Source organism: Mesorhizobium sp. B2-3-4, assembly GCF_006442315.1.
In the GTDB taxonomy this organism is placed as follows: Bacteria; Pseudomonadota; Alphaproteobacteria; order Rhizobiales; family Rhizobiaceae; genus Mesorhizobium.
In genome coordinates this window covers 273533-329926 of sequence record NZ_VFVY01000004.1, presented here as the reverse complement: position 1 = coordinate 329926, position 56394 = coordinate 273533, and the positions used below count along the sequence as shown (strand labels likewise).

The 56394-nt window shown below is 62.9% G+C and carries 55 protein-coding genes (1 of these 55 running past the window's edge); 24 read left to right on the top strand and 31 right to left on the bottom strand.

Annotated features, from left to right (window positions below; all coding sequences use genetic code 11):
- On the top strand, positions 1-613 hold the 3' portion of the coding sequence (locus tag FJ967_RS09635; protein ID WP_140731462.1) for a glutathione S-transferase family protein. The gene continues 254 nt to the left of window position 1, outside the view; the window shows 613 of its 867 coding nt (coding positions 255-867); the start codon falls outside the window, past its left edge; the stop codon is at positions 611-613.
- A 119-nt stretch (positions 614-732) separates the two neighbouring features.
- On the top strand, positions 733-1239 hold the full coding sequence (locus tag FJ967_RS09630) for an OsmC family protein (protein ID WP_140731461.1): 507 nt from the start codon (positions 733-735) through the stop codon (positions 1237-1239).
- 85 nt (positions 1240-1324) lie between these two features.
- Here the strand turns inward: FJ967_RS09630 and FJ967_RS09625 are convergent, their stop codons facing one another.
- The 13 genes from FJ967_RS09625 to rpsF all read right to left on the bottom strand — a co-directional run bounded on the left by FJ967_RS09625 (position 1325) and on the right by rpsF (position 13211).
- A complete protein-coding gene (locus tag FJ967_RS09625; protein WP_015318519.1) occupies positions 1325-1543 on the bottom strand; it encodes a hypothetical protein in 219 nt (72 codons plus the stop codon).
- Between the two features lie 169 nt (positions 1544-1712).
- A complete protein-coding gene (locus FJ967_RS09620) occupies positions 1713-2354 on the bottom strand; it encodes a hypothetical protein (protein WP_140731460.1) in 642 nt (213 codons plus the stop codon).
- A gap of 79 nt (positions 2355-2433) precedes the next feature.
- On the bottom strand, positions 2434-3174 hold the full coding sequence (locus tag FJ967_RS09615) for an SDR family NAD(P)-dependent oxidoreductase (protein WP_140731459.1): 741 nt from the start codon (positions 3172-3174) through the stop codon (positions 2434-2436).
- A gap of 46 nt (positions 3175-3220) precedes the next feature.
- Complete coding sequence (purF, locus tag FJ967_RS09610) at positions 3221-4690, bottom strand: amidophosphoribosyltransferase (protein WP_140731458.1); 1470 nt, start codon at positions 4688-4690, stop codon at positions 3221-3223.
- Positions 4691-4793: 103 nt separating this feature from the next.
- Entirely contained in the window at positions 4794-5453 is a 660-nt protein-coding gene (locus tag FJ967_RS09605) for a CvpA family protein (protein ID WP_140731457.1), read from the bottom strand.
- Positions 5454-5497: 44 nt separating this feature from the next.
- Positions 5498-6916: a DNA repair protein RadA gene (radA, locus tag FJ967_RS09600; RefSeq protein WP_140731456.1), complete on the bottom strand. Its 1419-nt coding sequence runs from the start codon at positions 6914-6916 to the stop codon at positions 5498-5500.
- A gap of 140 nt (positions 6917-7056) precedes the next feature.
- The gene (locus FJ967_RS09595) at positions 7057-8547 is read right to left on the bottom strand and encodes a replicative DNA helicase (protein ID WP_140710494.1); all 1491 of its coding nucleotides are present in this window, start codon (positions 8545-8547) and stop codon (positions 7057-7059) included.
- Between the two features lie 233 nt (positions 8548-8780).
- The gene (locus FJ967_RS09590; RefSeq protein WP_140731455.1) at positions 8781-9743 is read right to left on the bottom strand and encodes a small ribosomal subunit Rsm22 family protein; all 963 of its coding nucleotides are present in this window, start codon (positions 9741-9743) and stop codon (positions 8781-8783) included.
- A 3-nt stretch (positions 9744-9746) separates the two neighbouring features.
- Positions 9747-10070 carry a YnfA family protein gene (locus FJ967_RS09585; RefSeq protein WP_140731454.1) on the bottom strand — a complete coding sequence of 108 codons (324 nt, stop codon included), beginning with the start codon at positions 10068-10070 and terminating at the stop codon, positions 9747-9749.
- 74 nt (positions 10071-10144) lie between these two features.
- Positions 10145-11437, bottom strand: coding sequence for a cyclopropane-fatty-acyl-phospholipid synthase family protein (locus tag FJ967_RS09580; protein ID WP_140731453.1), 1293 nt, complete (start codon positions 11435-11437; stop codon positions 10145-10147).
- Positions 11438-11676: 239 nt separating this feature from the next.
- Positions 11677-12261, bottom strand: a complete 585-nt coding sequence (gene rplI / locus FJ967_RS09575) for a 50S ribosomal protein L9 (protein WP_140731452.1) — start codon at positions 12259-12261, stop codon at positions 11677-11679.
- Positions 12262-12474: 213 nt separating this feature from the next.
- Positions 12475-12723, bottom strand: a complete 249-nt coding sequence (gene rpsR, locus FJ967_RS09570) for a 30S ribosomal protein S18 (protein ID WP_006203718.1) — start codon at positions 12721-12723, stop codon at positions 12475-12477.
- Positions 12723-13211, bottom strand: a complete 489-nt coding sequence (rpsF, locus tag FJ967_RS09565) for a 30S ribosomal protein S6 (protein ID WP_027144123.1) — start codon at positions 13209-13211, stop codon at positions 12723-12725. Before rpsF ends, rpsR begins: the two co-directional genes overlap by 1 nt.
- A 458-nt stretch (positions 13212-13669) precedes the next feature.
- On the opposite strand from rpsF, the gene FJ967_RS09560 reads away from it, so the two are divergent.
- The gene (locus FJ967_RS09560; RefSeq protein ID WP_140731451.1) at positions 13670-15394 is read left to right on the top strand and encodes a pilus assembly protein; all 1725 of its coding nucleotides are present in this window, start codon (positions 13670-13672) and stop codon (positions 15392-15394) included.
- Positions 15395-15447: 53 nt separating this feature from the next.
- On the opposite strand, the gene FJ967_RS09555 is transcribed toward FJ967_RS09560, so the two are convergent.
- Positions 15448-17376 (bottom strand): LTA synthase family protein, encoded by a 1929-nt coding sequence (locus tag FJ967_RS09555; protein WP_246675234.1) that lies wholly within the window; start codon positions 17374-17376, stop codon positions 15448-15450.
- Between the two features lie 276 nt (positions 17377-17652).
- On the opposite strand from FJ967_RS09555, the gene fabD reads away from it, so the two are divergent.
- The 7 genes from fabD (at position 17653) to gmk (ending at position 24228) form a co-directional block, all read left to right on the top strand.
- Entirely contained in the window at positions 17653-18594 is a 942-nt protein-coding gene (gene fabD, locus FJ967_RS09550) for an ACP S-malonyltransferase (protein ID WP_140731449.1), read from the top strand.
- A gap of 56 nt (positions 18595-18650) precedes the next feature.
- Positions 18651-19388, top strand: a complete 738-nt coding sequence (gene fabG / locus FJ967_RS09545; protein ID WP_140731448.1) for a 3-oxoacyl-[acyl-carrier-protein] reductase — start codon at positions 18651-18653, stop codon at positions 19386-19388.
- Positions 19389-19600: 212 nt separating this feature from the next.
- The gene (locus FJ967_RS09540) at positions 19601-19837 is read left to right on the top strand and encodes an acyl carrier protein (protein WP_006203723.1); all 237 of its coding nucleotides are present in this window, start codon (positions 19601-19603) and stop codon (positions 19835-19837) included.
- 34 nt (positions 19838-19871) lie between these two features.
- On the top strand, positions 19872-21134 hold the full coding sequence (gene fabF, locus FJ967_RS09535; protein WP_140731447.1) for a beta-ketoacyl-ACP synthase II: 1263 nt from the start codon (positions 19872-19874) through the stop codon (positions 21132-21134).
- A 102-nt stretch (positions 21135-21236) separates the two neighbouring features.
- Positions 21237-22505, top strand: a complete 1269-nt coding sequence (gene mltG / locus FJ967_RS09530) for an endolytic transglycosylase MltG (RefSeq protein ID WP_140731446.1) — start codon at positions 21237-21239, stop codon at positions 22503-22505.
- Between the two features lie 154 nt (positions 22506-22659).
- The gene (locus FJ967_RS09525) at positions 22660-23550 is read left to right on the top strand and encodes a YicC/YloC family endoribonuclease (RefSeq protein ID WP_140731445.1); all 891 of its coding nucleotides are present in this window, start codon (positions 22660-22662) and stop codon (positions 23548-23550) included.
- A gap of 21 nt (positions 23551-23571) precedes the next feature.
- Positions 23572-24228 carry a guanylate kinase gene (gene gmk, locus FJ967_RS09520; RefSeq protein WP_027053294.1) on the top strand — a complete coding sequence of 219 codons (657 nt, stop codon included), beginning with the start codon at positions 23572-23574 and terminating at the stop codon, positions 24226-24228.
- A gap of 49 nt (positions 24229-24277) precedes the next feature.
- Here gmk and rsmA read toward each other — a convergent pair whose 3' ends face one another.
- The 6 genes from rsmA to lptF all read right to left on the bottom strand — a co-directional run bounded on the left by rsmA (position 24278) and on the right by lptF (position 31887).
- Positions 24278-25117 (bottom strand): 16S rRNA (adenine(1518)-N(6)/adenine(1519)-N(6))-dimethyltransferase RsmA, encoded by an 840-nt coding sequence (gene rsmA / locus FJ967_RS09515; RefSeq protein WP_140731444.1) that lies wholly within the window; start codon positions 25115-25117, stop codon positions 24278-24280.
- Entirely contained in the window at positions 25114-26142 is a 1029-nt protein-coding gene (pdxA, locus tag FJ967_RS09510; RefSeq protein WP_140731443.1) for a 4-hydroxythreonine-4-phosphate dehydrogenase PdxA, read from the bottom strand. The genes rsmA and pdxA overlap by 4 nt, the downstream gene beginning before the upstream one ends.
- A 1-nt stretch (position 26143) precedes the next feature.
- Positions 26144-27076 carry a peptidylprolyl isomerase gene (locus tag FJ967_RS09505; protein ID WP_181175730.1) on the bottom strand — a complete coding sequence of 311 codons (933 nt, stop codon included), beginning with the start codon at positions 27074-27076 and terminating at the stop codon, positions 26144-26146.
- A gap of 88 nt (positions 27077-27164) precedes the next feature.
- On the bottom strand, positions 27165-29603 hold the full coding sequence (locus tag FJ967_RS09500; protein WP_181175728.1) for an LPS-assembly protein LptD: 2439 nt from the start codon (positions 29601-29603) through the stop codon (positions 27165-27167).
- A complete protein-coding gene (gene lptG / locus FJ967_RS09495; protein ID WP_181175744.1) occupies positions 29603-30688 on the bottom strand; it encodes an LPS export ABC transporter permease LptG in 1086 nt (361 codons plus the stop codon). The genes FJ967_RS09500 and lptG overlap by 1 nt, the downstream gene beginning before the upstream one ends.
- The gene (gene lptF / locus FJ967_RS09490; protein ID WP_140731439.1) at positions 30685-31887 is read right to left on the bottom strand and encodes an LPS export ABC transporter permease LptF; all 1203 of its coding nucleotides are present in this window, start codon (positions 31885-31887) and stop codon (positions 30685-30687) included. The genes lptG and lptF overlap by 4 nt, the downstream gene beginning before the upstream one ends.
- Before the next feature lie 364 nt (positions 31888-32251).
- On the opposite strand from lptF, the gene FJ967_RS09485 reads away from it, so the two are divergent.
- On the top strand, positions 32252-33775 hold the full coding sequence (locus tag FJ967_RS09485; RefSeq protein WP_140731490.1) for a leucyl aminopeptidase: 1524 nt from the start codon (positions 32252-32254) through the stop codon (positions 33773-33775).
- A 9-nt stretch (positions 33776-33784) separates the two neighbouring features.
- Positions 33785-34234: a DNA polymerase III subunit chi gene (locus tag FJ967_RS09480; RefSeq protein WP_140731438.1), complete on the top strand. Its 450-nt coding sequence runs from the start codon at positions 33785-33787 to the stop codon at positions 34232-34234.
- Between the two features lie 28 nt (positions 34235-34262).
- Here the strand turns inward: FJ967_RS09480 and FJ967_RS09475 are convergent, their stop codons facing one another.
- Entirely contained in the window at positions 34263-34781 is a 519-nt protein-coding gene (locus FJ967_RS09475) for a DUF995 domain-containing protein (protein ID WP_140731437.1), read from the bottom strand.
- Between the two features lie 127 nt (positions 34782-34908).
- Complete coding sequence (locus FJ967_RS09470) at positions 34909-35829, bottom strand: glycoside hydrolase family 26 protein (protein WP_140731436.1); 921 nt, start codon at positions 35827-35829, stop codon at positions 34909-34911.
- 605 nt (positions 35830-36434) lie between these two features.
- Between FJ967_RS09470 and FJ967_RS09465 the strand changes: the two genes are divergently transcribed.
- Positions 36435-38315 carry a cellulose synthase catalytic subunit gene (locus tag FJ967_RS09465; protein ID WP_140731435.1) on the top strand — a complete coding sequence of 627 codons (1881 nt, stop codon included), beginning with the start codon at positions 36435-36437 and terminating at the stop codon, positions 38313-38315.
- Between the two features lie 363 nt (positions 38316-38678).
- On the top strand, positions 38679-38987 hold the full coding sequence (locus FJ967_RS09460; protein WP_246675233.1) for a hypothetical protein: 309 nt from the start codon (positions 38679-38681) through the stop codon (positions 38985-38987).
- Between the two features lie 166 nt (positions 38988-39153).
- On the opposite strand, the gene FJ967_RS09455 is transcribed toward FJ967_RS09460, so the two are convergent.
- The 3 genes from FJ967_RS09455 to FJ967_RS09445 all read right to left on the bottom strand — a co-directional run bounded on the left by FJ967_RS09455 (position 39154) and on the right by FJ967_RS09445 (position 42947).
- A complete protein-coding gene (locus FJ967_RS09455; RefSeq protein WP_140731433.1) occupies positions 39154-40209 on the bottom strand; it encodes a glycosyltransferase family 2 protein in 1056 nt (351 codons plus the stop codon).
- Positions 40206-41132: a lysylphosphatidylglycerol synthase domain-containing protein gene (locus FJ967_RS09450; protein ID WP_140731432.1), complete on the bottom strand. Its 927-nt coding sequence runs from the start codon at positions 41130-41132 to the stop codon at positions 40206-40208. The genes FJ967_RS09455 and FJ967_RS09450 overlap by 4 nt, the downstream gene beginning before the upstream one ends.
- Before the next feature lie 186 nt (positions 41133-41318).
- Positions 41319-42947, bottom strand: coding sequence for a glycosyltransferase family 39 protein (locus FJ967_RS09445; protein ID WP_140731431.1), 1629 nt, complete (start codon positions 42945-42947; stop codon positions 41319-41321).
- 32 nt (positions 42948-42979) lie between these two features.
- On the opposite strand from FJ967_RS09445, the gene FJ967_RS33690 reads away from it, so the two are divergent.
- A complete protein-coding gene (locus tag FJ967_RS33690; RefSeq protein WP_246675232.1) occupies positions 42980-43777 on the top strand; it encodes a DUF995 domain-containing protein in 798 nt (265 codons plus the stop codon).
- 336 nt (positions 43778-44113) lie between these two features.
- Positions 44114-44539 (top strand): hypothetical protein, encoded by a 426-nt coding sequence (locus tag FJ967_RS09435; RefSeq protein WP_181175727.1) that lies wholly within the window; start codon positions 44114-44116, stop codon positions 44537-44539.
- Here FJ967_RS09435 and galE read toward each other — a convergent pair.
- The 3 genes from galE to FJ967_RS09420 all read right to left on the bottom strand — a co-directional run bounded on the left by galE (position 44493) and on the right by FJ967_RS09420 (position 48168).
- Positions 44493-45587 carry a UDP-glucose 4-epimerase GalE gene (gene galE / locus FJ967_RS09430; protein ID WP_140731430.1) on the bottom strand — a complete coding sequence of 365 codons (1095 nt, stop codon included), beginning with the start codon at positions 45585-45587 and terminating at the stop codon, positions 44493-44495. The two genes, FJ967_RS09435 and galE, sit on opposite strands and share 47 nt — an antisense overlap.
- Positions 45584-46624 carry a UDP-glucuronic acid decarboxylase family protein gene (locus FJ967_RS09425; protein WP_140731429.1) on the bottom strand — a complete coding sequence of 347 codons (1041 nt, stop codon included), beginning with the start codon at positions 46622-46624 and terminating at the stop codon, positions 45584-45586. The genes galE and FJ967_RS09425 overlap by 4 nt, the downstream gene beginning before the upstream one ends.
- A gap of 1073 nt (positions 46625-47697) precedes the next feature.
- Positions 47698-48168: a carboxymuconolactone decarboxylase family protein gene (locus FJ967_RS09420; RefSeq protein ID WP_140731428.1), complete on the bottom strand. Its 471-nt coding sequence runs from the start codon at positions 48166-48168 to the stop codon at positions 47698-47700.
- 113 nt (positions 48169-48281) lie between these two features.
- On the opposite strand from FJ967_RS09420, the gene FJ967_RS09415 reads away from it, so the two are divergent.
- The 7 genes from FJ967_RS09415 to FJ967_RS09390 all read left to right on the top strand — a co-directional run bounded on the left by FJ967_RS09415 (position 48282) and on the right by FJ967_RS09390 (position 52720).
- Positions 48282-48932, top strand: a complete 651-nt coding sequence (locus FJ967_RS09415) for a TetR/AcrR family transcriptional regulator (RefSeq protein WP_246675231.1) — start codon at positions 48282-48284, stop codon at positions 48930-48932.
- An 18-nt stretch (positions 48933-48950) separates the two neighbouring features.
- Complete coding sequence (locus tag FJ967_RS09410; RefSeq protein ID WP_140731426.1) at positions 48951-49562, top strand: hypothetical protein; 612 nt, start codon at positions 48951-48953, stop codon at positions 49560-49562.
- The gene (locus tag FJ967_RS09405; RefSeq protein WP_140731425.1) at positions 49559-50413 is read left to right on the top strand and encodes a 23S rRNA (adenine(2030)-N(6))-methyltransferase RlmJ; all 855 of its coding nucleotides are present in this window, start codon (positions 49559-49561) and stop codon (positions 50411-50413) included. The genes FJ967_RS09410 and FJ967_RS09405 overlap by 4 nt, the downstream gene beginning before the upstream one ends.
- Positions 50414-50474: 61 nt before the next feature.
- Positions 50475-50624: a hypothetical protein gene (locus FJ967_RS33330; protein ID WP_181175746.1), complete on the top strand. Its 150-nt coding sequence runs from the start codon at positions 50475-50477 to the stop codon at positions 50622-50624.
- A gap of 97 nt (positions 50625-50721) precedes the next feature.
- Positions 50722-51174, top strand: coding sequence for a hypothetical protein (locus FJ967_RS09400; RefSeq protein ID WP_140731424.1), 453 nt, complete (start codon positions 50722-50724; stop codon positions 51172-51174).
- A 134-nt stretch (positions 51175-51308) separates the two neighbouring features.
- Positions 51309-51887 (top strand): TetR/AcrR family transcriptional regulator, encoded by a 579-nt coding sequence (locus FJ967_RS09395; RefSeq protein ID WP_140731423.1) that lies wholly within the window; start codon positions 51309-51311, stop codon positions 51885-51887.
- Positions 51884-52720 (top strand): DMT family transporter, encoded by an 837-nt coding sequence (locus FJ967_RS09390; RefSeq protein WP_140731422.1) that lies wholly within the window; start codon positions 51884-51886, stop codon positions 52718-52720. Before FJ967_RS09395 ends, FJ967_RS09390 begins: the two co-directional genes overlap by 4 nt.
- A gap of 231 nt (positions 52721-52951) precedes the next feature.
- Here the strand turns inward: FJ967_RS09390 and FJ967_RS09385 are convergent, their stop codons facing one another.
- Entirely contained in the window at positions 52952-53263 is a 312-nt protein-coding gene (locus FJ967_RS09385) for a transcriptional regulator (protein ID WP_140731421.1), read from the bottom strand.
- 511 nt (positions 53264-53774) lie between these two features.
- Positions 53775-54266: a hypothetical protein gene (locus FJ967_RS33325; protein ID WP_181175726.1), complete on the bottom strand. Its 492-nt coding sequence runs from the start codon at positions 54264-54266 to the stop codon at positions 53775-53777.
- 443 nt (positions 54267-54709) lie between these two features.
- Between FJ967_RS33325 and FJ967_RS09375 the strand changes: the two genes are divergently transcribed.
- Complete coding sequence (locus tag FJ967_RS09375) at positions 54710-55306, top strand: glutathione S-transferase family protein (protein ID WP_140731419.1); 597 nt, start codon at positions 54710-54712, stop codon at positions 55304-55306.
- A gap of 222 nt (positions 55307-55528) precedes the next feature.
- On the opposite strand, the gene FJ967_RS09370 is transcribed toward FJ967_RS09375, so the two are convergent.
- Complete coding sequence (locus FJ967_RS09370) at positions 55529-56185, bottom strand: outer membrane protein (RefSeq protein WP_140731418.1); 657 nt, start codon at positions 56183-56185, stop codon at positions 55529-55531.
- Positions 56186-56394: the final 209 nt, after the last annotated feature.

Sequence of the window (56394 nt, the reverse complement as noted above, 5' to 3'; positions counted from 1 at the left end):
TCATGCCGAGACCGATGCGTGGGGACACACGCGCTCGCCCGAATACATGGCGCGCAATCCGGCGCACCTGACGCCGATGATCGAGGACAAGGGCTTGCCGCGCGGCGTGCTGTGGGAGAGCTGCGCCATCATGCAATACCTGTCCAACAAGCACGGGTTGGAGAAATTCTACCCCAAGGCGCCGGCCAAGCGGGCGATGATAGACAGCGCCATGTTCTATCTGATCGGCACGCTCTATCCCTATGTGGCGCGCGCCACTTATCCGGCGCTCGGCTTCCCGCAATATGCCGGGGAGGTCGGCCACAGTGACGCCCATCCGGACAGGAAATCCGAGGCGCAGAAGGCGGCGGTCGCCGCCATTGCCGAACCGCTCGAGGTCTTCCATTCCTTCTTCCGCGACGGCAAGCCGTTCATCGGCGGCAAGAATCCGTCGATCGCCGACATCCGCCTCGCGGCGACCCTCGAGTTCCTTGCGGTGATCGACTACGCCTTGCCCAAATGGGCGAAGGAATACATGGCAGCGATGGAGAAGAAGCTCGGCAAGGCCTATGCCGGCCCAGCCGGCGACGTGCGCGGCTACATCGCCCATGTGAGGTCACAGGCCAGGGCGTGACGCGGCCGACAGGCGCTGTTGGCCAGCGTCGCGAAATCACCGGGCTTCTCCCTCTTCTCGTGCTGCCGTAATCCGTCCAGGGATAGTGCTGCGCAAGAAAGCGATCGAAAGGGCAAGACATGGATGCGACCGGATTGAAGGCCATGCAGGCGCCGCTGAAGGAAACCTATCGCGGTGACGCCTCACGCGCACTGATCACGCTGCGAGCCAAGGGAGCGATCGACGACCAGTCGATCGCTTGCAAGGTCGAGACGGGCAGGGCGATTGCCGTAGCCGGCCTGCATCCGGCGACGGGCGGCTCAGGGCTCGAACTGTGTTCCGGCGACATGCTGCTCGAGGCGCTGGTGGCGTGTGCGGGGGTGACGTTGAAAGCAGTGGCGACGGCGCTCGAGTTCAAGCTTGGCGCGGCCACTGTGGAAGCCGAAGGCGATCTTGATTTCCGCGGAACGCTGGGGGTCGCCAAGGATGCGCCGGTTGGCTTTCGCGCCATCCGGCTCAATTTCAGCCTCGACACCGACGAGCCGCAGGAGCGGATCGATTCGCTGCTGAAGCTGACCGAGCGCTATTGCGTGGTTTTCCAGACCATCAACCAGAAGCCGGAACTGACGGTCAGCGCACGCCGTTGAAGCTGCGAATCTCCCTTACGTGGGAGATGCCCGGCAGGGCAGAGGGGCGCGCTGTCCCGCCGGCTTTTGTCGGTGCAGCGCTTGCTTACTGTGCTGCCGGCTCTTCGGCATCGCCCTCGTCGGTGAAGGGCGAGGCGCTCGGCACGCACTGCACGGACCAGCCGGCGGGTGTCGGCTGCTTCTGGTACTCGGTGATGGCGGCGGTGCACTGTTCGCGCTTGTCGAAGGTGCTGGGCAGCACGACCATGCCACCCTGCGGGCCGGCGATTACCAGATACCAGACCAATGCTGCGGTCGTAGCCATGGGGATTTCCTTGTTCTGCCCAGCGGGGCGCTTGTTGTGGGAGTCGTCCGATCCTAACAACTCCCCGGAAATGACGAAAGCATGACCGCCGCGCGGCCTTCTTCCCTCAGATCACAGCCGCGTGATGAGGCGGCGGATTTTCGGACTGGCGTGCTCCCGCCGCCACGCTTCAGTCGGTCGCGAAGCAATAGAACAGGCCGTCGCCGCCCGTGCCTTTCAGCGCCTCCTGGCTGCAACCGCCACGTGAGGCATGCGAGGAGTTCCACGACTTCGCCGCCGTCGAATCGTCGAGGCCGGTGCGGTCGTGATGACCCATCATGGCCACCCCTTCAGCCCCGCTCATCGTCCAGTCGCCGCAGGTCTGGTCGGCGATCCGGGTGCCGTCCGGCTTCGAGCCGGTCAGCATGTCGTGCCGGTTGGGCGTATCGCCGCGGCCGTTGACCGTCTCGCCCTTCTCGTTCAACGCGGTCTGTTTGGTGATGCCGTTGGCGTCGCTGTGCAACGAGGCGACGTCATCGGCGATCTTCTCGCCCTTGGCATTGAACCACGGGCCCTTACCGATGCGGTCGCGCGCGTCCTCGGCGCTCGTCGAAAGATAGGCATGCCAGCTCTTGCCGGTGACGCCGGCAGCTTCGGCCAGCGATGCGCAATGGGCGTCCGCGCCCTTCAGGCCGCCGAGATCGGCGCCCTTGCCGGAACCGACACTGGTGACGAAGAAGCTCATTTTGGCATCCTGGGCAACGGCCGTGCCGGCTGTAGCCCCAAGAGCGGCGATCAGGGCAGCGGCGGCAACGATAACGGGTCTGGGCATGTCGGTCCTCCGGTTTTCGAATCTCCTACACCAGGAGAACGTAGCCGAGGCCGCTTTTAATCCGTTTCGCGCGCGAGTTTTATTCCGGTTGCCGGTAGGAGACGAAACGGTTGTGCTTAGCCTGGAAGATCAGCCCGGTTTCCCTGAGCTCCGGGCTGCCCAGCGGCACGATGCGTCTGGCGATCTCAGAAGGGTGCGGCAGCGTCTCGGGATCCTCGCCCGGCACGGCCTGAGCGCGCATCGCCGTGCGGGTGGCGCCGGGATCGGCGGCGTTGACGCGCAGGGCCAGGCTTTGCGTCTCATGCGCCCAGGAGCGCATCATGGTCTCCACCGCCGCCTTCGATGCCGCGTAAGGCGCCCAGAACGCGCGCGCCGAATGCGCGGCGTTCGAAGACAGGATAATGGCGCGCCCGGCATCCGAAAGCCTGAGCAATGGGTCGACCGAGCGGATCAGCCGCCAGGTCGAGGTGACGTTGATGGTCATCACCTTCTCGAAGGTCTTGGCCTCGACATGGCCGATCGGCGAAATGACGCCGAGCACGCCGGCATTGGCAACGAGAATGTCGAGCTTGCCCCAGCGCTCGTGGATGGCGCCGCCCAGCCGGTCGATGCCGGCCATGTCGGCGAGATCGAGCGGCACCAGCGTCGCCTGGCCGCCGGCCGCCTTGATCTGGTCGTCGAGTTCTTCCAGCCCGCCGACGGTGCGGGCAACCGCGATGACATGGGCGCCGGCAGCCGCCAATTCCTTAGCGATGAAATAGCCGATGCCGCGCGAGGCGCCGGTGACGACCGCGACGCGGCCGGTAAGGTCGAGGGTCATGCGATGGCTTCCGGTAACTGACTAGGCTGGTGACGGGCCGGCAATCCTAGGCCCCGCTGGTCGCCAGCAGCGACAGCGTGCGCACATTGTCGTGGCCTTCGAAGTCGAGCAGGCGGGTCGGGTACTGACCGGTGAAGCAGGCATCGCAGAACTGCGGCTGCTCGTCGTTGCGGCTGGCCTCGCCGACGGCGCGGTAGAGCCCGTTGATCGAGAGGAAGCCGAGCGAATCGACGCGGATGAATTCGGCCATTTCCTGCACCGACATGCGCGATGCCAGAAGCTTCGACTTCTCCGGCGTGTCGACGCCGTAGAAGCACGATGCGCTGGTCGGCGGCGAGGCGATGCGCATGTGCACTTCCCTGGCGCCGGCATCGCGCACCATCTGCACGATCTTCTGGCTGGTGGTGCCGCGCACGATGGAATCGTCGACCAGCACCACGCGCTTGCCCTCGATCATGCGGCGGTTGGCGTTGTGCTTCAGCTTGACGCCCATGTGCCGGATGGAATCGCCGGGCTGGATGAAGGTGCGGCCGACATAGTGGTTGCGGATGATGCCGAGCTCGAAGGGAATACCCGCCGCCTGGGAAAAGCCGATCGCCGCCGGCGTGCCGGAATCCGGCACCGGCACGACGATGTCGGCCTCGACAGGGTTTTCCTGCGCGAGTTCGGCGCCGATGCGTTTGCGCACCTCATAGACATTGCGGCCCTCGACCGAGGAATCCGGCCGGGCGAAATAGACATATTCGAAGATGCAGAAGCGGGTCTTCTGCGGCTCGAACGGGAACAGGCTTTCTATGCCCTTCGAGGTGACGACGACCATCTCGCCGGGCTTCAGGTCGCGCACGAAGCGGGCCCCGATAATGTCGAGCGCGCAGGTTTCGGATGCCAGGATCCAGGCGCCGTCGAGATCGCCGAGCACCAGCGGGCGAATGCCCAGCGGATCACGGCAGCCGATCATCTTCTTGGCCGTCATCGCCACCAGCGAGAAGGCGCCTTCGACCTGCCGCACTGCGTCGATGAAGCGCGAGTTGAGATCGCGCTCCTTGCTGGTCGCGACCAGATGCAGCAGCGTCTCGGTGTCGGAAGTGGAGGAGAAGATCGCCCCTTGCTTCTGCAGCGCGCGCTGCACGGTCATGGCGTTGGTCAGATTGCCGTTGTGGGCGACGGCAAAGCCGCCATCGGCCAATTCGGCGAAGAAGGGCTGGATGTTGCGCATGCCGGCACCGCCGGTCGTGGCGTAGCGCGTGTGGCCGATGGCGCGGTTGCCTTGCAGGCTGTCGATGACGCGTTGCTTGGTGAAGGTGTCGCCGATCAGGCCGACGTGACGTTCGACATGGAACTGGGTGCCGTCATAGGAGACGATGCCGGCGGCTTCCTGGCCACGATGCTGCAGCGCATGCAGGCCGAGTGTGACGATAGCCGCAGCATCCTGCCGGCCAAAAATGCCGAACACGCCACATTCGTCATGGAAATGATCGTCGGCCTCGGCGGAAAGCACGTCGTCTGCGTCTGCCATCTTAAGCTCCGCTAAAATCGCCATATAAGGCGCTCGCGCATCGAAAGCAACGCACTGCGTGCGGTCGTTCACATCGATCGGTCTTCCGACGCCCGTTTGGGCGTCAGTTTGCCGGTGCCGGCGCAGGCTTGGCCGTGTTGTCCGCCGGGCCCGCGTCGTTGTCGTCGGGCGCCGGCGCATTGGCATCATCGCCACCGGCCGGAGCATCCGCCGCCGGTGCGTCGGGCGCTGCTGGCGCCTCGGCTGCCGGCTGATTCGGATTGAGCTTCTTGAGGATGGCGTTTTCCGGATCCTCGGGCAGCAGGCTTTCGAGCTTGGCGCCGATCTGTTCGAGCAGCGGCCGCGACTTGGCTTCCGTGACCCAGGCCGGTGCCTTGGCGCCGGCCAGCCAGTTGAAGAACAGCAGCGCCACCGCCACGACCAGGATGCCGCGCGCCGCGCCGTAGAGGAAGCCGAGCGTACGGTCGAGCGCGCCGATGCGCGAATCGATGATCCAGTCCGCGAGCTTCATGGTGATGACCGAGACGACGATCAGCGCGATGATGAAGACGACGCCGGCAGACGCCGCCATGGCGATCTTCTCGTTCTCGATATAGGGCTTCAGATAGGGCAGGACCGGCTTGTAGAAGAAGAATGCCGCCGCCGCCGCTGCCGCCCAGGACACGACCGAAAGCACCTCGCGCGAGAAACCGCGAACCATGGCGAGCATCGCCGAGACCAGGGTGAAGCCGACGAGAATTCCGTCCAGCAGCGTAATCGGCATGTCTTTCGCCCCACTCCGTGTTGCTCACCACCGGGTGAGCCGCGTCACTCTTCTTCGTTGGCGCGGCTGCGTCGTGAGCCGGCAATGCGCGCCACGAGGTCGGCTAGCTCGGTGGGCTGGAAAGCGCCGGTTCCGATTCCCCCGGCCCCGTTACCACCAGCAAGTTCTTCACTGCCCAAAGGCAGAACCGCGCTTCCAAAGCCCAGCTTTTCGGCTTCCTTGAGGCGTTGCTGCGCATGCGCAACCGGCCTCACGGCGCCCGACAGGCTGATTTCGCCGAAATAGACGCAATCTGCGGGAAGGGCAATACCGGTGAGCGATGAAACCAGTGCGGCGGCGACCGCGAGGTCTGCCGCCGGCTCCGAGATGCGGTAGCCGCCGGCGACGTTGAGATAGACGTCGTGCTGACCGAAGCGCACGCCGCAATGGGCTTCCAGCACCGCGAGGATCATGGACAGGCGCGAACTGTCCCAACCGACCACGGCGCGGCGCGGCGTGCCGAGCGAGGACGCGGCGACCAGTGCCTGGATCTCGACCAGAACCGGCCGCGTTCCTTCCATGCCGGCAAAAACCGCCGCGCCCGGCGATTTCGCATGCCGTTCGCCCAGGAAAAGCTCGGAAGGATTGGAGACTTCGCGCAGCCCCTTGTCCGACATTTCGAAGACGCCGATCTCGTCGGTCGGTCCGAAGCGGTTCTTCACCGTGCGCAGGATGCGATAGTGGTGGCCGCCTTCGCCCTCGAAATAAAGCACCCCGTCGACCATGTGTTCGACCACGCGTGGCCCGGCTATCTGGCCTTCCTTGGTGACATGGCCGACCAGCACGATCGCGGCGCCTGTGGATTTGGCATAGCGGATCATCGCCTGGGCGGCGGCGCGCACCTGGGTGACCGTGCCTGGTGCCGAATCGGCCAAGTCTGTCCACAGCGTCTGGATCGAATCGAGGATGACCAGGTCCGGCCGCTTGCCGTCGGCGATCGTGGCGAGGATATCCTCGACATTGGTTTCGGCCGCGAGTTCGACCGGCGTCGAGGCGACGCCGAGCCGCTGCGCGCGCAGCCTGATCTGGGCCACGGCTTCCTCGCCCGAGACATAGACGATGCGGTGGCCCCGCGAGGCAAGTGCGGCGGCCGCCTGCGTGAGCAGCGTCGACTTGCCGATGCCGGGATCGCCGCCGACCAGGAGCGCCGAGCCGCGCACGAAGCCGCCGCCGGTGGCGCGGTCGAGTTCGCCGATGCCCGAGACGATGCGCGGGGCATCCTCGATGTCGCCAGAAAGCGTGGTCAGCACCACCGCCCGGCCCTTGCGGGCATTGCGCGTATTGGCCGGCCCCGAACCAATGCCGCCCGACGTGCCTTCCTCGACCAGCGTGTTCCACTCGCCGCAGGCGTCGCATTTGCCGGCCCAGCGCTGATGCACCGAGCCGCAATTCTGGCAGATGAACTGGACGCGCGATTTGGCCAAGCTGTTACCTGTTTCCTTGCTGGCAGGCGCCGCGCGCGACAGTCAATCTCCACCCTCGCGAGGGAAATATCCGGCAGGACAGAGGAGGGCGCAGCAGAGCGCCGAGACCGATTATTGCTGTTGGGGTCGCGATCAAACGGTTACTCGAACCTCTCGGCGATATGATGCTCTTCCGCCAGGTCCGAGAAGCGGGTGAATTCGCCGTGGAAGGCGAGCGTGACCGTGCCCGTCGGCCCGTGGCGCTGCTTGGCCACGATCACCTCGGCCTTGCCACGCATCTCGTTCATCTCGTTTTCCCATTTGACATATTCCTCGGTACCGAGCTTCGGCTCGCGGTTCTTGAGGTAATACTCCTCGCGATAGACGAAGATGACGACGTCGGCGTCTTGCTCGATCGAACCGGATTCGCGCAAGTCCGAAAGCTGCGGGCGCTTGTCGTCGCGGCTTTCGACCTGACGCGACAGCTGCGACAGCGCGATGATCGGCACGGTCAGTTCCTTTGCCAGCGCCTTCAGGCCCGTGGTGATCTCGGTGATTTCCTGCACGCGGTTCTGCGAGGACTTGGCGGATGAGCCCTGCATAAGCTGGATATAGTCGATGACGATCAGGTCTAGGCCACGCTGGCGCTTCAGGCGACGCGCACGGGCCGACAACTGGGCGATGGAAATACCGCCGGTCTGGTCGATGAACAGCGGGATCTTCTGCATGGTCTGCGAACAGGCCACCAGTTTTTCGAAATCCATTTCGCTGATTTCGCCTCGCCTGATCTTCGAGGACGAGATTTCCGTCTGTTCGGAGATGATACGGGTGGCGAGCTGCTCGGACGACATTTCGAGCGAGAAGAAGCCGACCACGCCGCCATTGGCCGCCTTGAACGAGCCGTCGGCCTGTTGTGCCGGCACATAGGCTTCGGCGACGTTGAAGGCGATGTTGGTGGCGAGCGAGGTCTTGCCCATGCCCGGGCGGCCGGCAAGCACGATCAGGTCGGAGGGTTGCAGGCCGCCCATGCGGCGGTCGAGATCGCGCATGCCGGTGGCGAGGCCCGACAGACCGCCGTCGCGCATATAGGCGGCGTTGGCCATGTCGACCGCGGTTTTGACCGCGTCGGTGAAGCTCTCGAAGCCGCCGTCATAGCGCCCGGTTTCGGCCAGTTCGAACAGCCGCCGCTCGGCGTCCTCGATCTGCTCGGAAGGCGACATGTCGACAGGTGCGTCATAGGCGATGTTGACCATGTCCTCGCCGACGGTGATCAGCGCCCGCCGTGTCGCCAGGTCATAGATGGCGCGGCCGTAGTCGGTGGCGTTGACGACCGTGACCGCCTCCACCGCCAGGCGCACCACATATTGCGCCACCGTCATGTCGCCGACTTTCTCGTCAGCCGGCAGGAAGGTCTTCAAGGTGATCGGCGTCGCTACCTTGCCCATGCGGATGAGCTCGGCCGCGACTTCGAAAATCTTGCGATGCAAGGGTTCATGGAAGTGGCCCGCTTTCAGGAAGTCGGAGACACGGTAGAAGGCATCGTTGTTGACGAGGATCGCGCCGAGCAGCGCCTGCTCGGCCTCGATATTGTTTGGCGCCTCGCGATAGAGCGGTTGTTCCGCCACGCCGAATTTTCGCGCTGCCTCTGCCATGATATCCCCGGTTTCAATCCCGCCCTTTCGATATCAGAACTGGACAAGTCGGTGCTGACTTATCTGCAACAGTGCCTGTCCAAGCTGTCTTGATGCTCGTTGTTCACAGGGACGGCAAACCGTCCACAGGAGAGTGTTCCCGTGTCCCGATTCCGTTTGACTCGGCAAGCGATGATTCTTACACGCAGGCCTGGAACGAAGCAAGAACAATCGATCGTTCACCTACTTCCGCGTTAAAGCGCATCGCCCCAGTCCAGCCGCCGGGCCACTTTGAACGCTTCGCCGTCACGCTTGGTGAGGAGTCGTTCGCCGGCACTGCCATTTGGCTGGCAAAGTTTCAGCGTTACCTTGCCGGAGCCGGCTTTCGGCGGCGCGATTACTCGTGCGGCATGGGAAGCCGCCGGCCGCCGCGAAGCCGCGACATAGATAAACTTCTCGTCCTCCCACGGCACGTCGCCGTCCTTGGCCAGCCGGTGCAGCCGCGAACGGGCGACCCGGCGGGAAAAATGGCACCAGTCCGGCGGGCTGAGCGGGCAGGGCGCCTCGTGCGGGCAGGGCGCAAGCACATGCGCGCCGGCCTCGATCAATTGCGCGCGCACGGCAAGGATGCGCTGCCAGCCCGCCGGCGTGCCTGGCTCGACGATCAGCAGCGTGTCCGTCGTGAGCTGCCACATGCGGTCCACCATTTTGGGCAGGGATGCCGGCACGATCTCATCGAGCACATAGGCGCATGTGACGAGATCCGCCGGCTGGAGTCCGGCAAGATCTATCGTGACATCGCCTGCCTGCCAGACGGTCCGGGCCGCGATCGCATCGGACGCGAGCGCCTCGCCGACCTTGCGCACGGCTGCACTCGCTTCCAACAGCGTGGCGCGTTCCAGCTCGGGCCAGATCTGGCTGGTGGCCCAAAGCACCGTGCCAGGACCGGCGCCGACATCGAGCAGACTCGCGGGCGCGAAATCCGGCCGGGCTTCGGCGAGCGCATCGAGGCTGGCGCGGACGGCCGCATAGGTCGCCGGCATTCGCGTCGCCAGATAGGCCTTGACCGCCATGTCCTGCGCCATGTGCAGGCGGCCGTCGCGCAGTTCGGCGCGGTAGCGGTCGGACAGGGTTTTCGCCGCCTGCTTCAGCTCGGGCAGCGGCATTTTTTCCAGGATACGATCGACAGCCTGTCGAAGAGCGGCCGGCAGTTCCACGGTCTATGCCCCTCGCGGCGCAAACAGGATGATCGTGGCGCCGGCCATGCAGAGCGTGGCACCGGCGAGGTCCCAGCGATCGGGCCGCACGCCTTCGACCAGCCACAGCCAGGCCAGCGAGGCCACGATATAGATACCGCCGTAAGCGGCATAGGCGCGGCCAGCCGCGTTGGTATCGACCATGGCCAGAAGCCAGGCAAACGCAAGCAGCGAGGCAAAGCCCGGCAGCAGCCAGAGCGGCGATTTCTCCAGCCGCCACCACGCCCATACCGAAAAGCAGCCGGCGATTTCGGCCAGCGCCGCGGCCGCGTAGAGCACATAGGTCATGAAAAAGGCCCCGTGACGTTCACGAGGCCTTTTTCGGGGCAGGAACCCGCAATGGCAAGCGCCAATAACGTGTCCTATTCCGCCACTTTGCGGCGCCGGACCGGTTTGGCCGGCTTTTCGACGGGGATCGCCTCGCGGTGGCCCATGTCGCGCATCTCCAGCGCCTTCTCGCATTTCGCCATATAGTCGCGCGTCATCGGCAGCGTGTCGTTCTTCTTGGCGATCTGGAACTGGAAGATCACCAGGTCCTGCCAGCGGAAGGCCGCTTCAGAGGCGGCGAGATAGAACTCCCACATGCGGCAGAAGCGCTCGTCATAGATCGCCTTGGCCTTGTCGCGGTTGGCCGCGAAGCGCAGGGCCCAATGCTTCAGCGTATCGGCATAGTGGAGCCGCAGGATCTCCACGTCGGTGACCACCAGGCCGGACTTCTCGATCGCCGGCAGCACTTCGGACATCGCCGGAATGTAGCCGCCCGGGAAAATATACTTGCGGATGAAGGCGCTGGTCGCCCACGGCACGCCGGATCGGCCGATCGTGTGCAGAAGCATGACGCCATCAGGCTTCAGCAATGTCGCCGCCTTGTCGAAGAAGGTGCGGTAGTGGTTGACGCCGACATGCTCGAACATGCCGACCGAAACGATGCGGTCGAAGCGTTCGTTGAGCTCGCGATAATCCTTCAGTTCGAAATGGACGTGGTTTTCCAGCCCTTGCGCATGCGCGCGGTCGGTGGCGACGCCATGCTGTTCGGTCGACAGCGTCACGCCCTGCACGTCGACGTCGAAGGCCTTGGCGAGATAGAGGCCGAGCCCGCCCCAGCCGGAGCCGATGTCGAGCACCGTCTGGCCGGCCTTCAGCCTCAGCTTGGCGGCGATATGGCGCTTCTTGGCGGCCTGCGCCTCGTCCAGCGTCATGTCGGGTTGCTCGAAATAGGCGCAGGAATACTGCATGTCCTCGTCGAGGAAGAGCCGGTAGAGCTCGCCCGACAGATCGTAGTGGCGCTGTACGTTGCGGCGCGAGCGCGAAGCGGTGTTGATCTGCTGCAGGCGGCGGAAGGCGTGGCGCAGGCCCTCGATGGCTTTCGACCAGGTCGCGTCGATGCCGCCGCTGCCCATGTTCTGGAAGGCGATGCGCATCAGGCCGAGGACGCCGCCTTCGAGAATGTCGAGTTCGCCGTCCATGTAGGCTTCGGGCACCGCCAGCATCGGATCGAAGGTGATGGCGCGTTCGGCATGGCGCGTCTTGATATGCATATGCACCGGCTCGCCGCTGCCGTCACCGAACGTGAATGTCGAGCCCTTCGGGCCGGTTACCTTGAGATTACCCGTACGCACCAGACGATCGAGAACGCGCTTCAGCAGAATATTCATGACCACATGTCCCCTCGGTCGGACCACCCGGTGATCGGACCGGTATTGCCAAATCAAAAGTGCACAGCGCATCGCCCGCGTCCAATCGACGCGCCACGCTGCAATGTGCACAAGATATAGGGTGTCGAAAAGTTCCGTTTGGCACAAAAAAGCCCGGGCCAGAGGCCCGGGCGTTGGTCCAGTAACGATTGGAAACCGTCAGAACGAAGCAGGCGCCGGCTTGGCGCCCGAAAACGCGATCAGGCGTTGTCTTCGCCGCCGTCGAATTCGGCGTTCGGATCGAAGAAGTTTTCCGGCCGCGCATTGTCGTTGATGTCGTCGCCATAGATGGCTTCGGCGGTGGTCAGCGTCTCGCCCTTGGCCTGGCGCTCGGCCTCGTCCGCCGTACGGGCGATGTTGAGCGTGATGGTGACCTCGACTTCCGGATGCAGCGCGATCGCCACATTGGTGAGGCCGATGGTCTTGATCGGCTGGTTGAGCTGGATCTGGTTGCGGTTGACCGAGAAACCTTCCGCCGTCAGCAAGTCGGCGATGTCGCGGGTCGACACCGAACCGTAGAGCTGGCCGGTCTCGCCGGCCGAACGCACCGCGATGAAGCTCTTGCCGTCTAGCTTCTCCGCCACCTGGGCCGCTTCCGACTTGCGCTCGAGGTTGCGGGCTTCGAGCTGGGCGCGCTGGCCTTCAAACTTCTTCTTGTTGGCTTCGTTGGCGCGCAGCGCCTTGCCCTGCGGCAGCAGGAAGTTACGGGCAAAACCGTCCTTGACCTTGACGGTATCGCCCATCTGGCCGAGGCGGGAAACGCGTTCGAGAAGAATGACTTCCATGGTTATATTCCTTTCGGTTGGGCGTCCTTCCAAGAGGTGGACGCCAGATTTCTGGAACAGGTCAGGAAGCAAAGGGCGTTGCCGCCGGTGTCGCTGTCCTGCCTGTCGCGGCAGTTAGAGGCTTTTGACCTCAACTCGGGATTTGATGTCTGGCCGGTCATGCCCGTCATGGCCGGCGAAAGGGACGGGCGGCGAACCGCCCGTTCGAAAGACTTAGCGAACCACGTAGGGCAGCAGGCCGAGGAAACGGGCGCGCTTGATCGCCTTGGCGAGTTCGCGCTGCTTCTTCTGGCTGACGGCGGTGATGCGCGAGGGCACGATCTTGCCGCGCTCGGAAATGTAGCGCTGCAGGAGACGCACGTCCTTGTAGTCGATCTTCGGTGCGTTGGCGCCGGAGAACGGGCAGGTCTTGCGGCGGCGATGGAAAGGGCGCCGGGTCGGGATCTGATTGATGTCGACCATTATTCTGCACCCCCTTCAAAACCTTCACGCGGACGGCGCGGACCACGGTCACCGCCTTCACGATCGCCGAACGAACGCGGGCCACGATCGCCGCGGTCGCCGAAGCTGCGCGCCGGACGGTCGCCACGGTCGCGGTCGCCGAAGCCGCCGCGCTCGGAACGCTCTTCGCGCTTCTGCATCATGGCCGAAGGGCCTTCCTCATGCGCTTCGACCTTGATGGTCAGGAAACGCAGCACGTCCTCGGACAGACCCATCTGGCGCTCCATTTCGTTGAGCGCGGCCGGCGGGCAGGTGAGATCCATGAGCGTGTAGTAGGCCTTCCGGTTCTTGTTGACCCGGTAGGTGAGGGACTTCAGTCCCCAGTTCTCGACCCGGCCGACGGAACCGCCATTCGCTGCGATGACGCCCTTGTACTGTTCGACAAGCGCATCGACCTGCTGCTGCGAGAGGTCCTGCCGGGCAAGAAACACATGTTCGTAAAGAGCCATTATGTCTTGGTGCCTTTCTTCGTTTCTCTCCCGGTTCCCGGCGGCAAAAGCCTCTGCAACTTCTCTGACCCGCATGTGCCTTGAAGGCGCGGGGAAGAAAGGAGCATGACGAGACGGTCGAGAGCGGAGACACGGGAGGCGGAAGCGCTTCTGGCTTCACACGAAGGTTCTCGAAAGAACCTCCGGCCCTCCGTTCAGCCCCCAGCTGGGACCGGCAGATTGGCGGCGTCTATACAGCAATCCGCCGATAAGGCAAGGGCAAGCCCCGTCCCTGATGTCACGGCACGCCGGAAATCAAGCCGCGGCGGCGGCGAAGCCTGGCGACTTTCCCCGCAACCGGCCCTTAACCACAATGTCAGGTTGCGCCGGGTTGCTCCGCGCCGTCAACGGTCGATTCATCATGCAAGGCGCAAAAACCCGGACAACCGCGCAAGCGGCAAGCATTTCCGGGGGTAAGAATGCTTCTCAACAGATTCTGGCGCTCGAAGAGCGGCAATTTCGCGCTGATGATGGGGCTGGGGCTGCCAGCCATTCTGTCGGCAGTCGCGTTCGCGACCGACGTCTCGACCATCATGCGGGCGAAGAGCAACCTGCAGAACGCGCTCGATGCCGCAAACCTTGCGTCCTCGCATCTTGGCGATCTGGACATTACCCGCACGGATGCTTTCGACCGCTATTTCCAGGCCAACATCGTCGGACACGGCGAACTCGCCAACGCGAAGGCCACGCTGAGCGTCGACAAGGGCGTCAATTTCGTCAAGACCAAGGCGGTCGCCTCGGCCGACGTCAATCTGAACTTCGCTTTCCTGTTTGGCCAGAGCAAGCACATCGTGGTCGATGCGTCGGCGGTCGAATCGAACAATCAGCTCGAAGTCGTCCTGGTGCTGGACAATACCGGCTCGATGGCAGGCGCCCGCATCGCCGCCCTCAAGACGGCGACGGACAAACTGCTTCAGGATCTGGAATCGGTACAGTCGCCGACGCGCAAGGTGCGTGTTGCGCTGGTTCCATTCGTCACCGCGGTCAATGTCGATGGCGCCGGGTTCGATCCTTCCTGGATCGACATGGACGGCAAGTCATCCACCAACGGCATCAATTTCCCCACCATCAATGGCAAGCGCCCCAATCACATGGCGCTTTTCAGGCAGTTGATGAAGGATCCGGCCACGGCCGCCAAGCTCTCAGGCTGGAAGGACGCCACCGGCGCGGACACAGGCTGGAAAGGTTGCGTCGAGGCGCGCCCTGGTGCCTTGAATATCTCGGATGCGCCGCCTGATCCGTCGAAGCCCGAAACCTTGTTCGTGCCGTACTTCGCGCCGGACAGCCCAGGGGACGGCACTTCACCTTCCGGCAGCTATGCGAACGACGCCAAATACTACAACAACTCGTTCATCAAGGACACGCCCGACGAGGCCAAGCTTGCTCGAGATGGCGGGCTCAATGTCCTTGGAATAGATTTGAGCGGCCTGCTTGGAGGCGTGGTCAACGCCTTGCTGGGCGGTCCGTCGAAGGATGATCTCAACATGGTCGCCAAGTATGTGGCACCGCAGAACACCTCGATCGCCACGGCTGCCACATCGGATCCAAATGCCTTGCAATTGACGGTAGGACCAAACCGATCCTGTCCTTCGCCGATCGTTCCGCTGACCGACGATTTTACGAAACTTCGCAAGGAAGCCGGCAAGATGCTTGCCTGGGCGGGGTCCGGCACGAATGTCTCCGAAGGCCTGGCCTGGGGCCAGCGCGTGTTGTCGCCGGGGGCGCCTTATACCGACGGAACCCCATGGAAGACGCCTGGGGTCAGCAAGATCGTCATGCTGCTGACCGATGGCGAGAACGTCGTCTACGGCGCCAGCGAGGAGCCGACCAAGTCCGACTATACGTCCTACGGTTACCTCGCGGGGTCGCCTTACGGCACTCCGGGTCGCATGGGATCGGACAACCAGGCGGCGGCCGCCCGAAATGTCGACGGCTGGACCAAAAGCGTGTGCACACAGTTGAAGAACCAGGGTGCCGAAATCTACACCATGGTGCTGCAATCCGACACCGCCGCCAATCGCGCGCTTTACAGCGCCTGCGCCACCGACCCCACCGACTATTATGCGGTCAACGATCCGGCCACCCTGCCGAACGTGTTCCTGCAGATCGCCAACAAGTTCTCCAAGCTGCAATTGACGAACTGAGCGGCTGGTCGCGAAGGCGGGGCCGACACGGAGTTGCGGGCCTGCCGGCCCGCTCAGCTCGTATGGGCGACGACCTTGTCGACCGTTTCGGGGAAGAAGTCGGGCGCTGCATGGCGCTTGCCGAACATCATGTCGTACTGGATCAGCCGGAAGTCGCGGATCGCCGGGTCGATCTCCTTCTGGCGTGACCAGTCGGGCGTCGCCGCGCCGTCCGGCGTGAGCAGCAGGTTGCGGTCGACAACGCGGTAGCGCTCCCGCATCTCGCCCAGGAAACCCGTGTAGTAGGGGTGGGTGATGCCCGCCGCAGTAAGGATATGATAGGGCAGGAACGCAGGACTCACTGTGCCCAGATTTTCGACCGGGCCCGACCGGTTCGACCAGATGATCAGCGGTGTCTCGTGATGGTCGAGGGCAGCCTCGGGTGTCGGCTCCTTGCGCGGTGCGACGTTGTCCTTCAGGAAGCCCGTTTCGACATAGACCGGTCCGAGCGGCGGCAGATGGTCACCGAAGAAGGCGACGATCGTCGGCCGCTGCCGCGTCTTGGCCCATTCGATCAGCCGTTCGAGACCGCGGTCGGCGTCGGCTGAGCCTTCGGCATAGGAGAGCAGCGAGTCACGCGCCCACTGGCTGATCGGAGCTTGCACCGAGTGGGTAGGGTTCGAATAGCGGTTCGGTTCATACGGGCCATGGTTCTGCAGGCTGACGGCAAAGAAGAACACGGGGTCTTCACTGGCGTCGGCTTCGCGGATGATCTCGTCGGTCATCGCCGCGTCCGATGCCAGCGGTCCGCGCTTTTCCATGGGCGGTAGGGTTTCTTCCGACTTGAAATCGTTGAAGCCGAAATCGGCGTAGACCGCGCCCCGATTCCAGAACCAGTTGGTGCCCGGATGAATGGCGCGCGCCCTGTAGCCTTCGCTCTTCAGGAAGGTCGCCATCGACGGCGTCGGGGTGCGGACATATTGCTGGTAGGGGATGCTGCCAGCCGGCAGGAAGGCATTGGAGAAGCCGGTCAACGCCTCGAATTCGATATTGGCGGTCATGCCGCCGAATTCGGGCGAGAACATCGAGCCCGAACGCAAGGCCCGCACATTGGGGATGGGATCCGGGGTGATGGCGACGCCCGGCAGCTTGGTCGGATCCCAGAAGGATTCGCTCATGACGATGATGATGTCGGGCTTTTCGTCGGGCACCGAAGCCGCGATCTGTGGCCGCTCGATCGCCGTGATGGCCTTTTCCGAATAGCCCGACGGTGCCGAGACATGGGCCATCGGTACGTTGAGGGCAAAGGCCAGTGCAAATCCGTTCGAGGCGTAGTTTTCCTTCTGGTCCCACATGATCGGGATGATCTGCAGACGGTCCCGGGTCCAGGAGAAGGTGGCGTAATCCATGATCGAGACGAAGAAGGCGAGCAGCGGCACCGCCAGCGTCAATCGGGCGAGGCGACCCTTGTGGCTGAGTGCCGGAACCTTGCGGCGCCACAGCCGCCAGCCGTAGACGAGCAGCGACAGGCCGGCGACGATGCCCACCACCATGGCAAGCGCGGTCATCGGCCGGTCGCGCACTAGGAGCGGCAGCAGGGCGAAAATCTGGCGGGCGTAAAGGAAGTCCGTCGGATAGAGCGGATCGCCGAGATAATGCGACTTCTGATGGCCGACGAAGGCGAGCGACAGGGTCAACGGCGCGACAATCATCAGGCTCTGGTGACTGCGGCCAAGCACGGCATCGAGACCGATCAGGATCAGCGCGAACACGACTATGGTGGTCCAGCCAGGCTTGAGCGGCTGCAGGAAGAAGGAGACGGTGCCGGCAACATCACCGCGCACGATCAACTCGATGGCGAAAACCAGAACGGCGGCGAGCGCCAGGCTGACCAGCCCATATCGGACGACAGGCCATCTGCGGCCCGGCAAATAGCCGGTCGACGGATCGTCTTCCAGGAACTGCGGCTCGGCCGTGCCGGCACGTTTCAAACTCTTCGCCACTCTAACTTCCCACCCAAAGACAACCCACGTCACTCGATTGTCATATAATTGTCACGCAAAGCTAGCGCCTGTGGCGGAAATAAGAAGAGCCAGCAAACGATTCGTGAGCGGTTTTCATCAGGTGTGATCGCCAAAAAGCCCTTTTGGAACAGACACTCGCGCAGGCACGCATCTCGCGTGGCGGCCTGAAGTGGCTTGACTTGGCGGCCCGCCTTGCGTCACAGGCAGGGAAAATTCGCAGTATCAGGTAAGCAGAACCACTCCGGGAGCCCGCGCATGGCCGTCGCATTCACCTTTCCAGGACAAGGAAGCCAGGCTGTCGGCATGGGCAAGGATCTTGCCGACAGCTTCCCGCAGGCGCGCAGGGTTTTCCAGGAAGTGGATGACGCGCTCGGCGAAAACCTCTCGAAGCTGATCTGGGAGGGTCCGGAAGAGACCTTGACGCTGACGGCTAACGCGCAGCCCGCCCTCATGGCGGTGTCGCTGGCGGCGGTCAGGGCGCTGGAAGCGCGCGGTCTGTCGCTGAAGGGCAAGGTCGCCTATGTCGCCGGCCATTCGCTGGGCGAATATTCGGCGCTCGCCGCCTCCGGCTTCATTTCGGTTGCCGACGCGGCGCGGCTATTGCGCATTCGCGGCAACGCCATGCAGGCCGCGGTGCCGGCCGGCGAGGGCGCCATGGCCGCGATCATCGGATTGGAGCAGCCCGATGTCGAAGCCGCTTGTGCCGAGGCGGCCAAGGCTTCGGTCTGCCAGATCGCCAACGACAATGGCGGCGGCCAGCTGGTCATATCGGGTGCGAAGGCGGCGGTTGAACTGGCTGCGAAACTGTGCACGGAAAAAGGCGCCAAGCGGGCGCTGATGCTGCAAGTGTCGGCGCCGTTCCATTCGGCGCTGATGGCACCCGCGGCCAATGTCATGCGCGAGGCGCTTGCCGGGGTGACGAAGACCGCGCCGGTCGTTCCTGTCGTGTCCAACGTCTCGGTGCAGCCGTCGACCGATCCCGACGAGATCGCGCGGCGTCTGGTCGAACAGGTGACCGGCCGGGTGCGCTGGCGCGAGACGGTGGAATGGTTCGGCGCCAACGGCGTCACCACGCTCTACGAGATCGGTGCCGGCAAGGTGCTGTCCGGGCTGGCTCGCCGCATCAACCGCGACATCGCCACCGCCTCGGTGGGTTCCTCGGCCGAGGTCGAGGCGGCATTGGCGGCGCTTGCATAAAGCGCCATTTGATACCATCCCTATGGGGGTGCCCTCTTCTCAACCTGGAGACAAAAATGTTCGAACTGACTGGCCGCAAGGCGCTTGTCACCGGCGCATCGGGGGGCATCGGCGAGGCGATCGCCAGGGTGCTGCACGCGCAGGGCGCGATCGTCGGCCTGCACGGCACGCGCGTCGAGAAACTGGAGACGCTGGCCTCCGAACTGGGCGACCGGGTCAAGCTGTTCCCGGCCAACTTGTCGAACCGTGACGAAGTCAAGGCGCTCGGCCAGAAGGCCGAGGCCGATCTCGAGGGCGTCGACATCCTGGTCAACAATGCCGGCATCACCAAGGATGGCCTGTTCGTGCGCATGTCGGACGCGGACTGGGATACGGTGCTGGAGGTCAACCTCACCGCCGTTTTCCGGCTGACCCGCGAACTGACCCATCCGATGATGCGCCGCCGTCATGGCCGCATCATCAACATCACTTCGGTGGTCGGCGTGACCGGCAATCCGGGCCAGGCCAACTACTGTGCCTCCAAGGCCGGCATGATCGGCTTTTCCAAATCGCTGGCGCAGGAGATCGCGACCCGCAACATCACCGTCAACTGCGTCGCCCCGGGCTTCATCGAATCGGCGATGACCGACAAGCTCAACGACAAGCAGAAGGAGGCGATCATGGCGGCGATCCCCACCAAGCGCATGGGCACCAGCGCCGAAGTGGCGTCCGCCGTTGCTTATCTGGCTTCGAACGAGGCCGCCTACGTGACCGGGCAGACCATTCACGTGAATGGCGGTATGGCGATGATCTGAGCGAGGTCCGCCGGCAACATCGCCGCGCTGTGAAAACCGACCATTTCGGCTTGGACCTCGGCTATTTTTCGTGTAATGCGGCCCGCAACCCGGCGGTTCGGGCAAAAACCGGTCCGCAGTCGTTGCGTTTCCGACAGGACCATCTTTCAGCTTGATTAGCGGCATTCCGCCCGCTAACGAAGACAGACAAACAAAAGACGAGGATGCCCCAAATGAGTGACACCGCAGAGCGCGTCAAGAAGATCGTCATCGAGCACCTTGGCGTCGATGCCGACAAAGTGACGGAGCAGGCGAGCTTCATCGATGATCTGGGCGCTGACAGCCTCGACACGGTTGAACTCGTCATGGCGTTCGAAGAAGAGTTCGGCGTCGAGATTCCCGATGACGCGGCCGAGACCATCCTGACCGTCGGCGATGCCGTGAAGTACATCGACAAGGCTTCCGCCTGACGCTTTCCGCAGTCACTACCGGGGAGGACCTGCGATGAGGCGTGTCGTCGTCACAGGCCTTGGCCTGGTTTCACCGTTCGGCATGGGCTTCGAGCACGGCTGGAAGGAACTGCTGACCGGCCGCAGCGCCGCCAGGCGCGTCACCGAGTTCGAGGTGGGCGATCTTGCTTGCAAGATCGCCCACGTCATTCCGCGTGGCGACGGTTCCAACGGCACGCTCAATCCCGAAGCTATTCTCGAGCCCAAGGAACTTCGCAAGATCGGCGACTTCATCCTGTACGGGATCGCGGCCGCCGATGAAGCGCTGAAGGATTCCGGCTGGCAGCCTTCGACCGAAGAGGAACGTTGCGCCACCGGTGTGCTGATCGGTTCCGGTATTGGCGGCCTCGAGGGCATCGCCGAGAACGCGATCATCCTCAAGGAGCGCGGCCCACGCCGCATCAGCCCGTTCTTCATTCCCGGAAACATCATCAACCTCGTGTCGGGCCAGGTTTCGATCCGGCACGGGTTGAAGGGCCCCAACCATGCCGTGGTCACGGCCTGTTCGACCGGCGCGCACGCCATCGGCGATGCCGCCAGGCTGATCATCTTCGGCGACGCCGACGTGATGCTGGCCGGAGGTGCGGAATCACCCGTGACCCGACTATCGCTGGCCGGCTTCGCCGCATGCCGGGCGCTGTCGACCGAGCGCAACGATGCGCCGCAAACGGCCTCGCGGCCCTATGACCGCGACCGCGACGGCTTTGTCATGGGCGAGGGCGCCGGTGTCCTCGTGCTGGAGGAACTCGAGCATGCCAAGGCACGCGGCGCCAAGATCTATGCCGAGGTGACCGGGTACGGCCTGACCGGCGACGCCTATCACATCACCGCGCCGGCCGAAGATGGCGACGGTGCCTTCCGTTGCATGACGGCGGCGCTGAAGCGGGCAAAACTTGCGCCGGCCGATGTCGACTACATCAATGCGCATGGCACCTCGACTATGGCCGACACGATCGAACTCGGCGCCGTCGAGCGGCTGGTCGGCAATGCGGCGTCCAGGATTTCGATGTCGTCGACCAAGTCGTCTATCGGCCATCTGCTGGGAGCCGCGGGTGCGGCCGAAGCGATCTTTTCGATCCTCGCCATCCGTGACAACATCGCACCGGCGACCATCAACCTCGACAATCCCGAGCGCGAAACCGCGATCGATCTGGTGCCGAACAAGCCACGCGCCCGCCAGATCGACGTGGCATTGTCCAACTCCTTCGGCTTCGGCGGTACCAACGCTTCGCTCGTCTTCCAGCGGTATGATGGCTGACCGTCCGGCTGCCGGGCGATGCTTTGGCCTGTCGTCAATTTTGCCATATTCGCCCCTACTCTGCCGCGGGGGATTCGTTGAGAGATCGAACGGTAGGGCGAGATGAACACAAATCCGGCGGGCAACGGAGAATTCGGGCAGAGAACGGCCAATGCCGGGCCGATCGTGCCGAAGACAGCCAGCGAGGCGCTGCGGCCGGAGGCCGGAACGCCGCCGCCGAAACGGTCGCGCGCTTCGCGCAGCCAGATCGTCGTGTTCATGAACTTCGTCATCTCCTCGGTGATGCTGATGGTTCTGGCGGCGGGCGTCGCCCTCTATTTCGGCAAGCAGGAATTCACCGAACCCGGTCCCTCCGCCAATGGCGACACCTTCCTGGTCAAGGCCAACACCGGCGTCCAGGATATCGCCGACCAGCTCGAGCGCAGGGGCCTGATCAGCGATGCCCGTGTCTTCCGGCTCGGCGTGCGTGCCTTCGGCAATGATTCCGCGCTCAAGGCCGGCGAATACGAGATCAAGCCCAAGGCCTCCATGCGCGACATCATGGAACTCCTGAAGAGCGGCAAGTCGGTGATGTATTCGCTGACCATCCCGGAAGGGCTGACGGTCGAGCAGGCCCTCCAGCGCATCGCCGGCGAACCGGCGCTGAGCGGCGACATGCCGGCGAAGACACCGCCCGAAGGCAGCCTTGCCACCGACACGCTGCGCTTTACGCGTGGCGCGACGCGTCAGCAGATGGTCGACAAGCTGCTCGCCGACCAGAAGAAACTGGTCGATGAAGTGTGGCAGCGGCGGGCGCCGGACCTGCCTCTGGCCAGCGTCGATGACTTCGTCACCCTGGCCTCGATCGTCGAGAAGGAAACCGGCAAGGGCGATGAGCGCTCACGCGTGGCCGCCGTCTTCCTGAACCGCTTGGCCAAGGGAATGCGCCTGCAGTCCGATCCGACCATCATCTATGGTCTGTTCGGCGGCAAGGGCAAGCCGGCCGACCGGCCGATCTACCAGTCCGACATCCAGAAGCAGACGCCTTACAATACCTATGTGATCAGCGGCCTGCCGCCGACGCCTATCGCCAATCCGGGCCGCGCGGCCCTCGAGGCGGTGGCCAATCCGTCGAAGACCGACGATCTCTATTTCGTTGCCGACGGCACGGGCGGTCACGTCTTTGCCGCCACGCTGGACGAGCACAATGAGAATGTCGCCCGCTATCGCGCCCTGCAGAAGAAGCAGGCCGATGACGCGGCCAAGGCCGCCGCTGCCGCTGGTGGCACCACCGACAAGCCAGCTGCCGACAAGCCTGCCGACGACAGTGACGGCGACGGCACCGGTAGCGATAATGGCGATGCCGGCGGTGACGCGGGCGCGGCCCAGTAAAGTCAAGAAAGGCGTTGCCTGAAAGGCGGCGGCCTGACATTTGAAAGAGCGCCAGGCGTCCAATTTCGACGCATTCGCGGCGTGGTCGTTTTAAGCCGCGCTCGCCCTTCCGGAAAACCGGGTTCGGGCGAGGCGCCAGGGATGTACGCAAGACATGAATTTGCAGAGCATGACCGGTTTCGCGCGCGCCGTCGCCGAGCATGACGGCACCTCGATCGCCTGGGAAGTCAAATCCGTCAACGGCAAGAGCGTCGAAGTGCGGCTGCGACTGCCTCAGGGATTCGAGCGGCTGGAGCCCGTGGTCAGGCAAACGCTGCAGAAGCGTTTCGCCCGAGGCAATTTCCAGGCGACGCTGACCGTCGGTCGTGCCGCCGGCGCTCAGGCGCAGCCCGTGGTCAACGAGGCGTTTCTGAAAGACCTCGCCGGCCTGGCCAAGCGGCTGCAGGAGCAGTTCGGCGCCGCGCCCGCCACGGCTGACGGATTGCTGTCGCTGCGTGGCGTGCTCGACATCCCAGAAACCGTCGAAACCGAAGAGGCGAGGGCCGCGCTCGACACCGCCATCATGGCTGCCCTCGACGTGGCGCTGAACGGGCTGGAGCAGGCCCGGCAAGGTGAAGGTGCGGCACTCGCCCTGCTTTTATCCGGCCATGTCGACACCATCGAGACGCTGACGCTGCGCGCGGAAGCGGATCCGTCACGCGATGCGACGGCGATCCGCGAGCGCATCGCCGAGCAGGTCAGGCTGCTCATGGACGCATCCGCCAATCTGGATGCGAGCCGGCTGCACATGGAGGCGGCGTTCCTTGCCACCAAGGCCGACATCCGCGAAGAGATCGACCGGCTGAAAACGCATGTGGCGTCGGGCCGGGCCTTGCTCGAAGGCGGCGGCGCGGTCGGCCGCAAGCTCGATTTTCTGGCACAGGAATTTAACCGCGAATCGAATACGCTGTGCTCCAAGTCGAACGCCGCGGCCGTCACAGCGATCGGGCTGGAGCTGAAGGCCGTGGTCGACCAGTTTCGTGAACAGGTCCAGAATCTGGAGTAGCCGATGGTTGCCAAGGAACCGATGGTTCCCAGGGATTTGGGGTCTCGCATCCGCCGCCGCGGGTTGATGCTCGTCCTGTCGTCGCCGTCGGGCGCCGGCAAGTCGACCATTGCGCGCAATCTTCTGGAAAGTGATTCCAGCCTCGAACTGTCGGTCTCGGTTACAACCAGGCCACGACGCGGCTCGGAAATCGAGGGCGTTCACTACCATTTCCGCACGATGCGCGAATTCGAAAGGCTGCGCGATTCCGATGCGCTGCTCGAATGGGCCGAGGTGCACGGCAACTGCTACGCGACGCCTCGCGAACCCGCCGAACTGGCGCTGGCGCAAGGGCGTGACATGCTGTTCGACATCGACTGGCAAGGCGCCCAGCAGCTCAAGGAGAAGATGCGCGCCGACATCGTCTCGATCTTCATCCTGCCGCCGTCGATGAAGGAATTGAAGGCACGGCTCAAGCGTCGCGCCGAGGACCAGGAAGCGGTGATCGAGACGCGGCTGAAGAACGCCCGCAACGAGATCGAGCACTGGAAGGAATATGACTTCGTCATCGTCAACGATGATCTGGACCGCGCCTTCGCCGAGGTGCGCGGCATCGTTGTCGCCGAACGGTTGCGGCGTGACCGGCGGCCTGGTCTCTTCGATTTCGTCTCGGGTTTGCTGGACGAGAAAACGGTGTGAGGCCTCTCTTTTTCCTTCCCCCACAAGGGGAGAAGGAAAAAGCGGTGCTTCATACCGCGTTCGTCATTCTGACAAATTCCTCGACACTGAGCGTTTCGGCGCGCCGCGTCGGATCGATGCCGGCGCGCTCCAGCAGGGCCTCGCCGCCAAGGCTTTTTACGCTCTGCCGCAGCATCTTCCGGCGTTGGCCGAAGGCGGCTTCCGTGACCCGGCCCAGTTTTCTCACATCGGCGGGCAGGGGTGTCGCGCGCGGCTCCAGATGCACCACCGAGGAGGTGACCTTGGGCGGTGGCGTGAAGGCCTGGGGCGGGACGTCGAACGCGATCCTGGCCTGCGTGCGCCAGCCGGCGAGCACAGCCAGCCTGCCATAGGCATCGCTGTCGGGTGCCGCGACGATGCGCTGGGCGACCTCGCGCTGGAACATCAGCGTCATCGAGGCATAAAAGGGCGGCCAGTCCGCCACCGTCAGCCACCGGACCAGCAATTCCGTGCCGATGTTGTAAGGCAGGTTGGCCACGATCCGGACCTGGCCACTGTCCCCGGCAGCCGCCGATGCAAGGGAGGCGAAGTCAGTCTTCAGCGCGTCGCCCGAAATCACCTCCAGCCGGCCGGGATAATGGGCGGAAACTTCAGCCAAGGCCGACAGGCAGCGTTCGTCACGCTCGATGGCAACGACGCGGCGGGCGCCGTTGAAAAGCAGCGCCCTGGTCAGTCCTCCAGGCCCTGGCCCGACCTCCACCACCGTCGCATCCGTCAGGTCACCGGCGCTGCGTGCGATCTTGCCGGTCAAATTGAGGTCGAGCAGGAAGTTCTGGCCGAGCGCTTTTTTCGCCTGCAGCCCATGGCGCTCGATGACATCGCGCAGCGGCGGCAGCCCGTCGATACTCATGCGGCGACAGCCTTTGCGTCGATGTCGGCCAAGCTCCTGGCAAGCTTCAGCGCCGCGATCAGGCTGTCTGGCCGTGCCACGCCCTTGCCGGCGATGTCGAAGGCGGTGCCATGGTCGGGCGAGGTGCGGATGAAGGGCAGGCCCAGCGTGACGTTGACCGCCTCGTCAAAGGCCAGCGCCTTGGCCGGGATCAATGCCTGATCGTGATACATGCAAAGCGCGGCGTCATAGCCTGCCCGCGCCCGGGCATGGAACAATGTGTCGGCGGGTAAGGGGCCGACCGCATCGATTCCTTCAGCTCGCAGGATGTCGACCGCTGGGCTTACGATACGCTCGTCCTCGGTGCCCATGGAGCCGCCTTCGCCGGCATGCGGATTGAGGCCGGCAATGGCCAGCCGCGGTGCGGCGATGCCGAAGCGGCGGACAAGGTCGGCCGCGGTGATGCGCCCGGTCGCGACGATCAGCTCCGCGGTCAGGGCCTTTGGCACCTCGGCCAGAGCGATGTGGATGGTAACGGGAACCGTGCGCAAGTCCGGGCCTGCCAGCATCATCACCGGCATCGCTTCGACGCCGCTATGCCGCGCCGCCAGATGCGCCAGATATTCGGTATGGCCGGGAAAGCGGAAGCCGGCATCGTAGAGCGGTTTCTTGGCGATCGGGCACGTCACCACGGCAACAGCCTCGCCGGCGAGGCAGGCGGCCACGGCGCGGTCGATCGCTTCGACGGTCCCGGCCGCATTGGCCGGCTCTGGCCGGCCAGGGCTGTCGATCGAGCGCGCCGCCAGGGGAACGATCGGCAAGGCGCGGCCAAAGACCGCCATCGCCTGCGCCGGTTCCACTTCCTCGACCGGTAGCGAAACGCCGAGGTGGCGCGCACGCGCGGCGATCAAGGCCGGATCGGCCAGCAGATAGAAGGCGGGCAAGCCAACGGCCTGCCGCGCCAGAAAGGCGGCAATGGCGATTTCGGGGCCTATACCGGACGGGTCGCCGACGCTGAGCGCCAGCGCAGTCACCGCGTTCTTCACGTCAGCGCTTGACGATCTTGGCTTTCGCCTTCAGCTCGTCGACATATTTCTTGCTGAGATCGTCGGCGGCCTTGTCGCTGGAGCCTTCGCTCTGGAACACCATCTGGGCGGTCTTGTCGTCGGATACTTCGCGCGACGAGCAGATGCCGATGAATTCGACGCCACGGTCTGTTTCGCGCGTGACGGTGGCGCCACCGACCTTGGTCGCCTTGATCTGCTCGGCCCAGTCCGGCGGCAGTTGCGGCGCCAGGACCCGGCCGAGGTCGCGAACGGTCACGTCGATCAGGCCCTTGGCGAACTCGCGCGTCGTGGCGCAGCCGTTGAAGCGGGCGCGCATGGCGTCGGCCTCGCGCTTGCGTTTGGCCAGCGTGGCGCCGCGTTCGGCTTTCGGCACGACGAAGATGACCTGCTGCAGCATGTATTCGGTGGCGCTCGGCTTGGCCCCGCCCTTGTCGAGCATGCGCCGCACCGCGTCCTGTTCGGTCACACTGCCGCCTTCGCCGGAACGGTAGCGCGCGCTCAAGGCCTGGTTCCACGCCATCTGGGCGCGGATGAATTCCTTGAAATGGTCCCTGCTTACGCCGGATTTTTCCATCACGCCGTCGAGCTGGCTGAGCTGCATCTTGTTGCTCGTGGCAAAGCGCTGGTAGGCGGCGTCAACCTGGGCATCGCTGATGCGAATACCGAGCCGCCTGGCCTCTGCGAGGCGCAGCGTCTGGTCGATCATCTCTTGTGCGGCGTCGCCCTTCTTGCGCTGCAGCTTCAGGAAGGCGGCGCGATGGGCGATATCACCTGACGTGATCGGTATGTTGTTGACGACGTATTTGATCTCGCTGGCGAAAGCCGGCGGCGTCATGACGGTCATCGATACGGATGTTGCCGCCACAAGCAGCGCGAACCCTGCTGAAAAGAGGTACTTCCTCATCGTTGGCATCCCAATTCTATCCCGGTTCCGCCCAATTCCGTCCCCTTCCGGATGCGCGAATCCGTGCCAGCCCTATGCGGCGAAACGATGTCGCCGCTTATTGGATGGTGTCGACCCCGTTACTCGACGAACCGAAGTCGCCGAGGGTGCGGAACGAGAGGTTGAATCCGATGCTCTGCGTCACTTCCCTGGTGTTCAGGTCACGCGACTGCGCGTACGTCATCAGATAGGTGAAGCAGGAATCGTTGTAGGCGAAGCCCACCCCGTCCTTGACCAGCAGGCCCTCCTGCAAATCGTAGGTTCCTGTCCCGAACACGCGCCAGTTCTCGGCGAGATGCGTCGATGCGCCGAGCGTGACCTCGTGGCGGTCGGTCGTGAACCCGTAGAGCGGCTGAGCCTGGATGAAGGCGTACTTGGCGCTCAACGACACCGGCAGGCCGGAATAGGCGGCTTTCAGCTCGGCGCGGCGGACCTCGAAGCTCTGTTCGTCGAAACGCCCGCTGACCGAGGCAGCGAACCCATTCGGGCTGGTGATGCCGAACAGGCCGACATAGTCGGACTTGGTGGTCTCCAGGCCCGAATAGGCGCCGACATTGACTAGGTCTGGCGCTGCGAAGGAGTTCTCGCCGCCAATCTGGTAGGACTGGCCGAAGATCGCATTTGTGCCCCAGCCGTTGATGTAGGAGCCGGAATAGCGCAGTCCGACATTGGCACGCGAACCGCCTTCGATGCGGTCATAGCCGGAGAACTTGTCGCGTTCGAACAGCGTGGTCGCGTCGAAAACCATGCTCTGCGCGTCTTCGTTCGGGATCGACAGGCCGCCGACATACTGCTCGTTCGGGCGCAGGAACACTTGCGCCATCGGCTCGACGACATGGCTCGACCCGCTGGCTAGCGAGAACAGCATCGGCCAGCTCATCTCGAGCCCGGCGGTCGCCATGTAGCGGGCAAAGGACGAACGCATGTCGTCCTGCTGGCCGAGATTTGTCGCCATCTGGTTGATTGCGGAGAGCGAGGCGGATGAGGCCCTGACATAGTCGACGTCGCCCTGCAGCGCCAATAATGGCGTCAGCACCAGCCCGTCGTCGGTGACGAAGCTCCGCTTCCATTCGGCTTCGGCGGTGAGTCGGCTGGACTCGCCTTCGATGCCGCGCACGCGCTGCACGGGAGTGCTGGCGTCATAGGGGGTATTGAAAGCCTCATCCAAATCTTCGCGGCGGATGACACGGGTATTGACGTTGAACGACAATTGCCCGCCGGCGACCGACGTGTCGGGAATATAGGCATAGTCGAGCGAGGGCAGGACCCAGGGCTGCTGACCGCTTCGCGCCGCGGGATTTCCGTTCGGCGTGTCTTCCTGGACTTCGAAATGCATCGCCCGCACGTCGAAATAGTTACGATCATTGAGACCGGTCAAATAGACCGACGACTGGTGAACGTATCCATTGTACTTGTCGATGTTGTAGGTATTCGAGAAATTCTTGTCGGTCTGGAGCAGCACGTCCCAGCCGAAATTCCAGCGTTCGTTGATGGCGAACTGCCCCTGCGTGCCCATCATGCCGCGGAACTTGTTCGGATCGCCGGCCGCACCCGAATTGACGTTGTGACCCGCGGTGGAGGGGAACGCGGTGGTGTCGATGAAGGCGTCGGGATTCTGTTGCTGAATGCCGGCGATCTTCAACGTGTATTCGCCATTGTTGAAGCGCTGGCGCCATTCGGCCTCACCGAGGAAGCCCTGCTTGGTGTAGCCGCTTCCCGTCACCGTCAGGTCATATGTCGGCGAAAGCGCGAAATAATAGGGAATTTTGACGCTGTACCCGAGATGACTATTGTAGTTGATGCTGGGGATCAGGAAGCCGCTCTTGCGCTTCACCGTCGGGTCGGCGATCTCGAACGCCGGCAGGTAGGCCAGCGGAAAGCCAAAGAATTCGAAATTCGCGTTCTCGAAGCGAACCGTCTTCTTCTCACCGTTCCAGATTATCTTCCTCGCCTTGACGCGCCATGTCGGTGCCTTGTCGGGCTTGTCCTCGCACGGTTCGCAGGCAGTGTAGACGCCATTGTGGAAGGTGGTCAGCACGCCGCCCATACGTTCGGCGCTTTCGGCGGCGAAATAGGCCTTGTCGACGGTTTCAACGCGCAGCGCGTTGACGAAACCGTCGGCGAAATCATCGGTGATGTCGATGTGCTGCGAATTGATCTTGGTGCCGTCGTTGTTGACGATCTCGACATTGCCGCTGGCGACCATCCGCTTGGTGTTGCGGTTGTAGACGACCTTCTGGGCGACGAGGCGGTTGCCGCCATAGTCGATCTGCACGCCGCCGATGGCGGTCACGGTCTGGTTGTCGTTGTTGTACTCCAGCGTGTCGGCGGCCAGCAGCATCTGCGAGCCGGACGGAACCGAGGTCGCCATCTTGCCGACATCCTGCGCGAACGCCGGCAACGGCACGGCGTATGCGAGCAGGCACGCCAAGGCGCTCGCCGCATAAAGGCGCGCCAAATGGGCCTGCCTGCTGCTGGGCAAAAACGCCTCCCTCACTAGCCGTCTTCCTTGTATAGCAGGAAAGTCACCCCGAAGAACATAGCTACCACGACCGGCACCCAGGCGGCTATAGCAGTCGGCACAAACCCCGCCACGCCGAATGCCTTCACCAGCACCGAAACGACATAAAGCAGAAACCCGGCAACGACGCCACCCAGAATCATCGTTGCCGATTGTCCCATCCTCGCAAATCGCATTGAAACTGTTGCCGCAATCAGCGTCATGGCGACGAGCAGGAACGGCAACGCCACCAGCGAATCAAACTGCATGGCAAAGGCATTTGCCTTGAGGCCGAAGGAACGGGCAACCTCGATTTTTCCCGGTAGGTCATAGAACGGAATCGTCTCGGGGCGCGCCAGCCGCTCCTGCACGAATTCCGGCTTCAGATTGGTCGGCACGCGATCGTTCGCCAGCGACTGGATGGTGCCGTTCCTGAAGGCCTTCACATCCTGCAATTCCCAATAGCCGTCGCGCAGGTAGGCGCGCGCGGCATCCTTGCGTTCGGCGATATTGCCTTGCGGGTCCAGGATGAAAAAGACGGCATCGGCCATCTCCAGGCCCTGGTTGAGGATGGCTCGCGCACCGATGATCGTGTCGCCGGAGCTGGTTTTCTGGCGGATCCAGGGAGCCGCATCGGCCGAAACCGTGTTGGATTTGCCGGAGCGCAGCTGGGTCTCGATCTGCTCGGACCAGGAGAAGGCGTGCGCGGCGAGCGGGTTGATGATCCCGACCGACACGATGCCGAACAAAAGCGCGCCGATGCAACAGGGCAAAAGGAACTGCCAGGCCGAAACGCCGGCGGACCGCGCGATGACCAGCTCGTAGCGCCGGTTGAGCGAAACCAGCGTCGCCATCGCCGAGAACAGGCCGACGAACGGCACGGTCTGCAGCATGATCATCGGCATGCGAAGGCCTGAAATGGCCATCGCGGTTCCATAGGTGAAGCCGGGCAGGCCGGTGGTGCGGCCGGACAGTTCCGTGAAATCGATCAGGAACACCAGTGCCAACAGGCCGATGAAGAACCAGATCGTGATCGTCACGTAGCGGAAGAAGAAGTAGCGGCCCAGCGTCCAGCCCATCAGCCGACCCCTTGCCCTGAAGTGTCGCGCCGGAAAAGCCGCAGCTTGAGGCTGTTCCAGCCACCGCCGACGCGGCCGGCCAGATTGGTCATCCAGTCCGCCCAGGCCACCGGCATTTCCATGGTTCGGTTGGAAACGATGAACCAGATCGCCACCACGGAAGCCACGATGGGCACGCCATAGACCATATAGGCATATTGCGGGACCTCATCGGCCTTGCTTGCGGCGAAGAAGCCGAGCCAGCGCACGAACAGCGATATGCCGATGGCCGTGATCAGCGGATTGACGCGCGCCTCGCGATGCGAACGGGCGTCGCCCGCTACCGCCAGCGCGATCAGCGCGAAAACCATGGAATAGGTCCATTCCGAGAACCGCTGGTCGACCTCGGCGCGGTATTCCTGGGGATTTTGCTGATAGTTCTTGTCGTTCGGGCTTGGATTGAGCAGGTACTGGGTGGTCTGGTCCTTGGGCAGCAGCGTCACCTCCGAAGCCGCGGCCATGAAGGCCGACATGTCGAACGCATAGGACGTGAAGCGGATGACACTGAGGTCGCCGGTCAGCGTTTTGCGGTGGATGACGCCGTCATTCATCATCAGGACTTTTTCACCGCCGCGTTCGATGATGCTGCCGGTCTTGGCATAATAGACCAGATTGACGCCTTCCTCCCGCGAATCGGCGACGAAGATGCCACCCAGCCTGTTGTCGGGAAGCCGCTCGCCGATCTGCAGGAACAGCCCGTCCTCGATCTTCCGGAACGTGCCTTCCTGGATGATCAGCGACAAAAGGTCGGCGCGCGACTCCGCCACCAGCGCGCGGTTCTTCTGTCGCGCGTAGGGGTCGATGCCATTGTCCACGGCGAACGAAAAAACGCTGGCCGCCAGCGCCAGCAGCATGATCGGCCGCACGATGGTCCAGCGCGAGGCACCGGACGCGTTGACCACCGCGAGTTCCGAATCCGAATTCATGACGCTCAGTGTCTGGGCAACCGCCACCACCAGCGCGAACGGCACGACGATCGGAATGATCGAGGGGAGAATAAGCGACGCGACCTCGAAGAAGGTCAAAGCCGACTGACCGCTGTCGGTGACCAGGTCGATCTTGGCCAGCACTTGCGTCGTCCAGACGATGGCCAGCGTCCAGACCAGCGCCGCCATGAAGACCACGAAAGCGCGGCGCATGATGTAGCGTTCAACGACCTTCATAAAGGCTTTACTCGATCTTCTCGAACGGCATCATGCCACCACGCCAAGGGTAGCCGTCCGGCGACGCCCACACAACTGGCTCCGTTGGGCTGCATAAGGCAAGCGATCCGGTTCCCGTCCCACGCCGCGTGCCGCAATGGGCCGGAGTGTCGGCGGCAATGGATAAGAAAGGGAAAACATCGATGGTTAACAACAGGTTGCGGCATGAAGCGGGGCCGTTCCGCGACGAATCGCCATCGATTCAGGGTCTCATATGGGTAGCCATTTTGGCAAAGTCTTGCCAAATGCCGGAAAACGACCAAATGTCGCGGATCGCTTCAAACCGCTTCGCGCACGATCGCGCAATCCCCGAAAGCAGGACATGATGAACCCCAGACCGTCGATCGCCTTTGCAAAATTCGCCGCGCCCCAGACGGCGGCGAACAGGAAGGGCACCGTCTTCGTGCTGTCGGCGGATGACGGTGGTTTGAGCGATGCGGCCAGGGCCTACGATCCGGGCAAGACGCTGGATCGGGCTTTCCCGGTCGCCGAGTTTACCGGCAAGTTCGCCGGCATCGTCGAAATCCTCGCGCCCGAAGCAACGTCGCTCGACAGGTTGGTCGCGATCGGCGCCGGCAAGGTCTCGGGGCTCGACGAATATGCCTGGCTGAAGCTCGGCGGCACGATTGCCGCATCGCTGCGCAAGGCGACCGACGTGACCGTGGTGCTCGACCTTGCCGGCGCCTCGCCCGACGGCAAGGATGCCGCGAGCCTGGCCGCGGGGATTCTTTTGCGCAGCTATTCCTTCGACAAGTACAAGACCAGGAAGGACAAGGACGACGGCCAGGGTAACGGCAAGGCCGATCCGAAAAAGCCGGTCAAGGTGACCATCCATACCGCCGACCCGGCAGGCGCCAAGAAAGCCTTCGTCGACGCCGAGGCGGTGATCGACGGTGTGATTCTGGCGCGAGACCTCGTCAACGAACCGGCGAACGTGCTCGGACCGGTCGAATTCGCCGCTCGCGCCAAGCAGCTCGAGGCGCTCGGCGTTCAGGTCGAGATCCTGACCGAGAAGGAGATGAAGAAGCTCGGCATGGGGTCACTGCTCGGCGTCGCGCAAGGCTCGCCCCGAGGCGCCCGCATGGCGGTCATGCAATGGAACGGCGGCAAGCCCAAGGACCGCCCGGTCGCCTTCGTCGGCAAGGGCGTCACCTTCGACACCGGCGGCAATTCGATGAAGCCGGCCTCGGGCATGGAGGACATGAAGGGCGACATGGGCGGCGCCGCCGCCGTGACCGGGTTGATGCATGCGCTCGCCGCGCGCAAGGCCAGGGCCAATGTCGTCGGCATCATCGGGCTCGTCGAGAACGCGGTCGACGGTCACGCCCAGCGCCCCGGCGACATCGTCACCTCGATGTCGGGACAGACCATCGAGGTGCTCAACACCGACGCGGAGGGGCGCCTCGTTCTGGCCGATGCGCTATGGTACTGCAACGACCGTTTCCAGCCGAAATTCATGGTCAATCTGGCGACCCTGACCGGCGCCATCATGGTCGCGCTCGGCCTGCATCATGCCGGCCTCTTCTCCAACGATGACGAACTGGCGCAAAGGCTGACCGCGGCCGGGCAGTCGACGCAGGAACGGCTGTGGCGCATGCCGCTCGGCGCCGAATACGACAAGCTGATCGATTCCAAGAACGCCGACATGAAGAACATCGGTGGCCGCTACGGCGGCGCCATCATCGCCGCGCAGTTCCTGCAGCGCTTCGTCAAGGACACGCCCTGGGCGCATCTCGACATTGCCGGTACGGCGATGGGGTCGCCCTTGAACGAGATCAACCAGTCCTGGGGTTCGGGTTTCGGCGTTCGGCTGCTGGACCGGCTGGTGCGCGATCACTACGAGAGCTGACGACGATCCATGGCCGATGTGCTGTTCTACCATCTGACCGAATCGACGCTGGAGGATGCCTTGCCGGGCCTGCTCGAGCGCAGCGTCGATCGCGGCTGGCGCGCCGTGGTGCAGACCGGCACCGAGGAGCGGCGCGACGCGCTCGACCAGCATCTGTGGACCTTCCGCGACGATTCCTTCCTGGCGCACGCGACCGATCGCGAAGCCTATCCCGGTGAACAGCCAATCCTGTTGACCACGGGTGACGGCAATCCCAACGAAGCCAGGATCAGGTTCCTGGTCGACGGCGCGGCGCCACCAGACCTCGGCGGCTATGAGCGCGCGGTGTTCCTGTTCGACGGCCACGACGCAGCCCAGGTCGAAATGGCCCGGGCGCATTGGAAGACGATGAAGGAGGCGGGCCACGCCTTGACCTACTGGCAGCAGACCGCGGACCGCCGCTGGGAGCGCAAGGCTTAGCCCGGCGGCCCGTCGCCGCCGGCAGACCCTACTGCCTTGCCTTGATGCGCTTCTGTTTGCGGGTGACGTAGTCGCCGTACTTCAGTTTCGTGATCTCGTCGCCGCGGTTGCGGTGCGAACTTCTGAATATATACCACTCGCCGTCCGGTGCCTTGCGCTTGTAGATCACCTTGCCTGCCTGGCGGTGCTCGAAGCAGGTCATGGAGCCCTTCACACCCCAGGAACCATGCCATTGGGCGCGATAGCACAGCTTGCCGCCGCCGGGGATGAACCATATGCCCTCGCCATAGCCCTGGAGGCCTTTGTCCGAGGTCCAGGCGTCGAACTCCCGCTGTTTGACCGCAAAGAACCCGGCGCCGTTCCTGCCCCAGAGCCACGAATGGTTTTGATAGATCTGGTAGATGCTTTCGTCGGGAACAACGGCCGCCTTTTGCGCCTGCTCGGCCAGCTTCGTCCCGGTCTTGGCCATTGCGGGGACCTGGAAGGTGAGAACGAGAACGCAGCAGCCGAATGCCGCTCCGACCCAATTGACCAGCACGTGTTTCACGGAACTCTCCACAGACTAATTACGCAACGTCTCACCATCTTTCCGGACCGACGGCCCGGAATGGATCACGATCAACGGTAGATTAGAGATCCGTCCCGAGCGTGCCGGGGCGGATCGGCGATGTATCCTACGGCAGGACGTGCTGCGTCACCCTCCAGTCGGGCAGACCATAGCCGCCCAGCCAAGGCCACACTTCCTTCTGATTGAAGTAGACGACCGATGTCAGCGCCGGAAACTCCGCATAGGACTTGCGGGAGTCATCCTGCCACTTCGAGACATAGTCCTGCTTTCCGACATAGCCGAGCTCGGCCACGATCACAGGCTTGTTGAAGGACGCCACGCGGTCATAGCCGGGTTTGAGCGCCTGGGCGAACGTCCGGTCGGCTCCGGTCTCATCATTGTCCTTTTTCTGCAGGCCGAACACCGAGAGTCCGATGACGTCGACATAGTCGTCCCCGGGATAATATGCCTCGAGGCCTTCTTCGCCCTTGGGCGACCACATGTACTTGGCGGCCGGCGCGACCTTGCGACAGACATCGACCTCGCGCTTGTACGCCGCGATCCAGTCCTTTGGAGCCCAGTTGGCCCAGGTGAAACGACCGTTCTTGTCCTCCATTTCCTGCGCCCAGCGGATGGTCACCGGACTCTTCATCTGGCCCACCAGGGCGCAGATCGCCTGCATGTTGGCGTCGTATTTGCCGCTCAATATGCCGTCGCGCAATTCGGGCGGGGTGATGCGCCAGTCCTTCGACCAGGTCCAAGGCTCGATCGTGATCAACAGCGAGCGATTGCGCTGCAGGGCGTAGGCGTCGGCCAGGGGGAGGGTGCCCAGATCGACATCCTCCCAGGGCAGGAAAAGCTCCTCGATGCTGGCGGTCTTGTCGGCGCTGAAATCCCCGTAGGGATCATACGATCCGAACGCCGAGGCGGCGCTGCTGGTCTGGACAGGATCCGTCCCAGCTGTGGAGCCGGCGCCCGCGGCCGTCGGCGATGCGACGCCGCCCAAAATCAGCGCGATTGCAAGTGCATTTGCTGCAGGGTGTTTCATGTCAGTCTCCCATGGCTTCGACTTCCGCAGAGGTTAAAGCTTCGCCCGGACGCATCGATGCAGGATCGATGCGACTGTCCAAAACCGATCGGCTCAGCTAGCGGAATTCGTGGGATTTCGGAGCGATTGGTGGCGCGCGAAACTTCGCGCCGACCACCGAGAACCATCTCTCATGGCACCATTGAGGGCTAGGAGAGATTCGCCGCGATACTCACAAATTCGCGTCAACATCCCGTATATAATCCCTAGCTAATTTAACAGCCGGTCGGGCCCAAGAGTCAAGCGCAATTTACGGTTGCTTAACCATGGCAGCCGCAACATGGTTAACGGTTTTCGGCCTGGCGAACCTCGGGTCGACTTGGATCCCGCCGCGGATTTCCAGGACGCAAATATCCGTTTCGCCGCTCCCACACCGGTCCAGGCCGCCCGGTTTTCGCTGAAGTCCTGCCGCGCTTCAAAGGCGTTAGGTTAACCAGGTCTCAAAAAGATTAGTTAAGGGATCATTAATTTAGTTGACACTAATGGAGTATGGCGGGATTCTGGCGCCGGGTTGAAAGCGTATCAGCCGTCGCTCGGCTGACGTTGGAAGTGGCGGCGGTCGTTGTATGAGTGTTTCCGCGGACACAGGGACCATCAGCGGCAAGACCAGGCCGGGACGGCGTCATGGGGCAACTCGCGCCAGCGCCGGGGAGCACACGCCGTTCCTGGTGCCGATACTGCCGCCCGTCCGGCAATGGATCCTGCGCATCGGCCTGGCTTTCTGGTTCCTCACCCTCGGCTTTTTCTGGGTTTGGTGGCTGCGGCCTCAGCATGTCGGATATTTCGGGCCGTACGCCCTTGCGACGCTCGTACTGGCTTGGCTGACCTTGATGCCGATGTACTTCCTGCTCAACGTGCACGCATCGAAGAAACCGTCCAAGCTTCGCAGTATCCCGAAGCGCTCGCGGGTCGCCATGGTGGTGACCAAGGCGCCATCCGAACCCTTCGCCGTGGTTGCGCGCACCTTGGAAGCGATGCTTGCGCAGGACTATCCGCATGACACCTGGCTCGCCGACGAGGACCCGTCCGAGGAGACGGCTCGCTGGTGCGACGCCCATGGCGTGCTGATTTCGACGCGGCGCGGAAGGGAAGATTATCACCGCAAGACGTGGCCGCGCCGCACCCGGTGCAAGGAAGGCAACCTGGCGTTCTTTTACGACCACTACGGCTATGAGCGGTACGATTTCGTCGCCCAGATGGACGCCGATCACAGACCGACGCCGAGCTATCTCAGGGAAATCCTCTATCCCTTCGCCGATCCGGCGGTCGGTTATGTCTCGGCGCCGAGCATATGCGACAACAATGCCGCCGAAAGCTGGTCGGCGCGGGGCCGGCTGTTTCCGGAGGGGATGTTCCATGGCCCGCTGCAGTCCGGGCATACCGGCGGCGGCGCACCGCTGTGTATCGGCTCGCACTATGCCGTTCGGACCAGGGCGCTGAAGCAGGCCGGCGGTCTCGGGCCGGAGTTGGCCGAGGACCACTCCACCTCGATGCTGATCAATGCCGCCGGCTGGCGCGGCGTGCATGCGGTCGACGCCATCGCGCATGGCGACGGTCCGCAGACCTTCGCCGATCTCGTTACCCAGGAATTCCAGTGGTCGCGCAGCCTGGTGACGATCTTGCTGGAATATTCGCCCACATATTTTCCCAAGCTGCCGACAAGACTGAAGTTCCAGTTCCTGTTCTGCCAGCTCTGGTATCCGCTGTTCGCCATCTTTGCGCTGCTGATGTACCTCATGCCGGCCTACGCGCTCTTCACCGGGCGCAACTTCGCCAACGTGATGTATGCCGACTTTCTTCTGCATTATCTGCCCAACGCCGCCGCCCTGGTCGGCCTGGTCATGATGCTGAAGGCATTCGGCCTCTCACGACCATTGACGGCCAAGACGATAAGCTGGGAGGGCACGCTGTTTCTTTTCTTCGCGCGCTGGCCCTGGGTGCTGGCTGGCACGCTATCGTCGTTGCGCGATTATATGACCAGGTCATTCGTCGATTTCCGTGTCACCCCCAAGGGCAGCGGCCCCAAAAGCCTGCTGCCGGCTCGTGCCTTCGTCCCCTATGTGGCGCTGGCAATCGGCGCGGCGCTGCCCGTGCTGCTGGTCGAACATCCGTTCGACGCCACTGGCTTCTTCTGGTTTGCGGCGTTCAACGCCCTCCTTTACGGGCTTTTGGTGGTTGTCATCGTCCTGAGGCACATCATCGAGAACACGATTCCGTTGCGCGCCAATGCCACCGGGATGGCCTTTCATGCCTCGCTTGCCGTACTGGCGCTCGCCGTGCCGGCCGTTGGCTTCTACGGTCGCGGCATGGAAGGCGTCTACGGGCTGCAGCAGGGCGCCGGAGGATTGCGTATCGTGCGCATCGCCTATGTGATTTCCGGCGCCGGCCAAGGCAACATAGGCGCCCGCAACTTCTACTTCGATCCGGGGTGGGAAACGCCGCGCTGAGGCGCACAGCAGGTTTGCGCCGGACATTCGTGGCCCGCGCGACCGCGCGCGGAGGCAATCCCTGAAAGATCCAATTTTAACAATATTCGATCGAACGCCGACAGACCGCGTTCAGCATGTTGTTTGCGCGATTCTTAATAAGTAACAGCTAATATAAAAGCGTGATGCAAGCAGCGAGAGGCTGCTGGCGCGGCGCGGAAAAATGAACAACCGATAATATATCTCCGCGCTCCAGCGACTTGTGTTTTGTTGCAGGGGACGTCGATGAAGACATATTTCGAAAACGGCGCAAGGATCGGCGCGAAATGTGCTTGCGCTTTCGCCGCTGTTGCATTGATCTCGATAGTGTCCGGTTGCCAGGGCGTGGATACGACCAGGACCGGCTCGATCGGCACCAAGCCCGTGGTTCATATGCTCGGCAAGAAGGTGCACTACGTCAAGAACAGGCGGCTGCACCTGATCGAGCGCAAACGGCTGACGCAGATGACAAGCGTGACGCGGACGACGGAGGAGGCCTATGCAGCTTTCGTGCGGCCGCAGAGGGTCGGCGGATCGGCGCCGGTCAAGGTGTCCTTCAGGCCGGGCAATGCTGGACCGCTCCTTGGTCATTCTCCCTGGATATGTGGTCCGAGCGGCTTCGGCCAACGCGCCAGCTGCCGTTCGCGTTACTAGCCGGTCAAGGCGGTGGTCTGATCGACTGCCGCCTGCTCAGGTCGTCGCGGGGGCGCGAGCCGAGGGCAAGAGGATGGCGCGGGCGTTGCGCCTTTCCTCTTGCCCTTTGGCGGCCATTCCTCGTGATATCAGTCGACGAATCCTGTCATTCCTTCCATCGACAAGGCTACGACAAAGGGCCGGAGCGGTGCCAGCCATCGCTGCCCTTGTCGGCCGGCGCCTGCCGCGGCCTTGCGACATAGGCCGATGATCCGTTTGCCTCGTGATAGACGCGTGCCAGCATTTCCGCCAGCACACCCGACGTCACCATCTGAACCCCGGCAATGAGCAGGAAGAAGCCGGTGAACAGCATCGGGCGCGTGCCGATGGCTTCTGCGAAAAACAGCTTCAGGCAAAGCAAATAGGCAAGGATCAGCGAACCCAGCGTGCCGAGCACGATGCCGATGCCGCCGAAGAAATGCCCCGGCCGGGTGCGGTAGCGCATGAAGAAATACATGAACACCAGATCGAGCACGACCCTGAAGGTGCGCGAAATGCCGTATTTGGACTGGCCATGAATGCGGGCATGATGCGTCACCACCTCCTGTGCGATGCGCCTTGGGGTCGTTACCGTGGCCAGCCAGGCCGGGATGAAGCGGTGCATCTCGCCATAGAGCTTGACGCTGCGGATGACGTTGCCGCGATAGACCTTGAGGCTGCAGCCATAATCCTTGAGGCGCACGCCGGTGACACTCGCGATCAAGGCGTTGGCGATGCGCGAGGGGAGTCTGCGCATCAACAGCCCTTCCTGGCGATCCTTTCGCCAGCCGACCACCAGGTCGAGATCTTCGCTCAAAAGACGATAGACCATGCGCGGGATGTCGAAGGGGTCGTTCTGCAAATCGCCGTCGATCGTGGCGATGACGCTGCCGCGTGCGGCGTCTATTCCGGCCTGCATGGCGGCGGTTTGCTTGTAGTTGCGCACCAGCTCGACGGCATGAACATGCGGGCCGTATTGGGCCGACAGGCGCCTGATCTCGCTCACCGTCGCGTCGGTGCTGCCATCGTCGACCAGCACGACCTCCCATGGCTGGCCGTAATGTTCCATGGCCTGGTGAATGCGTGCCAGCAATGGTTCGACGTTTTCAGCCTCGTTGTACATCGGCACCACGATGGACAGCGTATGGTCCGGCATCACCGCGCCGTCGGGCAGTCCCGAAGCAGGGATAGGCAATACGTTCATAGCGATGGTTTCCTTGCGGGTCTCACGGCCGGGTTCTCCGGCAGCGTCGATGTCGAGGGAAACAGCCAGGCGATCGCACCCGTGGCGACGGCCGAGCACAGGATGAAGAGGTGCAAAGCCAGTGCCGCCTGCAAGCCGCTCTTCATCGTGATCCCGGAGGTGAGCAGCGCCGCCGCGGCGGCCGCTTCGTAGGTGCCGAAGCCGGCAACGCCTTGCACCGGCAATATTGCGGCGCCTTCGGCTCCGACGACGCCTGGAAAGGCGGTGGTGAAGGATGTCCCCAGCATCAGCGCCAGCAGCCATCCTTGCACGGCGAGTTTCAGCGACCAATTGGCGATCGTCCACCACCAGCCATAGCGCGAGCGGCCGGTCGCCTCGGTGAAGATGTCGCGAAGCAGGCCAAGCTTGGCCACGATCTTGCCGCGCCCGGCCCAGTCATGCGGCGCGCGCGCCCAGCGCGGCAGGTACCAGGCCACGGTGATGAGGGCGGCCACGCCCGCCACCCTGACGGCAAGGTGCAGGCCGGGCCAGACCGCCAGGGCCAGCACGCCGACGACAAAGGCGTCCTGCAGCCTGAACCACAGCAGCGAAGCGCTGGCGCGCACGATCGGCACGCCGAAGACCTGGCGCAGGAGCAAGGGAAAGGCGGTCTCGCCGCCGCGGAACGGCACGACGTTGATCATGGCGTTGTGGATCAGGATGACGCGCAGGCAAGCGCCGAAACGGCCACGCACGTCGTCCCGGAACTCGTCACAGACACGCAGCGTCCGCAAGACGTAGGTGACGAAAAACGCGATCGTCGCCACGGCCAGCATCCCGGGCGTGATGCGGTCGAACGCGTCGCCGACCGTGCGCCAGCGCGAGTCGCTGGCGAGCCAGGCCAGCAGCGCCAGCGTCGCGACTATCGAGATGATTTTTTTCAACCAATTCTCCGCAGGTTCTCACCGCCGCGTTTGGGTGGCGGCAAACGCTTGGTACCCGACCATCATAACATCATCGGGATCGGGTCGCCTTTTCCGCCGCCCGGCGGCTTTCCTCGATCAAATGGGGAGCCGCCGAACCGTCGGGACCGATCCGTCAGGGGCCTGCAGCCCGGACCGTCGCCGTTCTCATGGGCGGGTGATCCTATAGACCAGCAGATCATCCGAATCCACAAGCTTGGTTCCGGTCTTGTCCAGATAGTCGATGACCCCGTCATGATGCTCGACGAACAGGCGGTCCTGCTTGTCGGCGGCGTTTTTTGCCGCACCGAACAGGTCCGCACCTTGATCGCGCAAGTCCTCGAGTTGCGCGATCGCCGTCTCGTCGTCCGCGACGAATTTCGACCATTCGACATCGCCACCGCCCGGTGGGAACACCCAGCCGCGCGTCCTGCTGTAATAGACCGCGACCGGGTCGCCGACCTCGGGCGCTATGGCGACGACGAGGTCACCGGGTTGCGCCAGCCGCGCCAACTCCTCGCCGAGCAACTTGCCTTTGATTGCAACAGGCGTCTTCATTGTCTTGACCAGCGGGAATGTCGACCACACGAGCGTGACGGCGGCGATGCAGACCGAGCGCAGCACGACCGCCGGCCACGAAAAATTGCCCAGCGCAAGCGTTACCAGGACAAGCGCCCCGCGGCCGCAGAACATCGCAAACGGTACATGGAAGACGTGGTAGTTCCAGGGATTGCTGGTGATCTCGCGCGCCGCCGCCAGATAGACGGCAATGGCCGCCACCAGCCAAACATAGGGAACGGCCGAAAGCGCGCGTTGCTTCGCCTCTTCGGCGGGGCGTGGCGGCATCCAGAAACCCAACGCGATCAGCGCCATGAAAGGATAGCCGTAGAACCACCAGACCGAGGTGTTCCAGACCGATTTGAAGTAGAAGCTCTCCTTGAAGAATGTCCAGAAACCGGAATCCCAGATATAGCCGCTACCCGCCACGTGATAGGGCGGGTAGCTGCGGCCGAGATAGATCGCCCAGCTGAAATAGGCGGCGATGACGGCCAGGCTCAACAGCCCTGACAGGAAGACCCTGGTCGCTTGCTTGCGTTTCCTCTGAACGATCCAGCAGGCCATCAGGTAGAAGATGACGGCGCCGGCGGCGAGGCCTGGCGGTTTTGCCAGCGCGCCGAGCGAGAAACTGGCCGTGGCAAGCGGCAACAGCCAGCCGCTGCCGCCGGCCCAGTATTTCGCGAAAAGCCAGACGCCTGTTGTCACCAGGGCCAGCATGGCGGGGTCGGGAAGAAACGAACTGTCGATCATGATCGCCGCCGGCATCAGCGCATAGCCAAGTGCCGCGGCATGGGCGTGCGTCTCATCCCAGCAGAGAGCCGTCAGCCTGTGCAGCGAAAACACCGTCACCAGGCCAAACAAGGCGGCAACCATGCGGCCAAACCAGTCGTGCCAGCCGAAGACTTGGTAGAGCAGGGCCGTCAGATAGCTCACGATCTGGAACTCGCGGCCCTGATAGCTAGGCCCCGGTCCGGTCCAGCTGACCTCCGGAAAGAAGATGTTCCAGTTGCGTTGCTGGAAATTGTCGGCCATCATCGCCGTGCTCGTCTCGCGCCAACTGAAGGCGTCGACCAGCGGCATGGTGATGCCATGGAACCTGAACAGGGCCGCGATGACGAGAATGCCTAGCAAGATCGCCGTGTTGGGGCTCATGGAGTGGCGTGCGACGGTGTTCCGATAGAACCACCGCTTCGGGTGCCGCTGACCTTCTGCCTGACTGGCGTCCCTGGCATCAATCATTTGAGCTGCGTCCCCCCTGACGTCTGCCGCTCTTGCTTTGGCCCGCGATTGTCAGAGGCAAAGGAGTATACAGCGCAATTCTTAATTTTGGCGACCGCGGTCCGCGCGCAAGTCTCGAATTGTTGTATTCGATCAGCTTCGCCAAGGTTGACATCGCCTTTCGTGCGGCAGTTAATAGTTGGCGTGGCTATCAACGCGCTGATAGCGTTGCCCCGGGGGCAAATAACATGCGAACGCCAATTTCGCCGACCGCGCCGACCCCATTGCAGCGACTTGGTTTCGACCATCCGCATACGCAGCAGCATTGCTGGTCGGCAAATCGCGTGCCGTTGATGGTTCTCGTGGTTTGCGGCCAGATGGCTTTCTCGGGCGTCGCGCAAGCCGCCGCTGCCAAGGACAACGGCGCGAAGGCCGATGCTGCGAGTGTTCCAACGGCTTATGAAGTGTCGATCCTCTATGCCGACCGGACATGGATATGGAAGGACGGGGCAGCCTATTTTGGCAAGAACGGCCGGTCGCTGCGGGCCTGGACGTCGCGTGAGGGGGCTGCCTCTGTCGGCCAAGGCAAGTGGATAGCGACCAGGGACGGCAAGATGTGCATGGATCTTGCCTGGCGGTCCAAGGCCTATACCGGCCAACAGAACCGCACCTGCTATAGCCACCGCATCAAGGGCGGCAACATCGAGCAGCGCAAGGATCCGGACGGCGAGTGGTACAGCTTCAAACGATCTCCCGAGGATCCTGCCGACGAATACCGGAAATTCGAACCGGGTGACACAAAGGCCGCGCAGTTCGAAGAAAGCAGCAAGCTGATCGATTCCAAGAATTAGGCGATCGCGGCTGCGCCGGGGCGCCGCCCGACCGTTTGTGCGGGCGCAAGGGCGCACGGCCGGCGCTGTCAAGAAGCCGGCGAATCGCTTATTATAAATCGTCAATCGGTCCTGGCTGCTGCGTCTGGCGCGCCGTCGCCGTTTGATCGAATTCAATTCTACCGGACAGAGCAACGAGGCGATGGGTCCACCATACGGGTTTTATGAAATTTAATAATTAGTGATGTCTAATATTAACATCTGATGTGCGAGTGGTCACTCACAGGCGTGAAGGCAGCGAGGGCATAGTATGCTGCCACCCGCCCTTGGCTAATCCGTGATAGCAAGGGACACAAGATGAACAATTCGGCGATGGGCGCACCGCGCCCAGGCAAAAACTTCGTATCTATTCTTACGGTCGTGATGGCGGTCTCGATGGTTGCAGCTTGCCAGAACGTGGATGCGACCCGAACCGGTTCGGTCCTCATCAAACCCGTGGTCCACACCGCCAGCAGCGAATCTTCGGTCCAGTCTGTCTATGGCAATCCCATGGTTCGCTCGCTGAGACTCGAGCGCCCGCTGGTCGAGACGACGAGCACGGTAAGGATCACCGAAAAAGCCTACGCCTTTGCACCGCCGCCGCGGATCAAGGTCGGCACGCCGGCACCGGTGAACGCCTCCTTCGAGCCGAAAGTCGGCGCCCCGGCCTTCGGTGGTTCGCCCTATATCTGCAGCCCTAGCGGATTTGGCCAGCATGCGAGCTGTCGGGCGCGCTATCTCTGATCGAGTTGGCGCTGATTGATCTGACGGCGGTGGAGACCGTCGCCTTGGCGGGCGGCGGTTTCACCGGCACCGTAGCCAGCCCGAAGAAGGGCGCCGCCGTTGCGATGATCGTGTCGATGCCGGAAAGCCGCGGCACAAAGCCAAGCTGCGCGCGCGCCTTGCTCGGATCGGCATAGAGTTCGGCAGGATCACCCGGGCGACGCGCCTTGAAGACGGCCGGGACCGGTCTCGAGCTTATCCGGCCGACCGCCTGCAGGATTTCCTTGATGGATATTCCGCGCCCGGTGCCGAGATTGACGGCCAGGCTCTGTCCGCCGTTCTGCAGATGTTGGAGCGCTTTCAGATGGGCGCTAGCCAGATCGCCGACATGGATGTAGTCGCGAATGCAGGTTCCGTCCGGCGTGTCATAGTCCGTGCCGAAAACCTCGATCCGGTCGAGCATGCCCGAGGCGGCCATCAACACCCTGGGAATCAGATGCGTTTCCGGCGAATGCCATTCGCCGAGTTCGCCGTCGGGATCGGCACCGCAAGCGTTGAAATAGCGCAGGATGGCAGACCTCATGCCGTATGCCCGCGCATAGTCGCCGATGATCTGTTCGCCCATCAGTTTGGTGCGTCCGTACGGGCTGATCGGATTCTGTGACGAAGTCTCGCGAACGGGCAGCGCGTCGGGCACGCCATAAGTTGCGCAACTGCTGGAAAAGATGATGTTTTCGATCGAATGCGCGCGCGCCGCTTCGAGCACGGCGATGGTGCCCGTGACATTGGTCGAATAGTACTCCGCCGGTTGCTGGACGGACTCCCCGACATAGGCCAGCGCTGCGAAGTGGATGACGGATGTCGGCCTGTATCTTTCCATCGCCGCCAGCAACGCATCGCCGTCGCGAATATCGCCGACGACGAGCGGCCCCCAGGCGACGGATTTCCGGTTGCCGCGCGACATGTTGTCGAACGCTACAGGCAGGTAACCGGACGCGGCGAGCAGCTTACAGGTGTGGCTGCCGATAAAGCCGGCTCCGCCTGTGACTAGGATCGCCGGGCGGCTCATGAAGCCGCTGCCCCCTTGATCATCCGGCTGCCGTAGAGCAGGGCGTCGAAATAGTCGACGGTGTGCGCGAGCCCCTGGGCCAGGCAGATCTTCGGCTCCCAGCCAAGATTGTTTCTGGCGAAGGAAATGTCGGGCTTGCGTTGTTTGGGGTCGTCGATCGGCAACGGCCGGTGGACGATTTTCGATCGGGAGTTGGTATAGGCGACGACCAGTGTCGCGAGTTCCATGATGGTGAATTCGCCGGGGTTGCCGAGATTGACCGGATGGGCCGGCGCATGCGGCGCATTCATCAGCCGCATGAAGCCCTCGATCAGGTCATCGGCATAGCAGAAGGAGCGGGTCTGCAGGCCGCTGCCATAGACGGTCAGGTCCTTGCCGCGCAGCGCCTGCACGATGAAGTTCGAGACCACGCGCCCATCGTCGGGCTGCATGCGGCGGCCATAGGTGTTGAAGATGCGGGCCACGCGGATATCGAGGCCATATGTCCGCGAATAATCGAAAAACAGCGTTTCGGCGGAGCGCTTGCCCTCATCGTAGCAGGACCGCGGCCCATGCGTGTTGACGTTGCCGAAATAGCTCTCGGGCTGCGGGTGCACAATGGGGTCGCCATAGATCTCGGATGTCGAGGCCTGGAATATCTTGGCGTTGTTGCGCCGGGCGAGTTCCAGAAGGTTGAGCGAACCGAGCACGCTTGTCTTGAACGTATGGATCGGGTCCGCCTGATAGTGGGGCGGAGAGGCGGGGCAGGCAAGGTTGTAGATCTCGTCGAATGCGAGGCCCGCGGGCAGGGGGTCGACGATGTCGTGCTCGATGCAGGTGAACCTGGGGTCGCGCAGGAGAACACTGAGATTGTATCGTTTGCCGGTGTGGAAATTGTCGATGGCGACAACCTCGTATCCGTCACGCAAAAGCCGTTCGCACAGATGCGAGCCAAGGAAGCCGGCTCCCCCCGCGACGAGGGCACGATTTGGTTTTTGGTGGGGGTCCCGTTGGCCGTTTCCGGATCCCAGCTTCAGAACCTTGATGACCTTGCTCATGCTTTCCCCTTACGCAACGCGCACGCTACCGCCGGGCCGGGGCACGCATCACCCGGCCACGCTCTTCAGAACGCGACAAACCCTCCGCATGCGCGGGTCGTCATCACTGATGTGCGTCTATTGTCTTCTGAGTTCGCGAGGCCATGCCACGCGGCTTTACCCGCCGCCGCCCGGCATTTTAAGCGCCTCGATTGCAATCACACGCCTGGTGCCATCATCGTCGATTGCTCGCCCAAATTGCACATCCCAACATCGCAAAAATATACCTATGAAAATTATAGTCAATTAAATTAGCATTTCATTAACTAAAGAGGCGGCGATGGTTAATCCGGCAGCGCCGCCGCACCTTGGTCTCCGCTCGGGGAAGCCAGGCTCGGATCCTCGTTGTGAATCAGCATATTGGCCGATCGCAAAAAAAACGACCGCGCCGGATACGGGAGACGTTTTGAGGCGCGCCGCCAAAGCCCGGCCGCGATGAATATCGACGTCTGGCGCCACGAGGTGCCCAGGCGCAAGGCTTGCGAAATATAGCGGACCCGGCAACCCGGCGGCCGGAGGTTACATCTTTAGGGTGCAGTGCGACTGCTGTCCAAAACCGCTTGGGCTGCAGCTGTAAATGTCGTGTTTCAAGTATTTGGACAGGACATCCTTGCGAATGGAATCGGAGTCGCAACCAGCCATGGTGAGAAGGGAGAAAATGATGAAAAATCGAAAGCCGAACGAGTTCTTGACGGCCCGAAAATCCGAGCTGCGCATGTTGAGCAAACTATAGGCTCCGCTCATCGAACTATCCCATCGAAAAAATATTTTCGCCGATTTCCTGCTCGTCGGTTTCTTATCGTCAGTGGTGGGCTTTGTCTGCGCGGACTGCGCGCCACCCTGACAGGGATATTTGACCACAGGGGCGGGACGTCGTCCATTGCGCGATCGCGTATGCGGGCCGCAAGGGTGCGCTGGGCTGTCTGAAACGCAAGATGGCCCGCATTGGCGGGCCATCGGAGCCGATGGGAAACGGGACGGGATCACCGCACGGTTTTGCTGCTTAAGGCCGTTTTTTGCCTCTTTGCCGGGGCCTACTGCCCGCCCATTTCCTTTTTAAACGTGTCGAAGTCGACCTGCATGCCATTGAAGACGGTGCTCCAGTGGCGGGTCAGTGCCGCCATTGCCACGGCCTCCTGGATCTCCTCGTCGGTGGCGCCGGCGCGCTTGGCGTCCTGCGTGTCCGACCAGATGCAGTAGGTGCAAGGGATCTGCGCCGCGACCGCCAGCGAGATCAGTGACTTGACCTTGGGCGGAAGTGCCGTCTTGTCGTTGAGTTCGATGGCCTTGACCTCGGCCCAGGCACCGGGCAGACCGCTTTTGGGAAACTGTTTCACGAAGCTCGGCACGCCACCCATGGTCGACTGGATGTCCTTGAGGGTTGCATCATAGTCGTCGGCATGGGCAGGTGCCGCACCCAGCGACAGCACGCAGGCCGCGGCGGTGAACAGGAACGCACGCTGAGAGCAAGACTGCACGGATTTTACGATGCGATGGTACGACACGGTTTTTCTCCTCTGGTCTTGGTTGACCTTACGATGTAAGGTGACTGCGAAAATGAACCTTACACTGTAAGTTGTCAAGCGGCGCAATGGATACGTCAATCAAGAAAAAGAGAGTGCGCGGCCGTCTGTCGCGTGAAATGATCGAAGACGCGGCTTTCGAGGTGATCGAGAGGGAAGGTCTTCCCGGCTTTTCGATGCGCAAGCTCGCCACCGCGCTCGGCTGCGAGGCAATGAGCATCTATCACCACTTTCCTTCGGTCGCGCATCTGCACGAAGCGCTGATCGACCGTCTGATCGGTGCGATTGAAATTCCTGACGCCAGCCTTCCGTGGCGGCAAAGAATGCGCATCGCCATTGAGGATTTTCGGCGCATCGGACGCGACCATCCCGCCTATTCCACCTTCATCGTTACCTACCGGATGAATTCGCCGGCTTGCCTTGCCTGGTTGAACGGCATTATCGGCTTGTTCAAGGATGGCGGCTTCGACACCGAACTCAGTGCTCGGCTGTTCCGAGCCGTCGGCTATTATCTGATGGGCGCGGTGCTGGACGAGAATGCCGGCTATTCCAGGGGGCCGTCCGCGGTGAACACCGTCAGCACCGAGCAACTGGCCGGGGATTATCCGAATGTCATGGCGGCGGGTCGCTTTTTTGGCGCCGCCGAATTCGACAGGACATTCGAGATCGGCCTGGACATGCTGCTGGACGAAATGGAACGCCTGCGCGACGGTGCCGGTACAGGCCGTCCGTCGGCCAAGGTCTGATTGCAAGGTAACCGCCCGATGCGCTCTCTCTTCGTCCTGATCCTCCTGGCTGGCGCCGGCATCGGTCTCATCTATCCCTGGGCGATGACCAATTTTTCCGGTCGCGAAATCGGCACGTGGCGGGTCTATGAGCAGGGCCGGTTCAGGCCGCTGACGGTGTCGCTGAGCAGTCGCGATGCGCCGGTGCGGGTCCTCGTCGACCTGACCGCGAGGGCCGAACGCATCGTGTCGCAGCAGCGCACGGTGCTGACGCTGACCGCCGCCACCAACGGCCGAACCGTGCTTGCCTCGACACTGCGGTTCAATCATGTGGACAATCCGCGCCAGGCCAGCCCGCAACTGCCCGACAAGATCTTTCGCGACGAGGCCGGCCTGATCGCCACCGTCAACCCTGGCGCTTACCTCTTCACCGTCGGCCCGGGGGATGCCGAGGATATACCGATGCGCGCGGTCGACCTTGTCCTGCGCTCCGGCGTTGGCGAGATCGACGGCCGCGCGCGGCCGATAGGCTTCTCGCTGATGGCGGTCGGCTTGATCGGCTTCCTGCTGTCCTTGCGTTCTGGTGGCGGTCGGCCGGAAAATCCGAACTCGCAACCGCCGCCGCCACGGTGGGGCAGGGGACCCAGGTGAACTACCGCCACGCCTACCACGCCGGCAATTTCGCCGATGTCATCAAGCATGTCGTGCTGACGCGCCTGCTGGAATATCTCAAGCAGAAGGACAAGGCGTTTCGCGTCGTCGACACCCATGCCGGCATTGGCCGCTACGATCTTTCATCGCTCGAGGCACAGAAGACCGGCGAGTGGCGAGGCGGCATCGGCAAGGTGATCGAAGCCGCGTTCGGCGCGAAGGCGGCAACGCTGCTGGCGCCCTATCTGGAGGCGGTGCGCTCGCTCAACCCGGAGGGCGGGGTGAGGAAATATCCGGGCTCGCCGCTGCTGGCACGCACTCTCCTGCGCAAGCAGGACCGCTTGTCGGCGATCGAACTGCACCCGAAAGACGCTGCCCGGCTGAAGGCGGAGTTCGCCGGCGATTTCCAGACGAAGGTGATGGAACTCGACGGCTGGCTGGCGCTCGGAGCCCATCTGCCGCCGAAGGAAAAGCGCGGCCTGGTGCTTATCGATCCGCCTTTCGAGGAAGACGGCGAGTTCGGCCGCCTGGTCGATGGGATGGTGAAGGCGCACAGGCGCTGGCCCGGTGGCATCTATGCGCTGTGGTATCCAATCAAGGACCGCAAGGCGGTGATCGCTTTCAGGAAAGCGCTGCGGCAATCCGGCATCCCGAAAATCCTCGATATAGACTTCGAGATCAGACCGGCTTCGTCGGAGCCCAGTCTCGATGGCACCGGCATGGTCGTGGTCAACCCGCCCTTCACGCTCGAAGCTGAGTTGAAAACCATCTTGCCGGCGCTGCACGGTTTGCTGGCCGTGGAAAAGCCGGCGCACTGGTCGGTGGAATGGCTGGCGGGTGAACAGGTGTGACATGCGCCCGACATGTCGCGCTTCCATTCGCTGGACGCTCAGCCCACCGAGGCTGCTCGACATGCCTGGTCCCACCGACGAGACGATCCAAGACAAGGGCAGGTATCTGCAATTGCTGGTCGATACTTTGCGATCGCGCAAGGTCAGCTGGGCCAGGATCGGCGGCCGGCTGGGAGTTTCGCGCCAGTCCGCCTGGGAGCGGTTTTCCTGAAGTTCTCGGTGCCCTCCTATAAACCATTGTGTCGGCACCCGCTTGACCGGCGCCTGGCGAATCCGCACAGTGCGGCAACCGATCTTGAGAGGCTACCATGACTCGCTTCGCCAAATCCGCGCTTGCTGCCCTGATTTCGCTCTGTTCCCCGCTTGCCGCGCCTCTCGGCGTCACGCAGGCTGTTCACGCGGCTGACCTCGGCGTCTATTCCGAAGACGACGGCAGCGTCTGCGGCGAGTCATGGGTGCTGAACAAGATCACCCACCGCTTCGCCTATCAGGTGCATCACGTGCCGCACTTGCCGGATGTGGCCATCACCGATTTCCGCAACATTCGCCAGCATCGCTATGAGCAGGCGAGCGAGGAATGGCCGATCGGCCGTCATTATTGCCGGGCCACCGTCAACCTGTCCGATGGCCGGGACCGCTCGATCTTCTACCTGATCGAGGAAGGCCAGGGCTTTGCCTCGATCGGCGACAATGTCGAGTTCTGCGTCGCGGGCTTCGACCGCTGGATGGTCTATAACGGCCGCTGCCGCGTCCTGCGCTGAACACGGCCCTCACTTAACGATCTTTTTCGCGCCTGCGACCTGAAGGGTTGCAGGCGCTTTTACGTCCCGTGTTGACAGAAGCCGTGATCTGTCGCACTAAATAGACAGACCTGTCTCACCCCTTGTGAATCACGATGTCTTCACCTGTCTCCGACAAACGCCAACATATCGTCGAAACGGCCTATGCGCTGTTCAAGCGCGTCGGATTCCATGCCACCGGCATCGACCGGATCATCGCCGAAGCCGACGTAGCCAAGATGACGATGTACCGCCATTTCCCCAGTAAGGACGAGTTGATCGTCGAGGTCCTGGACCATCGCGCCAGGCGCTTTGAAGAGCAGCTTGACCGGCTTGCCCGGGAGAGCACGGCACCGGAAGAGAAGATCGCCCGGATTTTCGAATGGCATGGCCGCTGGTTTCGCAGCCCGGATTTTCACGGCTGCCTGTTTGCCCATGCCCTGGCCGAGTTCGGCGATCCCCGGCATCCCGTGTTCAAGGCTGCCGCCAGGCAGAAGAATGGCATCAGGCAGCATATGCAGTCGATCCTGGCGCCGGTGATGACGCGCGGGCGGGCCGAGAGCGTGGCGGCGACCCTGTTGATGCTGATCGAGGGCGCGACCCTGATGGCGCAGATGGGGCGGGGCGACGCCGCTATCCGCGACGCCCGCAAGGCGGCCCTGGATATCGTCGCCGCCTCGCGCCGGCCGCAATGACCCCGCTGGTCATCGGGCTCGCGCTCTTCGCCGCGATCCTCCACGCGAGCTGGAACGCTTTCCTGCGGACAGGTGCCGACAGGTTGTGGACCGTCACCGTCATGAGCTTCTCCAGCACCGCGCTTGCTGTTCCGATGGCAGCCTTCAACGGTTTTCCAGCGACGCCCGCCTGGCTCTATGTCGGGCTGTCGGCCTGCCTGCAGGTCGGCTACAGCCTTTTCCTGGTGGCCGCCTACAGACATGGCGAATTGGGACAGGTCTATCCGATTGTTCGTGGCAGCGTGCCTCTGCTCGTCGCGCTCGGCGGCTTCCTGCTCGCCGGCCAGCAGCTCACCGTTTCGGAGACCGTGGGCGTTGCCCTGGTCGGCGGCGGCATCATGGCTCTTTCGCTCGGACGGGGACGAGCCGCCACTAAATCGATCCTGTACGCGCTGGCGACGGGCGCGATCATCGCCGCCTATGCGATGGTCGATGCGATCGGCGTCCGCGCGGCGGGCAATATCGGCGCCTACACCGCCTGGGTGCTTCTTGCCTACGGCGCGTTGCTGCCGGCGACCTTCGTCGCCTGTCGAGGCAAGCTGACTGTCGATGCGCGGGCGCCCGAAACCTGGAAGGCGCTCGGTGGCGGCCTATTCGCGCTTCTTGCCTATGGCGTCGTGGTGGCGGCTTTCGCACTCGGGCCTGCCGGTCCGATCACGGCGATCCGCGAGACCAGCGTGGTCTTCGCGGCCTTCATCGGCCGGCTGTTTCTCGGCGAGACGCTGACGCCGCGGCGGGTCTGCGCCTGCGCCGTCGTCGCGCTCGGCGCCATCTGTCTGGGGTATCAATCGTGACGTTGGCACGTGCTAGTCGACACACGCCGGTGATCGCGCCACCATCGACAATCGGCGCTGGCGTCACGGTCGTCGCAACGCGCCGAGCGCATTCGCGCGAAATAGTGTGTAACGGTTTTCCTGCGGAAGCGCATTGCGCTTTGCCTCGGAAATTGCTTCCAGGCAGAAGAGTTGGACGGCCAGTCAGCCCTGGACGGTCGGCGGCTTCAGGACTGCTCGCGCAGCGCAGGACTATTTCCTGCGTTGCGTCGCATCGGCCTGATCGATGATCTTGCGAAGAAAGGCAATGTGGCCGCGAAAGGCCCGCCGCCCAATCACTGTTGCCTTGACCCGGGTGCGGGGCCGTCGCCCGACAAAGAGTTTTTCAACATCGACATAGCCCGCTCTGGCCAGAGTATCGAGATGCGCTCCGAGATTTCCATCGGTTGCGTCGATCATGGCCTTCAACTGGGTGAAGTCCAGCGCCTCGCGCCTTTCCAGGGTGTTCAGCGCTGCCATGATCCTGAGCCGTGTACTCTGGTGGACGATGTCGTCGGCGCTCATCAGTGGGCTCCAATGCGGCAAAGCCTTGTTCTGTCGCGGCAAGGCTCTGCGATCTCGGGTGGGGGCACTTGCCTGCTGCGATTGAATTCGAAGCGCGATCACATCTCACGACAGAATAATCTGTGGCACAGAGTATTCTGTCAATCAGAAAGATATCGCTTCAGACCTGCTTGACAAGGTGATCTTCAGATCGATCACCGCATCGTGCTCGTGACCCGCACTGACCACGCGCTTGCAAAAGATGATCGCCCTGGTGAGACGCCACGTCTTGATATTGACGGCCGAAGATCGCGTGTGACGATGCTCGATGATCTTGGGAGCTTCATGGTGGACTCGCATCGAGAACACCGGCATCAATTTGCTGGCGACGTCAGAAGATCAACGGCGGATTTTTTCCGTGATGAGTTTGATTGTGCGTCAATCGCAACCAAAATTTAAGCTGAGAAAATCATACCATTGCTTCGCTGGCTAGCGAGACGCGAGTCAGATATGCATTGCGCGCCGGGGTCATTCACGGCCATCGGCATAACGTGAAGGGGCATGACATGGCTAAGCAGTCATCTAAAGCGCCGGCATCCAAGGCACCGGCAAAGAAAGCACCCGCAAAGGCAGTCGCGGCGAAGGCCGCAACCGCGGTGAAGAAAGCAGCGCCTGCTAAGGCGGCGGCAAAGCCCGCAGCGAAGGCAGCACCGGCCAAGAAGCCGGCGGCGGCCAAGGCCGCGGCGAAGCCGGCAGTGAAGAAGGCGGCCCCCGCGAAGGCTGCGGCGAAGCCGGCAGCCAAGGCGGCACCGGCCAAGAAGCCGGCAGCCAAGGCAGCGGCCAAGCCCGCGGCAAAACCCGCAGCCAAGAAAGCAGCTCCCGCGAAAGCTGCGGCCAAGCCGGCCGCAAAGCCTGCGGCAAAGCCAGCTGCGAAAGCAGCCGCCGCTGCGACGAAGCCTGCGGTGAAGAAAGCCGCGGCGCCGAAGGCAAAGGCAGCGCCTGCGAAGGCGAAGGCTCCGGCCAAGAAGTAGACAGCTCGTTGGGGCGTCACCTGTCCTTCGGGATTGGCACCGACGCTCTGACGTTCTGGATCGGAGCATGTTCGGCAGCGGGGTTCAGCCCTCGGGCTGATCGCGACGATATGGGGCCGAGGGCAAGCAAAGCGAGGCGCCGTTTGGCTGCCTCGCTCGCTTGGCTTGTTCTTCCTGCTTTGCAGGGCGAAGGCTCTCTCGGCGACGCTGCGCATCTCGTGAGGTGCCGGCGCCTGTGAAGTAAATGCGGCTTTGAATCCCGGCAGCTTGCTGTCGTGGCCCGCCGATGTTTTCCAGCGTACACGATTGTGGGCCTGTCGTGATTGCCAAGGCGGAAATCGCAACCGGTTTCTGGCCGTTGTTTTTCTGTGCTCTGGCGGTTGATCTGAAGAGCCCGCGCGGTCAACACTGGGCGCCTGCCAACAGGAAAACGACCATGCCGAAGCTGCTCTACGCATCCTCCTCTCCCTACAGCTCCAAGGTAAGGATGGCCGCGGCCTATGCCGGGATCGCCATCGATGAGGTGCCGGTCAAAACCGACGACAGGCCGGCCGAACTGATCAGTGCCAATCCGCTGGGCAAGATCCCGGTTCTGGTGCTCGACGACGGCCGTTCGGTACACGACAGCCGCGCCATCACCCAGCACCTCAACCGGGTTTCGAAGAACGTGCTGTTTCCACGCAACCCCGACAAACGGCTCGACGCGGAAGTGCTGGAGGCGCTGGCCGACGGCATCTGCGATTGCGCGCTGTCCATGGTCTATGAGCGCCGCACCCGGCCCCAGGAGCTGGTGTATCAGACCTGGCTCGACCGCCAGTGGACCAAGATCACTGCCGCACTCGATCTGCTCAATGCCAACCCGCCCAAGCTGCCGAAGAAGGTCACGGTCGGCCATCTGGCGTTGCGCGCCTGCCTTGGCTATCTCTCGCTGCGCTTTGGCGGTCAGTGGGAGAAGGGGCGTAGCCGGCTCGTGCGCTGGGCCGCGCGCTTCGACGAAAAATTTCCCGAACTGAAGGGCTGCATACCGGTTTAAAGCGATCTGACGTTCTCTCACAAACGGAGAGGGGAGCGGTTTCCGGGCGCGATTTTGTTGCCTGTTCGTGCGAGCCACTGTTTGCGGGCGTGCAACGGCTATTCTCGGTGATCTGGGGAGCGCTTTCACGCAATGGCGAGAGGGGCGCTGAGCAGCGACGAAACGGCAGCGCAAAAAAAGCCGGGCGCGAGGCCCGGCTTTTCGTGTCGTGGCTTGGACGACTTAGAACTTCATACCGACGCCGAAGGTGACGCGGTTGTCCGTCGCCTTGACCTTGCCGATACCGTCGAAGCTCTTGGAGCCGAAATCGGTGTAGCGATATTCGACGCGGCCGAACACGTTGTCGGTCAGCTTGATGTCGGTGCCGACGCCGGCGGTCCAGCCGAGCATGGTGGCGCGATCGCTCACGCCGAGATCGGAATCATCCACCTTCTGGCTTTTGCCGGCAAGACCGCCGGTGCCGTAGAGCAGGATTTCCGGGGTCACGGCGTAGCCGAGACGGGCACGCAACGAGCCTTCGAAACCACCCTTGGAGTGGATGCCGTTGTCGTCACCCTTGACGCCGTTGTAGCCGAGTTCGGCTTCACCGCCGTACACGAAGTTCTCCTGCTGCCACTGATAGCCGCCGAAGACGCTACCGACGAAACCCTTGGTGTCGGTCGAGTCGCCGAAGTCCTTTTCCTTGGTCTTACCGCCGAAGCCGTAGCCGAGGTTGAGACCGGCATAGGGGCCAGCCCACGAAGCGACCGGCAGTTCGGCAATCGGAGCGGGCGCCGGCGGCTCTTCCTGAACGACGTCCGCGGCATAAGCGGTACCGCCGAGGGCGAAGAGCCCGATTGCGACAGCCAGCGGCCGTGCGAATTTGAGATTGGCTTGCATTGTTCTTTACTCCTTAAGCCACAGGACACAGGCTTGTTTCTCACGATCGCCATCAACCCGTCCGGGGGGTGAAACGGATCTGGCGTTCGTCGGTTCCAAATGTCGTGTCGAAATGCGGCTGAAGCGAACCTGAACTTGGGTCATTCCCCGGCGCGAATGAGGCGGAACCTTGACGTTGCATCTTCGCAACAGCGAAATGTCAGCAGTAA

What these genes read in the sequence shown, in the direction of transcription:
- FJ967_RS09630 (WP_140731461.1), top strand. Translation starts at nt 733, where the DNA reads ATGGATGCGACCGGATTGAAGGCCATGCAGGCGCCGCTGAAGGAAACC.
- FJ967_RS09625 (WP_015318519.1), bottom strand. Translation starts at nt 1,543, where the DNA reads ATGGCTACGACCGCAGCATTGGTCTGGTATCTGGTAATCGCCGGCCCG.
- FJ967_RS09620 (WP_140731460.1), bottom strand. Translation starts at nt 2,354, where the DNA reads ATGCCCAGACCCGTTATCGTTGCCGCCGCTGCCCTGATCGCCGCTCTT.
- FJ967_RS09615 (WP_140731459.1), bottom strand. Translation starts at nt 3,174, where the DNA reads ATGACCCTCGACCTTACCGGCCGCGTCGCGGTCGTCACCGGCGCCTCG.
- purF (WP_140731458.1), bottom strand. Translation starts at nt 4,690, where the DNA reads ATGGCAGACGCAGACGACGTGCTTTCCGCCGAGGCCGACGATCATTTC.
- FJ967_RS09605 (WP_140731457.1), bottom strand. Translation starts at nt 5,453, where the DNA reads ATGCCGATTACGCTGCTGGACGGAATTCTCGTCGGCTTCACCCTGGTC.
- FJ967_RS09595 (WP_140710494.1), bottom strand. Translation starts at nt 8,547, where the DNA reads ATGGCAGAGGCAGCGCGAAAATTCGGCGTGGCGGAACAACCGCTCTAT.
- FJ967_RS09585 (WP_140731454.1), bottom strand. Translation starts at nt 10,070, where the DNA reads ATGACCTATGTGCTCTACGCGGCCGCGGCGCTGGCCGAAATCGCCGGC.
- FJ967_RS09580 (WP_140731453.1), bottom strand. Translation starts at nt 11,437, where the DNA reads ATGAATATTCTGCTGAAGCGCGTTCTCGATCGTCTGGTGCGTACGGGT.
- rplI (WP_140731452.1), bottom strand. Translation starts at nt 12,261, where the DNA reads ATGGAAGTCATTCTTCTCGAACGCGTTTCCCGCCTCGGCCAGATGGGC.
- rpsR (WP_006203718.1), bottom strand. Translation starts at nt 12,723, where the DNA reads ATGGTCGACATCAATCAGATCCCGACCCGGCGCCCTTTCCATCGCCGC.
- rpsF (WP_027144123.1), bottom strand. Translation starts at nt 13,211, where the DNA reads ATGGCTCTTTACGAACATGTGTTTCTTGCCCGGCAGGACCTCTCGCAG.
- FJ967_RS09560 (WP_140731451.1), top strand. Translation starts at nt 13,670, where the DNA reads ATGCTTCTCAACAGATTCTGGCGCTCGAAGAGCGGCAATTTCGCGCTG.
- fabD (WP_140731449.1), top strand. Translation starts at nt 17,653, where the DNA reads ATGGCCGTCGCATTCACCTTTCCAGGACAAGGAAGCCAGGCTGTCGGC.
- fabG (WP_140731448.1), top strand. Translation starts at nt 18,651, where the DNA reads ATGTTCGAACTGACTGGCCGCAAGGCGCTTGTCACCGGCGCATCGGGG.
- FJ967_RS09540 (WP_006203723.1), top strand. Translation starts at nt 19,601, where the DNA reads ATGAGTGACACCGCAGAGCGCGTCAAGAAGATCGTCATCGAGCACCTT.
- fabF (WP_140731447.1), top strand. Translation starts at nt 19,872, where the DNA reads ATGAGGCGTGTCGTCGTCACAGGCCTTGGCCTGGTTTCACCGTTCGGC.
- mltG (WP_140731446.1), top strand. Translation starts at nt 21,237, where the DNA reads ATGAACACAAATCCGGCGGGCAACGGAGAATTCGGGCAGAGAACGGCC.
- FJ967_RS09525 (WP_140731445.1), top strand. Translation starts at nt 22,660, where the DNA reads ATGAATTTGCAGAGCATGACCGGTTTCGCGCGCGCCGTCGCCGAGCAT.
- gmk (WP_027053294.1), top strand. Translation starts at nt 23,572, where the DNA reads ATGGTTCCCAGGGATTTGGGGTCTCGCATCCGCCGCCGCGGGTTGATG.
- rsmA (WP_140731444.1), bottom strand. Translation starts at nt 25,117, where the DNA reads ATGAGTATCGACGGGCTGCCGCCGCTGCGCGATGTCATCGAGCGCCAT.
- FJ967_RS09505 (WP_181175730.1), bottom strand. Translation starts at nt 27,076, where the DNA reads ATGCCAACGATGAGGAAGTACCTCTTTTCAGCAGGGTTCGCGCTGCTT.
- lptF (WP_140731439.1), bottom strand. Translation starts at nt 31,887, where the DNA reads ATGAAGGTCGTTGAACGCTACATCATGCGCCGCGCTTTCGTGGTCTTC.
- FJ967_RS09485 (WP_140731490.1), top strand. Translation starts at nt 32,252, where the DNA reads ATGAACCCCAGACCGTCGATCGCCTTTGCAAAATTCGCCGCGCCCCAG.
- FJ967_RS09480 (WP_140731438.1), top strand. Translation starts at nt 33,785, where the DNA reads ATGGCCGATGTGCTGTTCTACCATCTGACCGAATCGACGCTGGAGGAT.
- FJ967_RS09470 (WP_140731436.1), bottom strand. Translation starts at nt 35,829, where the DNA reads ATGAAACACCCTGCAGCAAATGCACTTGCAATCGCGCTGATTTTGGGC.
- FJ967_RS09465 (WP_140731435.1), top strand. Translation starts at nt 36,435, where the DNA reads ATGAGTGTTTCCGCGGACACAGGGACCATCAGCGGCAAGACCAGGCCG.
- FJ967_RS09455 (WP_140731433.1), bottom strand. Translation starts at nt 40,209, where the DNA reads ATGAACGTATTGCCTATCCCTGCTTCGGGACTGCCCGACGGCGCGGTG.
- FJ967_RS09445 (WP_140731431.1), bottom strand. Translation starts at nt 42,947, where the DNA reads ATGATTGATGCCAGGGACGCCAGTCAGGCAGAAGGTCAGCGGCACCCG.
- FJ967_RS09435 (WP_181175727.1), top strand. Translation starts at nt 44,114, where the DNA reads ATGAACAATTCGGCGATGGGCGCACCGCGCCCAGGCAAAAACTTCGTA.
- galE (WP_140731430.1), bottom strand. Translation starts at nt 45,587, where the DNA reads ATGAGCCGCCCGGCGATCCTAGTCACAGGCGGAGCCGGCTTTATCGGC.
- FJ967_RS09425 (WP_140731429.1), bottom strand. Translation starts at nt 46,624, where the DNA reads ATGAGCAAGGTCATCAAGGTTCTGAAGCTGGGATCCGGAAACGGCCAA.
- FJ967_RS09410 (WP_140731426.1), top strand. Translation starts at nt 48,951, where the DNA reads ATGCGCTCTCTCTTCGTCCTGATCCTCCTGGCTGGCGCCGGCATCGGT.
- FJ967_RS33330 (WP_181175746.1), top strand. Translation starts at nt 50,475, where the DNA reads ATGCCTGGTCCCACCGACGAGACGATCCAAGACAAGGGCAGGTATCTG.
- FJ967_RS09400 (WP_140731424.1), top strand. Translation starts at nt 50,722, where the DNA reads ATGACTCGCTTCGCCAAATCCGCGCTTGCTGCCCTGATTTCGCTCTGT.
- FJ967_RS09395 (WP_140731423.1), top strand. Translation starts at nt 51,309, where the DNA reads ATGTCTTCACCTGTCTCCGACAAACGCCAACATATCGTCGAAACGGCC.
- FJ967_RS09390 (WP_140731422.1), top strand. Translation starts at nt 51,884, where the DNA reads ATGACCCCGCTGGTCATCGGGCTCGCGCTCTTCGCCGCGATCCTCCAC.
- FJ967_RS09385 (WP_140731421.1), bottom strand. Translation starts at nt 53,263, where the DNA reads ATGAGCGCCGACGACATCGTCCACCAGAGTACACGGCTCAGGATCATG.
- FJ967_RS09375 (WP_140731419.1), top strand. Translation starts at nt 54,710, where the DNA reads ATGCCGAAGCTGCTCTACGCATCCTCCTCTCCCTACAGCTCCAAGGTA.
- FJ967_RS09370 (WP_140731418.1), bottom strand. Translation starts at nt 56,185, where the DNA reads ATGCAAGCCAATCTCAAATTCGCACGGCCGCTGGCTGTCGCAATCGGG.